This is a genomic window from Alcanivorax nanhaiticus (genome assembly GCF_000756665.1).
Taxonomy (GTDB): Bacteria; Pseudomonadota; Gammaproteobacteria; order Pseudomonadales; family Alcanivoracaceae; genus Alcanivorax; species Alcanivorax nanhaiticus.
This window is the reverse complement of record NZ_ARXV01000020.1, coordinates 1-56,436: the sequence shown is the minus strand read 5'-3', so window position 1 is coordinate 56,436 and position 56,436 is coordinate 1. Positions and strand designations below refer to the sequence as shown.

The 56,436-nt window shown below is 56.2% G+C and carries 54 protein-coding genes (1 of these 54 only partly in view); 34 read left to right on the top strand and 20 right to left on the bottom strand.

Annotated elements, in window-relative coordinates:
- The 4 genes from Y5S_RS17775 to Y5S_RS17760 all read left to right on the top strand — a co-directional run.
- Window positions 1–299: the 3' portion of a MaoC family dehydratase gene (locus Y5S_RS17775; RefSeq protein ID WP_035234969.1), read on the top strand. The gene continues 163 nt to the left of window position 1, outside the view; only the last 299 of its 462 coding nucleotides appear in the window; the start codon falls outside the window, past its left edge; it ends in the stop codon at window positions 297–299.
- 603 nt (window positions 300–902) lie between these two features.
- Window positions 903–1,856: an alpha/beta hydrolase gene (locus Y5S_RS17770; protein ID WP_035234968.1), complete on the top strand. Its 954-nt coding sequence runs from the start codon at window positions 903–905 to the stop codon at window positions 1,854–1,856.
- A complete protein-coding gene (locus tag Y5S_RS17765) occupies window positions 1,849–2,934 on the top strand; it encodes a GGDEF domain-containing response regulator (protein WP_035234967.1) in 1,086 nt (361 codons plus the stop codon). Before Y5S_RS17770 ends, Y5S_RS17765 begins: the two co-directional genes overlap by 8 nt.
- On the top strand, window positions 2,931–3,440 hold the full coding sequence (locus Y5S_RS17760; RefSeq protein WP_035234966.1) for a DUF2505 domain-containing protein: 510 nt from the start codon (window positions 2,931–2,933) through the stop codon (window positions 3,438–3,440). The genes Y5S_RS17765 and Y5S_RS17760 overlap by 4 nt, the downstream gene beginning before the upstream one ends.
- Window positions 3,441–3,446: 6 nt before the next feature.
- Here Y5S_RS17760 and Y5S_RS17755 read toward each other — a convergent pair whose 3' ends face one another.
- Window positions 3,447–4,247 carry an SDR family NAD(P)-dependent oxidoreductase gene (locus tag Y5S_RS17755; protein ID WP_035234965.1) on the bottom strand — a complete coding sequence of 267 codons (801 nt, stop codon included), beginning with the start codon at window positions 4,245–4,247 and terminating at the stop codon, window positions 3,447–3,449.
- Window positions 4,248–4,359: 112 nt separating this feature from the next.
- Here Y5S_RS17755 and Y5S_RS17750 point away from each other — a divergent pair, with 112 nt between their 5' ends.
- Window positions 4,360–4,557 (top strand): hypothetical protein, encoded by a 198-nt coding sequence (locus Y5S_RS17750; protein WP_035234964.1) that lies wholly within the window; start codon window positions 4,360–4,362, stop codon window positions 4,555–4,557.
- On the opposite strand, the gene Y5S_RS17745 is transcribed toward Y5S_RS17750, so the two are convergent.
- The 5 genes from Y5S_RS17745 to Y5S_RS17725 all read right to left on the bottom strand — a co-directional run bounded on the left by Y5S_RS17745 (window position 4,542) and on the right by Y5S_RS17725 (window position 8,965).
- Window positions 4,542–5,864, bottom strand: a complete 1,323-nt coding sequence (locus tag Y5S_RS17745; RefSeq protein ID WP_052041697.1) for a dicarboxylate/amino acid:cation symporter — start codon at window positions 5,862–5,864, stop codon at window positions 4,542–4,544. The genes Y5S_RS17750 and Y5S_RS17745 overlap by 16 nt on opposite strands.
- 175 nt (window positions 5,865–6,039) lie before the next feature.
- Entirely contained in the window at window positions 6,040–6,657 is a 618-nt protein-coding gene (locus Y5S_RS17740) for a hypothetical protein (protein WP_035234963.1), read from the bottom strand.
- Window positions 6,654–7,949 carry an ammonium transporter gene (locus Y5S_RS17735; RefSeq protein ID WP_035234962.1) on the bottom strand — a complete coding sequence of 432 codons (1,296 nt, stop codon included), beginning with the start codon at window positions 7,947–7,949 and terminating at the stop codon, window positions 6,654–6,656. Before Y5S_RS17735 ends, Y5S_RS17740 begins: the two co-directional genes overlap by 4 nt.
- A gap of 153 nt (window positions 7,950–8,102) precedes the next feature.
- A complete protein-coding gene (locus Y5S_RS17730; RefSeq protein ID WP_035234961.1) occupies window positions 8,103–8,585 on the bottom strand; it encodes an EVE domain-containing protein in 483 nt (160 codons plus the stop codon).
- Window positions 8,582–8,965, bottom strand: a complete 384-nt coding sequence (locus Y5S_RS17725) for a DUF7793 family protein (RefSeq protein ID WP_035234960.1) — start codon at window positions 8,963–8,965, stop codon at window positions 8,582–8,584. Before Y5S_RS17725 ends, Y5S_RS17730 begins: the two co-directional genes overlap by 4 nt.
- Window positions 8,966–9,055: 90 nt before the next feature.
- Between Y5S_RS17725 and prmB the strand changes: the two genes are divergently transcribed.
- Genes prmB through Y5S_RS17710 form a run of 3 tightly spaced genes read left to right on the top strand, consistent with a single transcriptional unit; the run spans window position 9,056 to window position 12,305 of the window.
- Entirely contained in the window at window positions 9,056–9,982 is a 927-nt protein-coding gene (gene prmB, locus Y5S_RS17720; RefSeq protein WP_035234959.1) for a 50S ribosomal protein L3 N(5)-glutamine methyltransferase, read from the top strand.
- A 50-nt stretch (window positions 9,983–10,032) separates the two neighbouring features.
- A complete protein-coding gene (gene aroC / locus Y5S_RS17715; RefSeq protein ID WP_035234958.1) occupies window positions 10,033–11,130 on the top strand; it encodes a chorismate synthase in 1,098 nt (365 codons plus the stop codon).
- Window positions 11,127–12,305 carry an MFS transporter gene (locus Y5S_RS17710; RefSeq protein ID WP_035234957.1) on the top strand — a complete coding sequence of 393 codons (1,179 nt, stop codon included), beginning with the start codon at window positions 11,127–11,129 and terminating at the stop codon, window positions 12,303–12,305. The genes aroC and Y5S_RS17710 overlap by 4 nt, the downstream gene beginning before the upstream one ends.
- A 72-nt stretch (window positions 12,306–12,377) precedes the next feature.
- Here the strand turns inward: Y5S_RS17710 and Y5S_RS17705 are convergent, their stop codons facing one another.
- Window positions 12,378–13,247: a LysR family transcriptional regulator gene (locus tag Y5S_RS17705; RefSeq protein WP_081939824.1), complete on the bottom strand. Its 870-nt coding sequence runs from the start codon at window positions 13,245–13,247 to the stop codon at window positions 12,378–12,380.
- A gap of 171 nt (window positions 13,248–13,418) precedes the next feature.
- On the opposite strand from Y5S_RS17705, the gene leuC reads away from it, so the two are divergent.
- The 21 genes from leuC to Y5S_RS17600 all read left to right on the top strand — a co-directional run bounded on the left by leuC (window position 13,419) and on the right by Y5S_RS17600 (window position 37,593).
- Window positions 13,419–14,837, top strand: a complete 1,419-nt coding sequence (gene leuC / locus Y5S_RS17700; protein WP_035234956.1) for a 3-isopropylmalate dehydratase large subunit — start codon at window positions 13,419–13,421, stop codon at window positions 14,835–14,837.
- A 20-nt stretch (window positions 14,838–14,857) separates the two neighbouring features.
- Window positions 14,858–15,496: a 3-isopropylmalate dehydratase small subunit gene (gene leuD, locus Y5S_RS17695; RefSeq protein WP_035234955.1), complete on the top strand. Its 639-nt coding sequence runs from the start codon at window positions 14,858–14,860 to the stop codon at window positions 15,494–15,496.
- A 45-nt stretch (window positions 15,497–15,541) separates the two neighbouring features.
- On the top strand, window positions 15,542–15,982 hold the full coding sequence (locus Y5S_RS17690) for a hypothetical protein (protein WP_035234954.1): 441 nt from the start codon (window positions 15,542–15,544) through the stop codon (window positions 15,980–15,982).
- 37 nt (window positions 15,983–16,019) lie between these two features.
- Window positions 16,020–17,096: a 3-isopropylmalate dehydrogenase gene (leuB, locus tag Y5S_RS17685; RefSeq protein ID WP_035234953.1), complete on the top strand. Its 1,077-nt coding sequence runs from the start codon at window positions 16,020–16,022 to the stop codon at window positions 17,094–17,096.
- A gap of 62 nt (window positions 17,097–17,158) precedes the next feature.
- Entirely contained in the window at window positions 17,159–18,271 is a 1,113-nt protein-coding gene (gene asd, locus Y5S_RS17680) for an aspartate-semialdehyde dehydrogenase (RefSeq protein WP_035234952.1), read from the top strand.
- A 171-nt stretch (window positions 18,272–18,442) separates the two neighbouring features.
- Window positions 18,443–19,456 (top strand): aspartate-semialdehyde dehydrogenase, encoded by a 1,014-nt coding sequence (locus Y5S_RS17675; RefSeq protein WP_035234951.1) that lies wholly within the window; start codon window positions 18,443–18,445, stop codon window positions 19,454–19,456.
- A gap of 164 nt (window positions 19,457–19,620) precedes the next feature.
- Entirely contained in the window at window positions 19,621–22,773 is a 3,153-nt protein-coding gene (locus Y5S_RS17670) for a FimV/HubP family polar landmark protein (RefSeq protein ID WP_197055178.1), read from the top strand.
- A 319-nt stretch (window positions 22,774–23,092) separates the two neighbouring features.
- A complete protein-coding gene (gene truA, locus Y5S_RS17665; protein WP_035234950.1) occupies window positions 23,093–23,896 on the top strand; it encodes a tRNA pseudouridine(38-40) synthase TruA in 804 nt (267 codons plus the stop codon).
- Window positions 23,897–23,985: 89 nt separating this feature from the next.
- The gene (locus tag Y5S_RS17660; RefSeq protein ID WP_269319453.1) at window positions 23,986–24,660 is read left to right on the top strand and encodes a phosphoribosylanthranilate isomerase; all 675 of its coding nucleotides are present in this window, start codon (window positions 23,986–23,988) and stop codon (window positions 24,658–24,660) included.
- The gene (gene trpB, locus Y5S_RS17655) at window positions 24,653–25,864 is read left to right on the top strand and encodes a tryptophan synthase subunit beta (protein WP_035234949.1); all 1,212 of its coding nucleotides are present in this window, start codon (window positions 24,653–24,655) and stop codon (window positions 25,862–25,864) included. The genes Y5S_RS17660 and trpB overlap by 8 nt, the downstream gene beginning before the upstream one ends.
- Before the next feature lie 13 nt (window positions 25,865–25,877).
- Entirely contained in the window at window positions 25,878–26,681 is an 804-nt protein-coding gene (gene trpA / locus Y5S_RS17650) for a tryptophan synthase subunit alpha (protein ID WP_035234948.1), read from the top strand.
- A gap of 10 nt (window positions 26,682–26,691) precedes the next feature.
- Window positions 26,692–27,576 carry an acetyl-CoA carboxylase, carboxyltransferase subunit beta gene (accD, locus tag Y5S_RS17645; RefSeq protein WP_035234947.1) on the top strand — a complete coding sequence of 295 codons (885 nt, stop codon included), beginning with the start codon at window positions 26,692–26,694 and terminating at the stop codon, window positions 27,574–27,576.
- Entirely contained in the window at window positions 27,563–28,816 is a 1,254-nt protein-coding gene (locus Y5S_RS17640) for a bifunctional folylpolyglutamate synthase/dihydrofolate synthase (RefSeq protein WP_035234946.1), read from the top strand. The genes accD and Y5S_RS17640 overlap by 14 nt, the downstream gene beginning before the upstream one ends.
- A complete protein-coding gene (locus Y5S_RS17635; RefSeq protein ID WP_231552740.1) occupies window positions 28,809–29,402 on the top strand; it encodes an SPOR domain-containing protein in 594 nt (197 codons plus the stop codon). The genes Y5S_RS17640 and Y5S_RS17635 overlap by 8 nt, the downstream gene beginning before the upstream one ends.
- A 138-nt stretch (window positions 29,403–29,540) precedes the next feature.
- Window positions 29,541–30,035 carry a CvpA family protein gene (locus Y5S_RS17630; RefSeq protein ID WP_035234945.1) on the top strand — a complete coding sequence of 165 codons (495 nt, stop codon included), beginning with the start codon at window positions 29,541–29,543 and terminating at the stop codon, window positions 30,033–30,035.
- 11 nt (window positions 30,036–30,046) lie between these two features.
- Complete coding sequence (gene purF, locus Y5S_RS17625) at window positions 30,047–31,570, top strand: amidophosphoribosyltransferase (RefSeq protein WP_035234944.1); 1,524 nt, start codon at window positions 30,047–30,049, stop codon at window positions 31,568–31,570.
- 63 nt (window positions 31,571–31,633) lie between these two features.
- Window positions 31,634–32,845: an O-succinylhomoserine sulfhydrylase gene (locus Y5S_RS17620; RefSeq protein WP_035234943.1), complete on the top strand. Its 1,212-nt coding sequence runs from the start codon at window positions 31,634–31,636 to the stop codon at window positions 32,843–32,845.
- A 49-nt stretch (window positions 32,846–32,894) separates the two neighbouring features.
- A complete protein-coding gene (locus Y5S_RS17615; protein ID WP_035234942.1) occupies window positions 32,895–33,806 on the top strand; it encodes an AAA family ATPase in 912 nt (303 codons plus the stop codon).
- Window positions 33,807–33,809: 3 nt separating this feature from the next.
- Complete coding sequence (locus tag Y5S_RS17610; protein ID WP_035234941.1) at window positions 33,810–34,769, top strand: DUF58 domain-containing protein; 960 nt, start codon at window positions 33,810–33,812, stop codon at window positions 34,767–34,769.
- A complete protein-coding gene (locus Y5S_RS17605) occupies window positions 34,769–36,799 on the top strand; it encodes a transglutaminase family protein (protein WP_231552739.1) in 2,031 nt (676 codons plus the stop codon). Before Y5S_RS17610 ends, Y5S_RS17605 begins: the two co-directional genes overlap by 1 nt.
- A gap of 56 nt (window positions 36,800–36,855) precedes the next feature.
- Window positions 36,856–37,593 (top strand): TenA family transcriptional regulator, encoded by a 738-nt coding sequence (locus tag Y5S_RS17600; RefSeq protein WP_035234940.1) that lies wholly within the window; start codon window positions 36,856–36,858, stop codon window positions 37,591–37,593.
- A gap of 59 nt (window positions 37,594–37,652) precedes the next feature.
- Here Y5S_RS17600 and Y5S_RS17595 read toward each other — a convergent pair whose 3' ends face one another.
- Window positions 37,653–38,219 (bottom strand): hypothetical protein, encoded by a 567-nt coding sequence (locus Y5S_RS17595; RefSeq protein ID WP_035234939.1) that lies wholly within the window; start codon window positions 38,217–38,219, stop codon window positions 37,653–37,655.
- 136 nt (window positions 38,220–38,355) lie between these two features.
- On the opposite strand from Y5S_RS17595, the gene hrpB reads away from it, so the two are divergent.
- On the top strand, window positions 38,356–40,794 hold the full coding sequence (gene hrpB / locus Y5S_RS17590; RefSeq protein ID WP_035234978.1) for an ATP-dependent helicase HrpB: 2,439 nt from the start codon (window positions 38,356–38,358) through the stop codon (window positions 40,792–40,794).
- 139 nt (window positions 40,795–40,933) lie between these two features.
- On the opposite strand, the gene Y5S_RS17585 is transcribed toward hrpB, so the two are convergent.
- From Y5S_RS17585 to Y5S_RS17545, 9 genes are all read right to left on the bottom strand, one after another.
- On the bottom strand, window positions 40,934–41,914 hold the full coding sequence (locus Y5S_RS17585) for an AgmX/PglI C-terminal domain-containing protein (RefSeq protein ID WP_035234938.1): 981 nt from the start codon (window positions 41,912–41,914) through the stop codon (window positions 40,934–40,936).
- Window positions 41,901–42,410, bottom strand: a complete 510-nt coding sequence (locus tag Y5S_RS17580; protein ID WP_035234937.1) for an ExbD/TolR family protein — start codon at window positions 42,408–42,410, stop codon at window positions 41,901–41,903. The genes Y5S_RS17585 and Y5S_RS17580 overlap by 14 nt, the downstream gene beginning before the upstream one ends.
- Window positions 42,407–42,937 carry an ExbD/TolR family protein gene (locus tag Y5S_RS17575; RefSeq protein ID WP_035234936.1) on the bottom strand — a complete coding sequence of 177 codons (531 nt, stop codon included), beginning with the start codon at window positions 42,935–42,937 and terminating at the stop codon, window positions 42,407–42,409. Before Y5S_RS17575 ends, Y5S_RS17580 begins: the two co-directional genes overlap by 4 nt.
- Window positions 42,938–42,978: 41 nt before the next feature.
- A complete protein-coding gene (locus Y5S_RS17570; protein WP_052041696.1) occupies window positions 42,979–43,674 on the bottom strand; it encodes a MotA/TolQ/ExbB proton channel family protein in 696 nt (231 codons plus the stop codon).
- A gap of 165 nt (window positions 43,675–43,839) precedes the next feature.
- On the bottom strand, window positions 43,840–44,136 hold the full coding sequence (locus tag Y5S_RS17565) for a hypothetical protein (protein ID WP_035234935.1): 297 nt from the start codon (window positions 44,134–44,136) through the stop codon (window positions 43,840–43,842).
- Window positions 44,136–44,903, bottom strand: coding sequence for a tetratricopeptide repeat protein (locus Y5S_RS17560; RefSeq protein WP_081939823.1), 768 nt, complete (start codon window positions 44,901–44,903; stop codon window positions 44,136–44,138). The genes Y5S_RS17565 and Y5S_RS17560 overlap by 1 nt, the downstream gene beginning before the upstream one ends.
- Window positions 44,884–47,832, bottom strand: coding sequence for a tetratricopeptide repeat protein (locus Y5S_RS17555; RefSeq protein WP_035234934.1), 2,949 nt, complete (start codon window positions 47,830–47,832; stop codon window positions 44,884–44,886). The genes Y5S_RS17560 and Y5S_RS17555 overlap by 20 nt, the downstream gene beginning before the upstream one ends.
- Window positions 47,829–49,745: a tetratricopeptide repeat protein gene (locus Y5S_RS17550; protein WP_035234933.1), complete on the bottom strand. Its 1,917-nt coding sequence runs from the start codon at window positions 49,743–49,745 to the stop codon at window positions 47,829–47,831. Before Y5S_RS17550 ends, Y5S_RS17555 begins: the two co-directional genes overlap by 4 nt.
- On the bottom strand, window positions 49,742–50,260 hold the full coding sequence (locus Y5S_RS17545) for a hypothetical protein (protein ID WP_052041698.1): 519 nt from the start codon (window positions 50,258–50,260) through the stop codon (window positions 49,742–49,744). The genes Y5S_RS17550 and Y5S_RS17545 overlap by 4 nt, the downstream gene beginning before the upstream one ends.
- 172 nt (window positions 50,261–50,432) lie before the next feature.
- Between Y5S_RS17545 and Y5S_RS17540 the strand changes: the two genes are divergently transcribed.
- Window positions 50,433–51,281 carry a fructosamine kinase family protein gene (locus tag Y5S_RS17540; protein ID WP_231552738.1) on the top strand — a complete coding sequence of 283 codons (849 nt, stop codon included), beginning with the start codon at window positions 50,433–50,435 and terminating at the stop codon, window positions 51,279–51,281.
- Window positions 51,282–51,298: 17 nt separating this feature from the next.
- Window positions 51,299–52,414 carry a 4-phosphoerythronate dehydrogenase gene (locus Y5S_RS17535; protein WP_035234932.1) on the top strand — a complete coding sequence of 372 codons (1,116 nt, stop codon included), beginning with the start codon at window positions 51,299–51,301 and terminating at the stop codon, window positions 52,412–52,414.
- On the opposite strand, the gene Y5S_RS17530 is transcribed toward Y5S_RS17535, so the two are convergent.
- Window positions 52,377–52,571, bottom strand: coding sequence for a PA1571 family protein (locus Y5S_RS17530; RefSeq protein WP_035234931.1), 195 nt, complete (start codon window positions 52,569–52,571; stop codon window positions 52,377–52,379). The two genes, Y5S_RS17535 and Y5S_RS17530, sit on opposite strands and share 38 nt — an antisense overlap.
- 92 nt (window positions 52,572–52,663) lie before the next feature.
- Between Y5S_RS17530 and Y5S_RS17525 the strand changes: the two genes are divergently transcribed.
- A complete protein-coding gene (locus Y5S_RS17525; protein WP_035234930.1) occupies window positions 52,664–53,806 on the top strand; it encodes an ATP-NAD kinase family protein in 1,143 nt (380 codons plus the stop codon).
- Window positions 53,807–53,928: 122 nt separating this feature from the next.
- Here Y5S_RS17525 and htpX read toward each other — a convergent pair whose 3' ends face one another.
- Complete coding sequence (htpX, locus tag Y5S_RS17520) at window positions 53,929–54,819, bottom strand: protease HtpX (RefSeq protein ID WP_035234929.1); 891 nt, start codon at window positions 54,817–54,819, stop codon at window positions 53,929–53,931.
- 112 nt (window positions 54,820–54,931) lie between these two features.
- Between htpX and Y5S_RS17515 the strand changes: the two genes are divergently transcribed.
- Window positions 54,932–55,864: a class I SAM-dependent methyltransferase gene (locus tag Y5S_RS17515; RefSeq protein WP_035234928.1), complete on the top strand. Its 933-nt coding sequence runs from the start codon at window positions 54,932–54,934 to the stop codon at window positions 55,862–55,864.
- A gap of 38 nt (window positions 55,865–55,902) precedes the next feature.
- On the opposite strand, the gene Y5S_RS17510 is transcribed toward Y5S_RS17515, so the two are convergent.
- The gene (locus Y5S_RS17510; RefSeq protein ID WP_052041695.1) at window positions 55,903–56,412 is read right to left on the bottom strand and encodes a hypothetical protein; all 510 of its coding nucleotides are present in this window, start codon (window positions 56,410–56,412) and stop codon (window positions 55,903–55,905) included.
- Window positions 56,413–56,436: the final 24 nt, after the last annotated feature.

The window sequence follows — 56,436 nt, the reverse complement described above, 5'->3', positions numbered from 1 at the left end:
TCGGTTCCACCATCGCCCACGGTTACCTGACACTTTCCCTGCTGCCTTACCTGCAGAGCACCATTGACGGTTTCCTGATGCCCAAAGGCATGAAAATGGCCATGAATTACGGTTTCGACAAGCTGCGCTTTATGGCTCCGGTCAAAGTGGGCAAGCGTGTGCGGGCCGTGGCTACCCTGATGGAAGCCACCGAGAAGCGTGAAGGGCAGTGGCTGCTCAAGTTTGCATTTAATGTGGAAATTGAAGGTGAAGAAAAGCCAGCCTTGGCAGCAGAATGGCTGCTGATGTACTTCATCTGATACCCCTGCAACATCCTCCTGGTCAGGTCTGTCGTTCCCGAATGGCAGACCTGTTTTTTTGGGGGTGCGCCGCGGGTTAGCGGGAAGGTAGATTTGCCGGGCGTCTGAAGTCGGTCTTCGGGTGCCAACGCCAAAACCCATCCTCAGTCTGCGGAAGCGGTGGTTCGAGCGAGAAGCAGCGTTTCAATCATGGCTCGGCGCATCGCGGCGGAACCGCCGCTCCTACCGGTAAGATGGTGTAGGTAGGGTTTGCTGATACTGATATTCAATTGCTATTCCCCGATCGCCTTTTTTTGCCGCCAAGTAGCGGTTACCCCTCTTTTTTCGCGCATCAGTGCAAACGGGCATATCCAGGGTAAACCTCACATATGCCCCTCGCTCCGGCAATGCTCACTGGCACCATACATCCGCTGATTTGGGCAGTTGGCCGATCAAAGTTTAATCACTTTCTTAGGTTGACTTCACAACCGGCTGATTTAAAAGCGGTTATAGGCACATAAAGCCAGCCGGGTGGACTAGCAAAATAGTCAGGATGGACGTAATGTAAGCCGTATGTCGTAGTCGGCCAATTACACCGGTCGGCCATCAACCCAGGAATAGAGCATGCTGCATCGTACCCGACAATGGCTGCGTCGAGTGGTGGATAACCGCTCTTCGATTCGTCGCGATCTGCGGTTAGTGCTTTCCCATGCTTCTGATCTGCCGCGTATGTTTGTTCCTTTCGGAAAGGAACCCGGTGCGCGTTCTGAAATGTCCTTGTCTTCCTATTCGAGTACCAGTGATGCGTTGGTATCACTGTTGCAGCTGGTGGTGCCCGCGACCCGTGAGTCCATCAGTCAGGGGTCGCTGGTTTGCCATCCCCCGAGAATGGCCAGAGAAGCAGAAAATTCCCGTTGGTTTTTTATTAATGGAATGGGAACGGCTCCTCCTGTGGCGTTATTAAACGCCAGTGAATTGGCCCGTCATTTTCAGCGGCCCATTACCCTGATTCATACCCCAACCTGGGGAATTGTGCGCGATGTGGCGGAATCCATTACCGCACGTACTTTGCGCAAGGACGGCAAACTGTCACGGCCGGCACTCAATGTGCTCATTGATGCCCTGGAAAAACAGGATCAGGTGGTCTTGGTCTGCCATTCTCAAGGCACCATCGTGGCCAGTTATATCGTTCGTAAACTGCTGCGCAATGCCACCACCCGGCATCTGGTCCGCAAGCTGGAAATCTATTGCATTGGCGGCGTGGCAGACAGCCTGGAAATTGATCCACAGCTGACTCTTGCAGCGGGGCATCCAGTGCCTTATGTGGAGCATTTCGCCAATGGCAGAGACTACCTGGCTGAGGTAGGCATTCTTGCCCATCTGGACAGTACGGCGGGCACGGTTTACTGCCTCTCCGGTCGTACCGGGCATTTACTCAACCAGCATTACCTTCCTGCAATTGTTCGTGGTGATTTCTGTCAGCGTAGTTCGCGATTGTATGGCTATGCGCGAGGGCGTAATCCAGGTCCCAAGGGAGCTGAATCTGTAGCGATGAAACAGTTGGAGCAGCATGGATAACAAAGAAAAGGCATTGCTGCTTTTCGTAGACGACTCAAAGGTCATGCGATTGGCTGCGGACAAGATGCTGGGCAGGGAGTTTCGTGTCGATGTGGCCGAAAATGGCGCTGAGGCCTGGGCCATGATTGGCAATAACCCGGACTATAGTGTGGTGTTCTCCGATCTGGCCATGCCGGAGATGGATGGCTATGCCTTGCTGGAAAAAATTCGTAATAGCCAGGATGAAGGCATCGCCAAGCTTCCTGTGATCATTGTCACCGGTGCGGAAAACGATGATCAGGCACGCACTCGGGCCCTGAGTATGGGCGGTACGGATTTTATCAGCAAGCCGTTTAACTCTACTGACTTGCTGGCTCGTGCCCGAGCCCATGCCAATTACCAGCAGGAGCGCAAGGAATTAGCACGCCAGGCCATGGTGGACCCTCTGACGCGAGTGGGGAATCACCGTTATTTCGTGCATCGCCTGGGGCAGGAGCTGGCATTGTCCACCCGGCAAAAAACGGCTCTGTCTGTAGTGCAACTGGAAATTTACCAATTCAATCAACTTTTCATACAGCTTGGAAAGCGCCGAGCGGATATGGTTCTGATGAAGCTGGCGCAGTTGCTTCAGGGTGTGGTTCGCAAGGAAGATTCGCTGGCTCGTACCAAGGTGTCGCAATTTACGGTGTTACTGCCCTCTGCCGATATCGAGGGAGCACGCCGCTTTGTGGAGAGGGCGCTCAAGGTATGCGAAAAGCTGGCATTCCAGCATCGCGGCAAGCCGCAGCGGTTGCCGATTAATGTGGTGCTGCACAGTCCTGGTGTAGACAGCAAAACGACACCTGGAGCCTTGCAGGCGGTGCTCGAAGGCTACATGAAGCGTGCCCAGCAAGCCGGAGCGGGCGCTGTGGTGGGGGATGAAGATGAGATGTCGCCGGTCGACAAGAACGTACCTGTTATGGGAATTGAGCAGGCTCTGGGGTTGATCAAGGCAGGCAAGCAGCGTGTTGTTGTTAATGCGCTGCCCGATTTGAAACGACAGTTGATGCCGTTGTTGAAACTGATGCAGCAGGCTTCATCTGGGCGGGAGAGAGCATGAAAGTGAAAGTCGACCGGGAATATCCGGTCAGTGTAGAGAAGTTATACGAGATTATTACCAGCAAGGATTTTTTTGAGCAGCGATTTCAGTGGGGCAAGGTAAACGATTACCGGTTCGAAGGTTTCGAACAAACTGCTGAAGGGCTACTGCTGAAAATTTTTCAGCCGGTAAAGTTCCGCTCTGACAAGATCCCCGGTTTTGCCAGGCGCTTTCTCCCTGAACAGGCAGACTTGCTGACAGAGTTCCTGTGGACGCCTCTCGGTGATGGTTCTGGTTATCAGGCTCGCTATCGCTTTCAGCTGGGGAATGTACCAGTAACCGTGGCGGGGAAAATGGTGTTGAGTCGTGATGGTGAGGATCACGCGATACAGTGTACGGAGGTCGAGGTCTCGTCTTCGGTGCCCATCGTGGGCAAGAAGCTGGTCGCGTTACTGGCGGACAAGGTTGATGATGCCCTTGCCGGGGACTATCGGCAGACGTTGCGTTATGTTCAGGAGCGTTGCTGAGGCGTTTTAACGTGGGCGGTAACGCTTTCCCAGTTGTTTAATGGCTTCTTCCCAGCGGTGTCGAAACCAGCGCATGCGGCGCCACTGGCTTTGTATCTCCGGTGTGCTGATCTGCAGGCTGCGGTCACAGCCGATGGCATTGAAGATCGCTCCCGCCACTTCATCAATACTGGCTTTGGCCTGGCTGGCGTGGCGCTGGAAACGGGCTGCGCTAAGTGGGTCGCTGGCTTCAATCTGCTCGCTATTTTCAGCAATTAGCGGGATAGCCACCGTGGAAACGGTGATCCCGCTGTCATGCAGTTCTGCATACAGGCTGCTTCCCAATGCCTTGATGGCCGCACCCATGGCGCTTTGACAGCTGGTCATGGGGGAGGGCAGCAGGCCGTATTCCACGATGACGTTAAGTATCCTGCCGGCTTGCTGATGCCGTAGGGCGGCAATGCTGCTCTGGCAAAGATTTACGGTATCCATGAGCTGCGTTTGTATGTGGCGTTGCCACTGGTTGGAGGAAATCGCTTCGAAGGGGCCCACACTGACATGGCGGGGCAGGTTGATGACCACATCAAGCTGCTGCCAGCGCCGCAAGATTCTGTCCATATTCCGGCGGTGATCCTGGCCTTCACCTGTCCGGGTCTCAAGGAACATGGCTTCCTTGCCGCTCGCATGCAGCTGCGCACAGAGCTGATTGGCACGGTGCGAATCATCGCCGCTGATAGCCACACGATAGTGTTCACAGGCGAGGTGCGCCAGTGCCTCCCCAAGCGGGGTGTCACCGTGATGAATCAACAGGACTGGCGCGTGTTTCAAAAAGGCTCCGAAACCCCGATCCGGGGTAGCAAAATATTTATGTGAACAAGTGTTGACATGTGACCGTGTTAAGTTAACATGTGTTCACAACCTAACGAAAGGAGTCATTCCAATGGCGTCTTACATGCAGATTTTCAAAGATGTTGTTGCCCTGGTCGCGGCGGTATTCTGTGCCATTGTCCTGGTATCGGGCCTTTCCCAGAGCAGCGAAACCCTGTTTTCCGCACTGTTGGCTTTTGCCATGATGGTACCGGTCATTTGCAGTAGCGCGGTAGGCCTGAAAAAGGATCTGGATCAGTTTACCGCTTGATGGTGTTCACGGGCAGCCTCTGCTGCCCGTGCTTCCATTTCATTTACGGGCAGGGATAGTACCTGTTCCTCACCTTCACTGCGCGCCAGCAGTACCGTCACCACGCTATCCCCCCAGATGTTTACCGCGGTTCTGCACATATCCAGAATACGGTCGGTGACCAGAATCAGCCCGATAGCCTCCGCAGGCAAACCAATGGCCGCCAGAATCACGGTGATCGCTACCAGCGATGCTGCAGGAATGCTGGCAACGCCGATCGACGTCAGCAGGGCGGTCACCACAATCATGAATTGCATCCCGAATGACAGATCCATGCCATAGGCTTGGGCAATAAAAATTGCCGCGACACACTCATACAGCGCGGTACCGTCCATATTTACGGTGGCGCCCAGGGGCAGGACAAAACTGCTGGTCTTGCGCGACACGCCGGCACGATCCTGAACACATTCCATGGTAAGAGGGAGGGTGGCGGCCGAGCTGGCGGAGGAAAACGCGGTCAGCAATGCCGGCATCATGGCTTGAATGTGTCGTATCGGCGAACGTTTGCCCAGTAACAGGATCAGTGCAGGCATGAACACGAATGCATGAGCAAACAGTGCCAGTAGCACGGTAAGGAAAAACCAGGCCAGCGGTTCGATGGCATCCATGCCTGTACGGGTGACTGTCGCTGCAATCAACGCGAAGACCCCAATGGGGGTGAAACGGATGATCAGCATGGTGATGCGGATCATCACCTGATAGATCCCGTCGATCATCTGCCGCAGGGTTTCCCCTGCTGAGCCTTTCTCTGTGCGTAGATAAAAACCAAAAAGCAGTGCGAACACGATCAGGCCCAGCATCTGGCCGTTGGCCGCTGCCGCAATCAGGTTGGGGGGGAGCATCTGGCGTAGAATTTCGGTGAAATCACCGGCTCCGCGTCCTTCAATTTTTGCCAGAACATTATCGGTTTCAGCCGATAGTCCAAGAAGGTTTCTGGCGGGTTCTCCATCAATAATGCCGGGGGTCAGCAGATTGACCAGCATCAAGCCGATAAGAATGGCCACCAGCGATGTGCTCATATAGAAAAAGACGGTTTTCACTCCCATGCGGCCCAGATTATCCCCGCCGCCAACACCGACCATGCCGGAAATAATAGCGGTGACGATCAGGGGAACCACCAGCATCTTCAACGCATTGATGAACAGGCTTCCGACGAGATCAAAGCCGGCGAGCACGGACACGCCAAACAGCGTGCTGTGTTCGCCAGTGATGGCGCCGATGCCGGCACCCGCCAGCATGGCGAGGAAAATCTGATGATGAAGCTTCATGGCGACCCCTGTCCCTGTCTTTATTCTTGATGAGGGAAATTCTGCCCCGATCATGCTGTCCTGGCTGTGGTGCTTACCGCATGACGACCGTGATGGAGAACATGTCCGGATGATTCGGTTATCCGTGACAGCCTACCTTATCTGAGCTGCCGGGGCAGTGGGCCAAGAGACAATTTCACATCAGCTTTTTGAGTGCAGACTCCATGCCTGGTTGACGGCGAGCCATGTTATAAGCGTTTTTCAAATGTGTATCTGCGTCAACCGGGCCCAGCCGCTCACATAACAGTACATAGGCATTATTCAATTGCTGACGTAATACCTCCAGAGGCAGTCCTCCCAGCGTTCTGCCAGGGGACTGCAGCCAGTGTTCCATGGTCAGTCTTGTTTCTGGAGTGATGGCGCGGCCGCGCAACATGGCGATCATATCCAGCCTCAGCTGGGAGGCAACAGCGGGAGCCAGGTTTTCCCACAGACATTCAAGGAGCCTTTGCAGGGAGGCAGTGTAAGGATGACTCTGCTCTGCGTGGCTGTGGTTTGCCGAGAGGGGATCGCTGGCCAGTTCCTGCTCGGACATGGACATGGCCTGTACCAGACTCATATGAATGTGGTGGCGCCTTTCGCCCAGGTCAAACAGCTTGCACAGGTCACTGACGTAACCCTGCAGTGAGTAGCGGGGACGTTCAGAGTAATGCTGCTGCCAGTGACTGATGGCCTCCATCAGCACGGCCTCGTTCATATACGGTGTGAGGCCGGTAACGATAGCTCTGCGGCGACGCTGGAGTTCCTGGCTCATTGACGCGCCTCCGCCTGACTGGTCATTTCAGCGTTATAGAGGCTGTTCTGGGGGAACTCGGGGTAGCCGGTTTCATCATGCTCACTCAGGTCCAGGCCGCGCTGTTCATGAATGGCCGGTGCACGGAGTCCGGCGAAAATGGCCACGCCCAGATACATGATCAATGCAGTGAAGAATGCCCAGCAAAACGCAACAACGATACCTAGCAGTTGCACGGTGATGCGTTCCGGGTTGAACAGATCGCCTTCAAAGAAGAGTCCCGCGGCCAGCGTGCCCCAAGCACCAGCAAAGGCGTGTACGGGGACTGCACCGACAACGTCATCCAGACGCAAGGCCAATAACAAGCGCGCTCCCCCGGCGGCCAGGGCCCCGGCGATCAGCCCGGTCAGGACAGCAAAGGCCGGGGACATGACTGCGCAGCCTGCGGTGACAGCAACCAGACCGGCCAGGCTGCCATTAACCGTTTCGGTGAGCAGCACGGCACGGCGTCTCATCAGCCGAAGCAGGGTGCTGCCGACGGCGCCAGCTGCTGCAGCCAGCTGGGTATTGAGGTTCACCTTGGCGATATCGACACTGGCTGAAAGGGTGGAGCCGCCGTTAAAGCCGAACCAGCCGAACCAGAGGATAAATCCGCCCAGTGCCACGTAGGACAGATTGTGGCCTGGGATGGCCCGCGGTTTCCCTTGCTTGTCGAATCGCCCCAGGCGTGGGCCAACCACCATGATGCCAGCCAGTGCGCACCAGCCACCGATGCTGTGGACCACCGTAGAGCCAGCGAAATCGATAAAGCCAAGTTGGGCGAGCCAACCATTGCTGTTCCATGCCCAGCTGCCGTAAAGCGGGTAGATAACGCCGGTAATAAGGATGGCACCGCACAGGTAACCCGCATAACGCGTGCGTTCTGCCATTGCGCCGGACGCGATGGTAGCGGCGGTGGCGGCAAACATGATCTGGAACATCAGCATGGCCCAGGTGCTGTGATCAGCCTGGTCAAGCAGGAATTGGTCTTCGCCAAACCAGCCGGAAGGGTTGCTGCCAAACATCAGGCCGAAGCCCACGGCCCAGAAAACCAGTGTGCCGACACAGAGATCCATGTAATTTTTCATGACCACATTCAGGGCATTCTTCGCGCGACTCAGGCCGCTTTCCAGCAGGGCGAAGCCGGCCTGCATGAAGAACACCAGTGCCGCAGCAATCGCGATCCATACGGTATCGGTCGCAGTCAACGTATCGGCTTGGGCAAAGCCCGGAATGGCGAGCAAGGCAAGGGTAGATCTGCAGCGCAGTTTCATGTGTGAACCCAATTCGTTTCTGGAAGGACGAGAGGGCTACTGCAACGGTTATGCCAAGGCTCAGAATGCTGGGTTTTGTTGAAGATCTTAGTTCTTTATTACTAGCCAGTGCTCGCAGTTGGTGCACCAAATATTTTTGGTGCACACAATGCACTATGCAGAAACATCCATAGGCTGGCACAGGGAAAGGACTAGCGTGTACTGCCTTTCGGAGACTTTCTGGACAGAGAGTCGGGGTCGAACAACCAGTTCCATGTCGGCAAATTCGGCATCCTGTTTTAGCTGTGAAAGGGTGACAGGGTTGCTGTAATGCCTCACAAAGCGGACGTCAATCTGGTACCAGCGTGGAGCCTCGCGGCTGCTGCGGGCATCATAAGCCGGGTGTTCCGGCAGGAATTGGGTTGGGTCAGGGTAGGCCGCGCGAGTAACAATGGCTTCGCCAACAATGGCAGGTTTGGCACAGCTGGAATGGTAAATGAGTACCCGGTCACCTTCCTGAATCTCGTCACGAAGTCGGTTGCGGGCCTGGTAATTGCGCACACCATCCCAGCCAGCGGTCTGATTTGCTGCGCCTTCAAGATCATGAATGCTGAATACGTCGGGCTCTGTTTTTAGCAGCCAGGTTGCTTTGCTCATACCGAGGCCCTTGGGTGCTTTTCACGGAGCAGGGCGCGTGCCAGTTTGATGCTGGTACAGGTGTAGACCGGGAAGGCCGGCTTGTTCATTTGCAGCATCATGTTTGCATAGGTGCGATTCAGCGCGCTCTCTAGCACCAGCACCTTGGCTTCCGTAATAGAGGCAAAATCAGCTCCGCAGGCATAGCGGGAGGCGCCGAAATCCAGCCCTTCAATACGGCCAAAATAGATTGCCAGTTGTTTTTCCTGATGGTGTTGGCCAAACAGCGTATGGCGCTGGCGATAGATAGACAGCTCCAGAGCCATATCCACCATAGTGCCATTCTTGATATCGACCATGGTGAAGCCGTCTTCCTGGTATACCTTGACTGCAGCGCTCATGAAGCACCCCGTTAAGCGTTGGGACAGACTCTTATACAGGATTTTGTGCTAATCTTCAGCGCCGCTGACCGGTGTTTTTTTAAATGGAGAATGGCCTTGATCACTGCGGCCTTGAAGAATGAAGCTGTAACGTCGCTGAAAACCCTGCGTGATTGCCTGCGTTTTGGCGAGTCTCGCCTGCGTGCCGGGCAGGTTTTCTTTGGCCATGGCAGTGATGATCCCTGGGATGAGGCGCTGGCGCTGCTGATGCACGTGCTGGCCCTGCCAATGAACAGTGACCCCCGTATCCTTGATGCGCGCCTGTTGCCCAGCGAGACAGAGGCGTTTGTGGATCTATTGATGCGACGTATCAATGATCGTGTCCCGGTGCCTTATCTCACCGGTGAAGCCTGGTTTTGCGGGTTGCCGTTCAAGGTCGATGAGCGGGTGTTGATTCCCCGCTCTCCTCTGGCCGAGTTGATCGAACAGTCCTTTACGCCCTGGGTGGATCCTGAACAGGTCAATGCGGTGCTGGATCTTTGTACCGGGAGTGGTTGTATCGCTATCGCTTGTGCCTACGCGTTTGAACATGCTCGCGTTGATGGCAGTGATATCAGTGAGGATGCGCTGGCGGTATTCTCGGAAAATATTGCCCGGCATGGCGCAGAAGGGCAGGTGCAGGCATTGCTGTCTGATGGTCTGGCGTCGGTGAATGGCCCTTATGACCTGATCGTGTCCAATCCTCCCTATGTGGATGCGATGGATATGGCTGGCCTTCCTGACGAATACCGGCACGAGCCGGAATTGGCGCTGGCCTCAGGTGATGATGGTCTGGACTTTACCCGTCGCCTGTTGCGGGACGCGCCGGACCACCTGAGTGAGCAGGGTGTATTAATCGTGGAAGTGGGTAACAGCATGGAAGCGATGATGGCGGAATGGCCTGAAGTGCCGTTCTTCTGGTTTGAATTTGAGCGGGGAGGGCATGGTGTGTTCATGCTTACCCGCCAACAGCTGCTAGAATACCGCAGCGCGTTTTAAGTTTGAGAATCGTCGAGTAGACACGGTCGCCTGACCGGTTGAGGAGTCGCATGTCCGGCAACAGTTTTGGTGAGCGCTTTCGCATCACTACCTTTGGTGAAAGTCACGGTCTGGCCCTGGGGGCTATCGTGGATGGGTGTCCTCCGGGCCTTGAAATCAGTGAGGAAGACCTGCAGGTGGAGCTGGATCGCCGCAAGCCTGGCACCAGCAAATACACCACCCAGCGCCGGGAACCGGATCAGGTGAAGATTCTGTCCGGGGTGTTCGAGGGGAAGACCACGGGCACCTCTATCGGCTTGCTGATCGAGAATACCGATCAGAAGTCCAAGGACTATTCCAATATCGCCGGTACTTTCCGCCCTGGTCATGCCGATTATACCTATACCCAGAAGTATGGTTTCCGTGATTACCGTGGCGGTGGCCGCTCCTCTGCGCGGGAAACGGCCATGCGTGTGGCGGCCGGTGCCATCGCCCGTAAATTCCTGGAAAGCAGGCTCGGAATCAGGATTTACGGCGGTTGCACCCAGATTGGTCCGGTGAAGGCCGAGCAATTTGATTGGTCCGTGGTGAACAGTAACCCGTTCTTTTTCCCGGACGCAGGCAAGGTTGAAGCGCTGGAAAGTCTGATCAATGCTCTGCGCAAGGATGGTTCCTCCATTGGCGCACGCGTGGAAGTGTTTGCCGAAGGAGTACCGCCGGGATGGGGTGAGCCCGTGTTTGACCGTATTGATGCGGATCTGGCCAAGGCCATGATGTCCATCAATGCGGTTAAAGGGGTGGAAGTGGGAGACGGTTTCGAGGTGGTGAATCAGCGCGGTGAGCAGCATCGTGATGAAATGACGCCGGACGGTTTCCTCAGCAATCACTCTGGCGGTGTGCTGGGGGGTATCAGTTCCGGCCAACCGATTCGGGTGGCCATGGCGCTCAAGCCTACCTCCAGCATCCTGATTCCTGGCAAGAGCATCAATCTGCAAGGTGAGCTTTCCGAGGTGGTGACCAAGGGCCGTCATGATCCTTGTGTTGGTGTGCGTGCAACACCGATTGCCGAAGCCATGCTGGCACTGGTGTTGATGGATCATTATCTGCGCCATCGTGGCCAGAATGCCGATGTTGAGGTTCCCTTCCCGCCGATTCCGGGGCAGGCGTGACCGAGCGCCCTCTCACTGAGAGGGCGTCGCCTTTACCCTACTACTGGCGACTCTCCGGGTTTTACTTCTTCTATTTCGGGCTGCTGGGCACCTTGGTGCCTTACTGGTCCCTGTATCTGAAAGATCTTGGCTTTAGCGCAGCGGCCATTGGCGCGCTGATGGCCATTCCTCAGTTGACGAAAGTGGGTGCCCCTAACTTATGGGGGTGGCTGGCAGACCGGAGTGGTCAACGCCTGCGCATTATCCGTGCTGGCAACCTGATGGCAGCATTGGCTTTCCTGCCGGTGTTCTGGATCGATACCTTCTGGAACATGGCGTTCCTGCTGATTGCGTTCAGCTTTTTCTGGAATGCGGTGCTGGCACAGTTTGAGGTGCTTACCCTGCAGTCGCTGGGGAAGCAGGCCCATCGTTACAGTCATGTGCGGCTGTGGGGATCAGTGGGCTTTATCATCTCGGTGCTGTTGTTGGGCGAGGTTCTGGACCGGATGGGAACAGGGTTGCTGCCCTGGGTACTGAGCGGGTTGTTGTGGCTGTTGTGGATAGGAACCCTGACTTTGCCAGCGGGTAAGTCGGTGGAAAATCATGAGGAGTCGGCCCCTCCTTCTTTGCTGGCTACGCTGGTTCGGCGCGAAGTGTGTCTGTTTCTGTTGGCATCGTTCCTGATGCAGATGTCCCATGGGCCCTATTACACCTTTTACAGCATTCATCTTGAGGAGATGGGCTTCAGCAAGCTGGTGACCGGCGGCCTGTGGGCATTGGGGGTGCTTGCTGAAGTAGGGTTGTTTCTGGTTATGCACCAGTTGATGCGGCGTTTTTCCTTGCCCTGGATTCTGACCGGCAGTCTTCTGCTGGCCTCCCTTCGCTGGCTGATCATCGGTTTGTGTGGGGATTCGCTGCATTGGCTGCTGTTGGCCCAGTGTCTTCATGCCGCCACCTTTGGCAGCTTTCATGCGGCCAGTATTGCCTGGGTTCATCGTCAGTTTGGGGAGCGGCTGGCAGGCCAGGGGCAAGCTCTGTATTCCAGTCTCGGCTTCGGGGCTGGGTGGGCGGCGGGTGCTGCCTTGTCGGGTGTGCTGTGGCCATACTGGGGGGAGCGTCTGTTTTTGGCGGCTGCAGCAGTGGCATTATTGTCCGCGACGATCATGGTGATGGGCAGGGTAACCCGGTCACGTTGAGTGGTCAGGGGGTGAGCCGGCTTTGTCAGATATGCAGCCCGCGAAAGCGGGCTGTTTTCTGTCCGGAGAAAATCAGGATTGAAGTAATGCGCGCAAGAACGCCTGGGCGGCATTTGACTGGCTGCGCGCTGGGTGGGTGACAACGCCGAGTTGCCTTTCCGGCAGCGGCGCATCCACCGGAAGTTGAACAACGCCGCTGTCCACCATGGTGGCCGGCAGTACACTCCAGCCAAGCCCGATAGACACCATCATGTGGATGGTTTCCAGGTAGTTGGTCGACATGGCGATGTCGAGCTTCAGGTTATGCTCGTCAAACAGCCTTTCAACGATGCCACGAGTAAAGGTGACCGGTGAAGGGAGAATGGCACTGTGGCCGGTAAGTGCCTCCAGGGTCAGATTCTCCTGTTTGGCCAGAGGATGTTCTGGCGCGCACATAAAGACCAGCGGATCCTGCCAGATAACCTCGCTGTGCAGACGATCATCCGGTTGCGGGGGCAGGGTGACCACGCCCATTTCCAGTTCCCCGTGCAGCACGCCTTCCCAGGCTTCTTCTGAATCAATGAAATGGATATCGAGCGTGACCTTGGGGTAGTCCCGCGAGAACTGCCGTAGCACTGGGGGTAGCCGGTGCAAACCGATATGGTGGCTGGTGCCAATGCGTAGCTTGCCGGATACCTCGCCGGACAGATCATGGATTGCACGCGCCATGTCTTCCACATCCATCAGTACTTGCCGGGCGCGAGGTAGCAGGGCGCTGCCCGCTTCGGTGAGCTTGATCTGTCGTCCAACCCGGTCAAACAGTCTGGCATCCAGTTGTTGCTCGAGTAGGGCGATGCGCTTGCTGATAGCCGGTTGAGTGATATACAGGCGTTCTGCAGCGGCAGAGAAAGAGCCGGTTTCGGCGACGGCCATAAAGGCGGTGAGGGTCGGCGTGTCTATCATTCCCAGGGATCCTGATTGGTCTCTGTCGGGGATAATAATTGGTTATCTTAAAAATGAAAAATATGAATTGGATTTATTGATCAGCGAACCCTACATTAATAACCAGTGATAGACCAGATGATTTTTCAGGTCTCAGCCAGTAGTGGCCCCTTTAGGCCCAGGGAGAATGAGATGGCCGGCAAAACGCTCTATGACAAGTTGTGGAATGCTCACCTCGTGACCGAGCGTGAGGATGGTTCCGCCCTGATTTATATCGATCGTCAGATCATTCACGAAGTGACTTCGCCGCAGGCGTTTGAAGGCTTGCGGCTGGCCGGGCGTCAGCCATGGCGTACCAGCGCCAGTGTGGCGACCATCGACCACAATGTGCCGACAACGCCGTTCAAGTCCGCTGCTGAGATCAAGGACGAGACGTCCCGCATCCAGGTGCAGACCCTGCAGGAGAATACCAAAGAGTTTGGTATTACCGAGTTTGGTATTGGCGATGTCCGCCAGGGGATCGTGCATGTGATGGCGCCAGAGCAGGGCGCAGTCGTTCCCGGCATGACAGTGGTGTGTGGTGATTCTCATACTTCCACCAACGGCGCTCTGGCGTGTCTGGCGCATGGTATTGGTACCAGTGAAGTGGAGCATGTGCTGGCCACTCAGACACTGGTTGCCAAGAAAATGAAGAATATGCGGGTCAGCGTGGAAGGTGACCTGGGGCCGGGCGTCACGGCCAAAGACGTGGTGCTGCACATTATTGGCGTAATTGGCACCGCAGGCGGCACGGGCTATGCCCTGGAATTTGCAGGCTCAGCCATTCGCAGCCTGTCTATGGAAGGCCGCATGACGGTCTGCAACATGTCCATTGAAGCGGGTGCCCGTGCGGGCATGGTGGCTGTGGATGATGTGACCATCGACTATGTCAAAGGTCGTCCGTTTGCGCCGAAGGGTGCGGACTGGGACAAGGCGGTGGAATACTGGCGTGGTCTGGTTTCCGACAATGATGCCGTCTTTGATGAAGATATCACCATCGATGCCGCGGATATCCGTCCCCAGGTGTCCTGGGGTACCAGTCCGGAGATGGTCATTTCCGTGGATGCCAATCTGCCTGATCCTGACGCAGAAACCGATGATGTAAAGCGTTCCGGTATGCAGCGTGCCTATGAATACATGGGGCTGACTCCGGGCATGCCCGTCACCGACATCAAGGTAGATCGCGTCTTCATCGGCTCTTGCACCAATTCCCGTATCGAAGACTTGCGTGCGGCGGCGGAAGTGGCGAAGGGTCGCCGCAAGGCAGACTCTGTGAAGCAGGTGTTGGTAGTGCCAGGTTCCGGCCTGGTCAAGCAGCAGGCGGAGAAGGAAGGCCTGGACAAGATCTTCGTCGAGGCGGGTTTCGAATGGCGTGAACCGGGGTGTTCCATGTGTCTGGCCATGAACCCTGATCGTCTGGAGCCCGGTGAACACTGTGCGTCCACTTCCAATCGCAACTTTGAAGGTCGTCAGGGTAATGGTGGTCGCACCCATCTGGTGAGTCCTGCCATGGCTGCCGCGGCTGCAGTAGCCGGGCATTTTGTGGACATTCGCGAACTGGAACAGGCCTGAGGCCGCACGGAGTAAACATCATGGAAAAGTTTGTTCGTCTTGATGGTCTGGTTGCGCCCCTGGATCGTGCCAACGTGGATACCGACCAGATCATTCCAAAGCAGTTCTTGAAGTCCATTAAACGGACCGGGTTCGGCCCGAACCTGTTTGATGAATGGCGTTACCTGGATGAAGGCTTTCCGGGGCAGGACAACAGCCAGCGTCCCCTGAATGACGATTTTGTGCTGAATCTGCCCCGCTACCAGGGCGCCAGCATTTTGCTGACACGACGTAACTTTGGTTGTGGCTCCAGTCGTGAGCATGCGCCGTGGGCGCTGATGGATTTTGGTTTCCGTGCCATTATCGCACCAAGCTTTGCGGATATTTTCTACAACAACTGCTTCAAGAATGGCCTGTTGCCCATTGTGTTGTCGGAAGATAACGTGGAAGCCCTGTTCAAGGCGGTTGTTGGCAAGGAAGGGTTTCGGATCACCATTGATCTCGAAAATCAGCAGGTTATCCCGGAAGAGGGCGAGCCGCTGGCGTTTGAAATTGATGAATTCCGTAAACACTGTCTGTTGAATGGTCTGGATGAAATCGGCCTGACCATGAATGAGGCAGATACCATCCGGGCTTATGAGCAACGTCGCGCAGAGCAGGAGCCCTGGATCTTCCAGTAGGGGAAGACCGGGAATATTAAAAGAAGAAAACTCCAAGGAGGCGTTATGTTAAGGATTTTGTCGTTGTGTTCGGTGCTGGTGCTGGCTGGATGTGCATCAACTGGAATATACGATGCACCCAGTGGAGATGGTCTGGCGACGCTGGCCATAGACAACCAGTTGTCGGCACCCGCGGATGATTCAGCAAGCGGTGGTTGGCAGATGCCTTTAAGCAGTGAGGCAAAGGCCTCCCTGTTCAAGGTGGATGGTGAGCGCATTTCCGAGCAGGCAGGGGCGGATTCTGTGCAGCTGGAAGCCGGCAAGCACGCCATTGAAGTGTTCGCGGATCAGGGCGGTATCCTCCGTTTTGGCAAGTTCCGTTACGACTTCGAAGCAAGTGGTACCTATCAGCTGCGGATCAAGGCGGCGGATGGCAAAGAGGATTACACCCTCGAGCTGATCGAAGCCGGTGCGCCGGATGCGGTACTGAAAACCAAGAACTTTTAAGGCCCTCAGGGGCGAGCAGTAGAACAGGAAGCAGTTAATGAGCAAGGTACTGGTGTTGCCCGGCGATGGTATCGGCCCGGAAATCGTTAATGAAGCGGTGAAAGTGCTGAACGTTGCCAAAGAGAAGTTTGGTCTCGAGGTGGAGCTGGATGAGGCCTTGGTGGGTGGCGCGGCGGTGGACGCGGAAGGTGACCCGCTACCGGAAAGTACTCTTGCAAAGGCACGCGCGGCGGACGCCATTCTGTTTGGTTCCATTGGTGGCCCGAAATGGGATGCCATTGAGCGTGACAAGCGCCCGGAGCGCGGCCTTCTGCGGCTGCGCTCTTCGCTTGGCCTGTTCGCCAACCTGCGTCCTGCCATCCTGTTCCCGCAACTGGCTGAGGCCTCCAGTCTCAAGCCGGAAGTGGTATCCGGGCTGGATATCCTGATCGTGCGTGAGTTGACTGGCGGTATCTATTTCGGCCAGCCGCGTGGCATCAAGGAAGAGAACGGCGAGCGTGTTGGATTCAATACCTACGTGTATTCCGAGTCCGAGATGCGCCGCATTGCCAAAGTTGCTTTCGAGCTTGCCATGAAGCGTGACAAGCGTGTGCTGTCCGTGGACAAGGCGAACGTGCTTGAAGTGACTGAGCTGTGGAAAGAAGTGGTCACCGAGGAAGCCAAGAATTACCCGGAAATCGAGTTGTCGCACATGTATGTGGACAACGCGGCCATGCAGCTGGTGCGTGCGCCGAAGCAGTTTGATGTGATTGTCACCGGCAACCTGTTTGGTGACATTCTCTCCGATGAAGCCGCCATGCTCACCGGCTCCATTGGAATGTTGCCCTCTGCGTCTCTGGATGAGAACCGCAAGGGTCTGTACGAGCCTTGTCATGGCTCTGCTCCGGATATTGCCGGGCAGGGCATTGCCAATCCGCTCGCCACTATCATGTCTCTGGCCATGCTGATGCGCTATAGCCTGGAGCGTGGTGATGTGGCAGACGCCATTGAGGCGGCGGTGGAGTCCGTACTGGACAAGGGGCTGCGTACCGCGGATATCCATACCGAGGGCACTCGCAAAGTGGGCACAGAAGAAATGGGTAGCGCCGTTGCCGAGGCTCTGGCAAACGCGTAACCAGGCTATCCCGTTTATTCACTGATAAAGAAAGGGCAATCCTTTCAGGAGACAAGTTTCCAATGAAGAAAGTCGGTTTTGTCGGCTGGCGTGGCATGGTGGGTTCCGTACTGATGGAGCGCATGACTGCCGAAAATGATTTTGCAGATATCGAACCGGTCTTTTTCTCGACCTCCCAGGTCGGTCAGGCTGGCCCGGACGTAGGCAAGGACATTCCTGCGCTGGGTGATGCCACCAGTATTGATGAACTGAAAGGTCTCGATGTGATCGTGACCTGTCAGGGTGGTGATTACACCAACGAGGTATACCCCAAGCTGCGCGAGGCGGGTTGGGATGGTTATTGGATTGATGCGGCATCCACACTGCGTATGGCGGACAATAGCGTCATCGTATTGGATCCGGTCAACCGTCAAGTGATCGACCAGGCGCTGGATAATGGCGTCAAAGATTATGTTGGTGGTAACTGTACCGTCAGCCTGATGTTGATGGCGCTGGGTGGCCTGTTCAATGAGGGATTGGTTGAGTGGGCCAGTTCCCAGACCTATCAGGCTGCTTCCGGTGCTGGTGCCCAGAACATGCGCGAGCTGATCGCGCAAATGGGCAAGATCCACGGCGATGTGGCGGACAAGCTGGCAGATCCTGCCAGTGCCATTCTGGATATCGATCGTCAGGTGGCTGCCACCATGCGTAGCGGCGATCTGCCTACTGCTAATTTCGGTCATTCCCTGGCGGGCTCTCTGTTGCCATGGATCGACAAGGAAATGGAAAATGGGCAGAGCAAGGAAGAGTGGAAAGCCCAGGCCGAAACCAACAAGATTCTGGGTCGCTCCGCTAACCCGATTGCTCTGGATGGTACCTGTGTGCGTATCGGAGCCATGCGCTGTCATGCCCAGGCATTGACGGTGAAGCTGACCAAGGATGTTCCCATGGATGAGATCCATGACATCATCGCCCGTTCCAATGACTGGGTGAAGGTGGTGCCGAACAACAAGGAAGACACCCTGCGTGATCTTACCCCTACCGCTGTGACGGGTACCCTTGGAATTCCTGTTGGACGTCTGCGCAAGTTGAACATGGGCAATGATTTCCTTAATGCCTTTACCGTCGGTGATCAGCTGTTGTGGGGGGCGGCCGAGCCGTTGCGCCGCATGCTGCGTATCCTGCTTGAGCGCTAAGTAGCGGAGACGGTTTAGCGAACCTGCGCAACGCGGGCTTGGCCATGTCAAAGACTGGCCAAGCCCGCGTTTCTGTTTCTGGATCTGGGTAACCAGCTTCCGAAGCAGATTTTCATTAAATGCTCGAAGGCATGGTGGAGGCTTGGCCCCGCCAACAGCTAGAGGAAAGTCATGCGTACAATCAATCTGGCCATTGTGGGTGCTACGGGGCTGGTCGGAGAGGCCATCGTCAAGCTTCTGGAAGAGCGGAAGTTTCCAGTGGGCGAGCTTCACGTTCTGGCATCGGGTAACAGTGCCGGTGGACGAATTGCCTTTGGCGGCCGTTCGCTAACGGTTGCTGAGGCTGAATCCTTTGATTTCTCCACAGTGGAAGTGGCTATTTTCGCCGCTGGAGCACCCGCGAGTCAGGCTCTGGCACCAGTGGCTGCCGAAGCCGGCGTGTTGGTTGTAGATCTGTCGCCTGCCTACCGTTACGACGAAGCGGTGCCCTTGATTGTGGCGGACGTGAATGATGAGCTGCTGGCTCAGGCCCGCGAGAGCAATATTGTCGCTTGTGCGGACGCCAGTACGGTGCAGTTACTGCGGCTCCTCAAGCCCCTCAATGATCTGGCGCCTGTCCAGGAGGTGGTGGTGACTCAGCTGCAGGCTGCATCAGCGACCGGGCGTAGTGGTATTGACCAGCTTGCCCAGCAGAGTGTGCGGCTGCTCAATGGAATGACCCCCAGCGAAGATGCACGGGCACAGATCGCCTTCAATGCCTTGCCGGTAAGCGGGCAAGTTCAGGAAAACGGCTATTCCAGCGAAGAGCTGAAGCTGATGCTGGAAGCGCGTCGTGTGCTGGCCGGTCAGCCACTGTCGATCCTGGCAACCACGGTGCGGGTGCCGGTGTTTTACGGCCACGGACAAAGCGTGACGGTGCGGGCCCTTCAACCCCTGACCGCGGGGCAGGCAATGACAGTCTGGGAGGGGCTGCAAGACCTTGTTATGCAGGAAAATGATGACCCTCAAGCGATGTCGCCAGTTGCCATGGTAGAAGGGGAGCCGGCAGTTTGTGTATCTCGCATCCGTGAAGATATGGAAGGCACCGGCGCGATAAGCTATTTTAGCGTCGCCGACAATGTCCGCTGGGGGGCAGCCCTGAATGCGGTGAAAATTGTTGAGAAGTTGCTAAAAGACTATCTGTAATGGATACTTACTGACATTATGTGACGCGGTTTCTAGGTTTTGCTTCCAACCGGGGGCAGAATGAGGAAATAGTGTCATGGAACTGCTTGCCGCCTGGGGCTAGTCCGGAAGCGCCCGGAGGAAGGGGCAGAGCGCGGGAAACATAATAAATAAAGGGTTCGACCATGCTGCGAAAACTTGGGTTAGGCTTTACCGCACTGGCGATGATGACGCCGGCAATGGCGGTGGCTCTTGGGGTTGGGGAATATGAACTTAACTCCTACCTGAACCAACCTCTGGACATGGAGGTTTCCCTCCACGAAGTGGGTGATCTGTCCGCAGAGGAAATTCTGGTTAACCTGGCTCCGCAGTCGGAATTTGATGCCGCTGGTGTTGAGCGCAGTTACTTTCTGAACCGACTTGCGTTTTCGGTGGAAATGACCGGCAAGGATGATGCAATCTTGCGCGTCACCACCGATCAACCGGTACGTGAACCCTATCTGAATTTCCTTGTTGAGTTTCTCTGGCCCACCGGCCGTTTGATGCGTGAATATACGGTATTGCTGGACCCGCCCAGCTTTTCCGATAGCGTAACGACGTCTGTGCCGAGCATTACCCGCGCCCCGGCACCGGTAGTCAGCAGTCAGCCCGCCCCGACTTATGAGCCTGAGCCTACGCCTGCCCCGGCACCGGCGGCACCCGCCGAGACCTACACTGCGCCTGAGCCGAGTGCGGCCAGCAGCGGTTCTCGCGACACCTATACCGTGAAAGCGTCCGACACCATGTGGCGTGTTGCCCTGAATACCCGCCCTGCGAACAGCGTGTCTGTGCAGCAGATGTTGGTGGCGATTCAGGAAATGAACCCGGATGCTTTCATCAATAACAACGTGAATCTGGTCCGTGAAGGTACGGTACTGCGTATCCCCAATGAGCAGGAGGTGCGTGCGGTATCCACACGCAATGCTCTGGTTGAGGTCGCAGACCAGAACCGTAAATGGCGTGACATGCTGGAAGAGCGTGGCATGCAAGTGCCTACCCAGCAGCGCGCACAGCTGGATGGCTCTCGCCAGGTAGCTGACTCAGACACTGAAGATCAGGGGCCAGGCAGCGGTCAGGTCAAGCTGGTTGCGCCGGAATCGACTGACAGCGTAGCGGACGGAGACAGCACCGGCTCTGCTGAGCAGGGTTCCGCCAACACGGCTGTGTTGGAAAATGAGCTGGCTATCCGTGATGAAAATCTGGATCGGCTGGATCGTGAAAATGCCGAACTGAAATCCCGTCTGGCCGATCTGGAATCCCAGAGCGAGACCAGTGAGCAGCTTCTGCAGCTGCGCAATGACCAGATCACCCAGCTACAGGAAGAGCTGCGCAAGCTCCGTGAAGCACAGGGCGTGGAAGCGCCAGCGGACGATCCGTTGACTGCTCCGGTCGAAGATATTTCTGAGGCACCTGCCAGTGAACCCGAGCTGTCCGCTGACGATGAGGCGGCAGTGGCGGATGCCAACAGCGATGATGCGTCTACAGCTGAAGCTGGCGATGACGCAATGGGTGAAGAAACCAGTCTTGAAGCTGAGCTTGCCGCAGAAGATGCAGAAGGCGAAGCGCAGGTAGTGGAAGACGAGGCGGCTGAGCAGGCTGACGCGACTGATGCCCAGGATGCTGCGGTTGCAGTGACTGAAGCGCCTGAAGTTGTCAAACCCGAGCCCGCACAGCCGCAGCCGGCTCCCCAGCAGCAAGCAGGTATTGTCGAGCTGTTGATGGAAAACCTGCTGTATATCGCGTTGGGTGCACTGGCGATTCTGCTGTTGGTGTTCTTGGTGCTGCGCCGCAAGAAGCAGGATGACGAGCCGGTAGAAGAGGGCGCCCTGTTTGATGAGTTTGATGATGAAAGCCAGGACGACTTCGGTCTTCATCTGGAAGATGATGTGGCTGACTCTTCGGACGGTGCCGACTCTGAGGGCGACAGCGGTCACGCACCCCAGGACAGCAATCTGGACCCCATGGAAGACGTGGAAGTCTATGTTGCCTATGGTCGTTATCCTCAGGCCGTCGATTTCCTGCGCAATGAAATTAACAAGCACCCTGAGCGTGACGACCTGAAAGTGCGTTTGCTTGAGTTGCTGAAAGAAACCAACGATGACGCAGGTTTCGGACAGCAAGTGACTGCGTTTGCGGGTGTTTCTCCCACGGTGGATGAGGCGATTGCCCGTCTTGGCGGTGACGTATCTGCCGCCCCGGCATCTGCTGTTGATGATGAGCTGTCTCTGGATGATCTGGAGATGGGCCTGTCTTCCGATCTGGATGAAACCAGCATCCCAACCATGGAAACCGACACCAGCGAAGAGCCTGAGCAGGAGTCCGCTGGCCGTGCAAGCGTGGCAGATGAGCTCGGCGACTTTGATTTCGAACTGGATGGCTCCGATGAGCTTAGCGGTGACGAAACGCTGATTCTGGATGAAGACGAGGCGGATAGCGCTGATTTCTCTCTGGACGTGAATGATGGCGCCGACAGCGCGGATGAAATGTCTGATGCGGACCGTCAATCACTGGGCGCCTCTCCGGTTCTGAATCTGGATGACGTAAGCAGTGCGACTCTGGATGACAGTGACACCAATTATGGTGATCTGGATCTGAATGACATGAGCGCCGAATTCACCGATATGGGTGATGATTCGGCTACCGCTTCCGCCCCAGATGAGCTTGATCTGTCCCTGGATGATCTGGATCTGGACGGTGACGGCGGCGATGCGGCAGCGGATGCTTCCAGCGATGATACCCTGGCAGATCTGGATATCGAGCTTGATGAAGCAGAGAAGTCGCTGGGAGCCTCAGCAGGCGCTGACTCTCTGGATGATATTACCGCTTTTGATCTGGACGAAGCGGGCTCTGAGGAAGCCTCCCTTGAGGATCTGGTATCCGAAGATGGTCTGGATATTGATGGCGGTCTCGACGAAGAGCTATCCATTGCCTCCACTGCCGACAGTGAAGACGAGACTCTGGATCTGGACAGCTTTATGGAAGAGGATGCGGCTGCCGAGGCTGATCCTACCCTGGATCTGAACGGCCTGGTGGAAGATTCCGAACCGGAAACTCAGCCTGAGCCTGCAGTGGCGGAGGTCGCCACACCAGCTCCCGCCAGCGATGACCTGCTGGGAGATGAAGATGACTTCGATTTCCTCGGCGAGACCGATGAGAATGCCACCAAGCTTGATCTGGCCAAAGCCTATATCGACATGGGAGATTCTGAGGGTGCCAAGGATATCCTCAACGAAGTGATCTCTGAAGGTAATGACCAGCAACAGGCGGAAGCCCGTGAGCTGATGGGACAGGTTGGCTAAAGCCAGAGCCCCGTTGAAACAAAAAAGGGCGTTACTTCGGTAACGCCCTTTTTTGTGGTTCAGGGAATCAGGTTGGGGTGGGCGGAGCCATTATTCACAGGCCAGCAGCCAAGCCCTGTTGTGGCCTGCTGTTAACCCCATGGCCGCCGAGATGATCGTTGCTGCAGGACGGCGCTTCTTGCTCAGGTGCGGCTACCCTCGGGAGTGGTTAAATTTCCGCTGCGCTTTCGTTTTTGTGCCTGCAAGGCTACATTGCGCGCCGGAACAACAAAGATGTGAATGATGGACAGGCTCGGCCCTTCCCGCTGATGAGGTTTTAATGGCAAGAATCGCTTTGGGTATTGAGTACGATGGCACTGATTTCCGAGGCTGGCAGACCCAGCAGGCGGGGGTGCGTACCGTGCAGGAATGCCTGGAGGAGGCGCTTTCCAAGGTGGCGAATCATCCCGTTAGCGTCATTTGCGCAGGACGAACCGATGCCGGTGTGCACGGCACTGGACAGGTGGTGCATTTTGATTCTGATGCACCTCGGGAAATGAAAAGCTGGATCATGGGCGGGAATACCAATCTCCCTTATGACATTACCATCCGCTGGGCTGTGCCTGTGGACGATGAGTTTCATGCCCGTTTTTCTGCCGTCAGCCGACGCTATCGCTACGTCATCTATAATCATTCCCGGCCCCCGGCCCTGTACCGCAATCAGGTCACCTGGAATCACCGGCCTTTGAATGTGGAGGCCATGCGCCAGGCGGCGGCCCTGCTGGAAGGAAGCCACGACTTTACTTCCTATCGGAGTGTGCACTGCCAAGCCAAGTCGCCTAACAAGACATTGCACAGTCTGCGTCTGTATGAGCATGGCAAGGTGATTGTCATCGAGGCCCATGCTAACGCCTTCTTGATGCATATGGTGCGTAATATGGCGGGTGTGTTGATGACAATCGGGGCAGGCAAGCGCCCACCCGCCTGGGCGGCGGAGGTTTTGGCTGCGAGAGATCGCAAGGTGGGGGCAGCGACAGCACACCCCTATGGCCTGTACCTGGTTGAAATTGAGTACCCGGAGCACTTTGGCTTGCCACGCGAACCCCTGGGGCCGTTGTGGTTGCCGGATCGCCTGGCGCCATAATACGCCCTTTAGGCGCGTCAATTTGATACACTATGGCGCTGTCTGCGAGTCCATCGCAGAAAGATCGCACACTGTCTTCAGAGGCAATGATGAATCGTCAACAGACCCAGCTGACCATTCCCCGGGTCAAGATATGTGGCATTACCCGCATTGAGGATGCCATCGCGGCCGCCAGAGCGGGAGCCGATGCGATTGGGTTGGTGTTTTATGCTCCCAGCCCTCGCTATGTCAGCCCTCGGGTAGCCGCTGAGATTTGTGCCAGTTTGCCACCCTTTGTGAGCACTGTAGGGCTATTTGTGAATGCCTCTCGGTCCGAGGTGGAAGAGGTGCTGGCCGCTGTGCCGCTGGATGTGCTGCAGTTTCATGGCGATGAAAGCCCAGCCCTGTGTGAGGGTTACGGCCGTCCCTGGATCAAGGCTGTGCGCATGAAGGATGATGTGGATTTGCATGAATATGCCGGTGCCTATCAGGCCGCGTCCGGTTTGCTGGTGGACAGTTATGTCCCCGGGATTCCCGGTGGAACCGGCGAAACGTTTAATTGGGACAGGTTGCCTGACGATCTGTCTCTGCCGTTGGTGCTGGCCGGTGGCCTGCACCCGGGTAATGTGGCCGATGCGGTGACACAGGTTCGGCCATGGGCAGTGGATGTGAGTGGTGGTGTTGAGCTGGATACGGTTCAGGGCCGCCAGGGTGGTATCAAGGATGCCGCCAAAATTCGCGCCTTTATCAATAGTGTCAAAAAACGAGGAGTAGCTGGTGTCTGAACGCCCTGATTTTTCTGCTTTTCCTGACGCAAGAGGCCATTTTGGCCCTTATGGTGGCTGCTTTGTATCCGAGACCCTGATGGGGGCCCTGGATGATCTGAAAGCCATGTACGAGCGTCTCAAGGATGATCCGCAGTTCCGTGCGGATTTTGACTATGATCTGGCTCATTACGTGGGACGTCCGTCTCCACTGTATCTGGCAGAGCGATGGTCGAAGCAGCTCGGCGGTGCCAAGATCTGGCTCAAGCGGGAAGATCTCAACCATACCGGTGCCCACAAGGTGAACAACACCATTGGTCAGGCATTGCTGGCCAAGCACATGGGCAAGCCCCGTGTGATTGCGGAAACCGGGGCAGGGCAGCACGGGGTGGCGACAGCTACCGTGGCCGCCCGTCTTGGCCTTAAATGTCAGGTTTACATGGGGGCTGAGGATGTTGAGCGTCAGAAGCTCAACGTGTACCGGATGAAGCTGCTGGGAGCCGAAGTGATTCCGGTGACGTCCGGGTCAAAGACACTCAAGGATGCCATGAATGAAGCCATGCGCGACTGGGTGACCAATGTTGACGATACCTTCTACATTATTGGCACCGTGGCTGGCCCGCATCCGTATCCGCAACTGGTGCGTGACTTCCAGTGCATCATCGGCCGTGAAGCCCGTGAGCAGAGCCTCAAGCAGGCCGGTCAGTTGCCAGACGCGCTGGTGGCCTGTGTCGGTGGTGGTTCCAATGCCATTGGCCTGTTCCACCCGTTCCTGAATGACGAGTCTGTGGCCATGTATGGCGTGGAAGCAGCGGGTGACGGCATTGAGACGGGGCGCCATGCCGCACCGCTGTCTGCCGGTCGCCCCGGTGTGCTGCACGGCAACCGCACCTACCTGATGGAAGACGATAATGGCCAGATCATCGAGACCCATTCTGTCTCTGCCGGTCTGGACTACCCGGGTGTTGGTCCCGAGCATGCCTGGTTGAAGGACCTCGGTCGGGTGCAGTACGTGGCTGCAGATGACACCGAAGCCTTGGCGGCCTTCCGTGAGCTGACTCAGGTGGAAGGCATTATGCCGGCCCTGGAGTCTTCCCATGCACTGGCCTACGCCAGCAAACTGGCGCAGACCATGAGCCCGGAACAGAACATTGTGGTGAACCTGTCCGGTCGTGGTGACAAGGACATTCTGACTGTTGCCGCCATTGACGGTATCGAGTTTTAAGGAGTTATCGTTAATGAGCCGTATTGAAAGCTGTTTTGCCCGCCTGTCAGAAAACAACCGCAAGGCGCTGATTCCCTATGTGACCGCTGGTGATTCCAGCAAGGACGTTACGGTGCCGCTGATGCATGCCATGGTGGAAGCCGGTGCCGATATCATTGAGCTGGGGGTGCCGTTTTCCGATCCCATGGCCGATGGCCCGGTGATCCAGTTGGCCTGTGAGCGGGCTTTGGCCCATGGCACCTCTACCCGTGATGTGCTGGCCATGGTCAAGCAGTTCCGTGAAACCAATAACGACACGCCTGTGGTGCTGATGGGCTACCTCAACCCGGTTGAGGTGATGGGTTACGAGACCTTTGCCAAAGCGGCTGCCGAAGCCGGTGTGGATGGTGTCCTGCTGGTGGATCTGCCCCCGGAAGAGGCGCTGGAGGTGAAGCCGGTGATGGCGGCTGCCGGTCTTGATCTGATCTTTCTGGTGGCGCCTACGACCTCCGATGAGCGCATCAAGCTGATTGGTGAGGCCGGTTCCGGCTATCTGTATTACGTTTCCCTGAAAGGGGTGACGGGCTCGGCGACCCTGAATGTAGAAGAAGTGGCAGGGCGTGTTGAAACAATTCGCAATCTTGCCAAATTGCCCATTGGCGTTGGCTTTGGTATCAAAGATGCTGAATCTGCACAGGCGGTCAGTCGAGTGGCAGATGGCGTCGTTGTCGGTAGTGCTCTGGTGAACCAGGTGAAGGAGCATCAGAACGATCCTGCCGCCATCAATCAGGCCATCAGCGACATTCTGTCCGCCATGCGCACCGCCATGGACACGTAAGGACCTTTGCATGAGCAGCAGCAACTGGCTGGAGAAAATCCTGCCCGCCGTGAGGCGCCCCCAGGAAACCCGAAAGACCAATATTCCTGAAGGGCTGTGGCGTAAGTGTCCGCGTTGTGACGGGGTCATGTACAAGCCGGAGCTGGACCGTAATCTGGATGTGTGCCCCAAGTGTGATCATCACATGCGTATTGGTGCTCGAAAGCGTCTCAAGATGTTCCTGGATGATGGCTCCCTGACCGAGATCGGTGCCAACCTGGCACCTGTGGATCGTCTCAAGTTCAAGGACTCCAAAAAGTACAAGGATCGTCTCGCTGCGGCACAAAAAGATACCGAAGAGAACGATGCGCTGATCGCCATGAAGGGGCGGCTCAAGGGTGAAGATGTGGTCGCCGTGGCGTTTGAGTTCAACTTCATGGGCGGCTCCATGGGCTCGGTGGTGGGCGAGCGCTTTGTGCGTGCAGTGAATGTGTGTCTGGAACACAACCTGCCGCTGATCTGCTTTGCTGCCAGTGGTGGCGCGCGGATGCAGGAAGCCTTGTTCTCGCTGATGCAGATGGCGAAAACCTCTGCCGCGCTGGAGAAGATGCGCCAGGCCGGCCTGCCGTTTATCTCGGTACTGACTGACCCGGTCTACGGCGGAGTGTCCGCTTCGCTTGCCATGCTCGGTGATGTGAACGTGGCTGAGCCGAACGCCTTGATCGGCTTTGCCGGCCCGCGGGTGATCGAGCAGACCGTGCGTCAGAAGTTACCTGAAGGCTTCCAGCGAAGTGAATTCCTGCTGGAGCACGGCGCCATCGATATGATCGTCAGTCGGCATGACATGCGCGATACCCTGCACCGGGTGCTCGCCAACATGCTGGCCTGGCCGCTGGACATGAATGAGTCAGACTGACCACGCGGCAGCCCTGGCCGCCTGGCTACACCGCATTGAAGCCATGCACCCGGCCGAGATCGAATTGGGTCTCGACCGGCTGCGTTGCGTGGCGGATACCCTTGGCATTACCGCTTTGCCGGTGCCGGTCATCACTGTGGCGGGAACCAATGGCAAAGGCTCTACGCTGCGCTTGATGACTGCTCTGGCTCGCCATGCCGGTCGCCGAGTGTGCCTTTATACCTCTCCTCATCTGTTACGTTTCAACGAGCGGATCATGCTCCCGGATGGCCTCGCCAGCGATGCGCAGCTATGTGAGGCTTTCGAGCAGGTGGAACAGGCTCGCGGCGATACCCCGCTGACCTATTTTGAATTCACCACCCTTGCCGGGCTCTGGCTGTTTGCCGCCAGTGACGCGGATCTGATTTTGCTGGAAGTGGGATTGGGCGGTCGGTTGGACGCGGTCAATGTAGTCGACCCGGATGTGGCGGTAGTGACCTCGGTGGGGCTGGATCACCAGGATTGGTTAGGTGATACCCGGGAAGCCATTTGCGCTGAAAAATGTGGCATTGGCCGGCAGGGCCGCCCGCTGGTTTTCGGCGAGCAGGATTGGCCTGCCAATCTTGAGTCTCTTGTGCAGGACCTGGGGGCACAACCTGTGCTGGCAGGAAGGGGATTTGAACTGACTGCCGTTGAGCGGGCGTTCCGTTTTGTTGATGGCAGTGCATTGCAGTGCCCGGAAACGGTGGTGCTCGGGAAGGATAATCTGGCCACGGCCTGTCAGGCATTGAAACTTGCTGATGTGGTGGTGTCGCAGCCAGCAGTAGATCAGGTGGCGACGCTATCGTTGATGGGGCGCTGTGAGTATCGTCAGCTTAAAGGTGTCGATTGCTGGTTCGATGTGGGCCATAACCTGGCAGCGGTTGCGCGCTTTCATGCTTTGCTGCCGACTTGTTCAGGTCAGCGTCATCTGGTGTTTGGCATGATGGCCGACAAGCCGTTACGCGAGGTAGCCGCTGAGTTTGCTGCAACTGATGTCAATTGGTATCTGTGTGCACCGGCGATGGCGCGAGCGGCGAGTGTTGAGCAATTGGCAGGGGCCCTGCCGACCGGTTCCCGGCAGCAACAGTTTGACTCGGTGGCTCAGGCCCTGTGCTGTGCGCTGTCTGCTGCCAATCCGGGTGATCAGGTGATAGTCTTCGGTTCGTTCTATACGGTTGCTGAAGCATGGCTGGCTGCGGAGGAAGGGCAGAGTGAATAAACAGATGCGACAACGCATTATCGGCGTGGTGTTGCTGCTAATCCTGGCGGCAGTGCTGTCTCCGCTGGTGTTTCGCTCCCCGGCACAAATTCGTACTGCCCTGAACATGGAGATTCCTGCCGCACCGGATTATCAGGCCGTGGTGGTGGAGCCCGTGGTGGCTACGGAGGTAGAGGAGGCGGCAGCGCAACGTATTGAACGCGATCGCCAGGCAGTGGTTGCCGCAGCGGGAAAGGGAGACGAGCCAGCGGAAGAGGATGTTCTCCTGGATGAGGAACCCGTGCTGGAGACGCTGACTACACCGCCGACCCCTCCGTTGGCAGCTGATGCCGATCCCGTGCTGGCAGGCTTTGTGGTACAGGTCGGAAGCTTCACCAAAGCCGACAGTGCTGCAGACCTTGTAACACGTCTCAAGGAGGCCGGATTCCGGGCTTACACCGAAACCGATTCCCAGAACAGCAAACTCCTGCATCGGGTAATGGTAGGCCCTGAAATTCGCAAGGAAGACGCAGAACAAACCCGCCAGCGGCTTGCGAACGATTCCCGTTTCAAACTGGACGGACTGGTGCGGATTTACGCTCCCTGAACACGGTGTTTCAGGCATGCATCGACTGGCTGCCTCTGGTAAACTTCGCCGTCTGAATTCACACGGGCCCTGTGTGCCATCGCACAAGGGCTGTCGCAATCCACTCAAGCGCACATTGCCCGCAAGAGCACGTTTTTGATGAATCTGGCTGACGGCATCATCCTGATCGTTATTGCAATTTCTGCACTGCTGAGTGTGCGCCGGGGCTTCACCCGGGAAGCCTTTTCATTGCTCACCTGGGTGGCGGCCTTTATCATCGCGCGCCTCTTCAGCCCGGCCTTTGAGTTGGTCCTTGAAGACCAGATCAGTACACCCAGCCTGCGTTTTATTGTCGCCTTCGGCTCCCTGTTTGCCTTGACGCTGGTAGTGGGAGCGCTGATTAGCCATTTGCTGGGTGAATTGATCCGGGTCACCGGGCTCAGCAGTACCGACCGTCTGCTAGGCATGGTATTTGGCGCCCTGCGGGGTATTTTGCTTATGGTGGTGCTGGTGGCATTAGGTCGCCAGTTATTCGCTGCCGATCAGTGGTGGCAGGAATCCAGTCTAGTTCCGCATCTGGTGATGATGGAAACCTGGACTCGGGAAATGGGCGAGAATTTGCTCGCCTTTGTTATGAATGTAAGCGGCAGCTAGAGGAAAGAACCATGTGCGGCATTGTGGGCATTGTCGGCCATAGCTATGTAAATCAGGGCATCTATGATGCGCTGACCGTTCTGCAGCATCGCGGGCAGGACGCTGCGGGTATCGTGACCTGCGATGGAGACCGACTGTATCTGCGCAAGGATAACGGCATGGTGCGCGACGTGTTCCGTACTCGCCACATGCGCCGCCTAGTGGGCAACATGGGAATTGGCCATGTGCGTTATCCCACCGCCGGCAGCTCCAGCTCAGCAGAAGCCCAGCCGTTCTATGTGAATTCTCCCTACGGGATTACCCTGGCCCACAACGGTAATCTCACCAATGCCGAGGAGTTGGCAGAGCATATCTTCCGGGCGGATCTGCGACACATCAATACCACTTCGGATTCGGAAGTGTTGTTGAACGTTTTTGCTCATGAGCTGCAAAGCCGCGGCAAGCTTCAGCCCGAAGCTGACGATATCTTTGATGCTGTAGCGGCGGTGCATCAACGCGTTGAAGGTGCCTACGCGGTGGTGGCGATGATTACCGGTTACGGCATTCTGGCTTTCCGTGATCCTCATGGTATTCGGCCGGTCTGCTTTGGCCGCAAAGATACCCCTCAGGGGCCGGAATACATGGTGGCCTCGGAATCGGTTGCTCTGTCCTCTCTGGGGTTCCACCTGGTTCGTGATCTGGCTCCGGGTGAGGCGATCTACATTACTGCCGAAGGGGAGATGTGTACTCGCCAGTGTGCGGAATCACCGAGTCTGCATCCGTGTATCTTCGAGCAGGTTTATCTGGCTCGTCCGGATTCCATTATCGATGGTATTTCCGTGTACAAGGCTCGCCTGCGCATGGGCGAAAAGCTTGCCGAAAAAGTCGAGCGGGAATGGCCTGATCACGATATTGATGTGGTGATTCCGATTCCTGATACCAGCCGCACCTCCGCATTGCAGATGGCCAACCATCTGGGTGTGAAGTTCCGGGAAGGATTTATCAAGAACCGCTATATCGGCCGGACCTTTATCATGCCCGGCCAGCAGCAGCGCAAGAAATCCGTGCGTCAGAAGCTCAATCCCATCGAGCTGGAATTCCAGGGCAAGAATGTGCTGCTGGTGGATGACTCCATTGTGCGCGGTACGACCTGTAATGAAATCATTCAGATGGCCCGTGAAGCCGGCGCGCGGAATGTGTATTTCGCCTCCGCTGCGCCCGCAGTGAAGTTTCCCAATGTGTATGGCATCGACATGCCTGCAGCAAAGGAATTGATTGCCCATGACAGGACCACGGACGAGATCTGTGAACTGATTGGTGCCGACAAGCTGATTTACCAGGACCTCGAGGACCTGGTGGAAACCTGTCGTGAAGGCAATCCCGATGTGGAGTCTTTCGACTGTTCCGTGTTCAATGGTGAGTATCTGGCCGGCAACATCACCCTGGATTATCTGAGTGAACTGGAAGCCCGCCGTAACGATGATGCCAAGGGCTCTTCCGAGAAGAAGCAGGCCTTGGCCGATAATGAAATTATTGACCTGCATAATACAAACTGACGCCATACGCTTCACGCGGCATATAACACGCGAAAAGCGGGCGCTTTGAGGTGAGACGAAAGAATGAAGGATCTGGATCCGAACGAGTTTGATGTGGAAACCCTGGCCATCCGTACTGCGCAGTTGCGCACGGATGAGATGGCACACTCGGATCCCATTTTTCTGACCTCAAGTTTTGTTTACGAAAGTGCGGCCCAGGCGGCTGCCCGGTTTGGCGGTGAAGAGCCAGGGAATATCTATTCCCGCTTTACCAACCCGACCGTGCGTGCGTTTGAACAGCGCCTTGCTGCTCTTGAGGGCGGTGAGGCCTGTGTGGCTTTCGCATCCGGCATGGCGGCGATTGCGGGCACTTTCTTTTCGCTGCTGGCACCCGGTGATCATGTGGTCAGCTCGCGTAGTGTTTTCGGTACTACCAATGTGGTTTTTGACCGTTACCTGAAGAAGTTCGGTATCGAGACGACCATGGTGGATCTTAAGGATCTGTCCTCCTGGGAAGCGGCGATTCGTCCGGAGACGAAGCTCCTTTTCCTGGAAACCCCATCCAACCCTTTGTCAGAAATTGGTGATATCGCTGCACTGGCCAAACTGGCCCATGACAATGGTGCCTTGCTGGTGGTGGATAACTGTTTCTGCACCCCGGCGCTGCAAAAGCCACTGGAGCTGGGTGCGGATATCATTATTCATAGCGCTACCAAATACCTGGATGGCCAGGGACGTTGTCTGGGCGGCGCTGTAGTGGGGGCCAAGCCTCAGATGGATGAGGTGTTGGGCTTCGTACGCTCTGCGGGCGCCTGCATGAGCCCTTTTAATGCCTGGGTTTTCCTCAAGGGGCTGGAAACGCTGAGCCTGCGTATGGAGGCTCAGAGTGCTCGCACGCTGGAGCTGGCTCAATGGCTGGAGACACAACCGGGTATCGCCAGAGTGCATTATGCGGGTCTGTCTTCTCATCCCCAGCATGAACTGGCGGGACAGCAGCAGTCTGCCTATGGTGCGGTCATGTCCATCGAAGTCGAGGATGCCGCTGGTAACCGTGACAGGCAGGCAGCGTGGCGTTTTATTGATGCGACAAAAATGATTTCCATCACCGCCAATCTTGGCGATGTGAAGACCACGGTCACACATCCTGCTTCAACCACGCACGGGCGTGTGGCGGAAGAGGAGAAGCGACGAGCAGGGGTCACCGAAAACCTGATTCGTCTGGCCATTGGACTGGAGTCGGTCAAGGATTTGAAGGCAGACCTTGAGCGTGGCCTGAAGGCGTTGGCCAGCGCTTGATCCTGCTGCCAGACCTTCAATCAATAACAACAACGGTTAAAGGGAACGCATGCAGGCTCTGACGAAAGCGTTGGGAGAAGTCGCCAAGGTTGTCCTTGGAAAGGAAGACCAGCTCAAGCTGGCACTGACCTGTCTGATGGCCAATGGCCACCTGCTGATTGAAGATTTGCCGGGCATGGGCAAGACGACCCTGGCCCATGCATTGGCGCGGGTCTTTCAGCTGGAATATCGCCGGGTGCAATTCACCAGTGACATGCTGCCGGCGGATATTCTTGGTGTGTCCGTGTTTGATCCCTCCACTCAGGACTTCACGCTTCGTGAAGGGCCAGTCTTTACCCAATTGTTGTTGGCTGATGAAATCAATCGTGCCACCCCCAAAACACAGGGCGCTCTGCTTGAGGCCATGGAAGAGAGGCAGGTGACGCTGGATGGCGTAACGCGTCCGTTGCCGAAGCCATTCTTTGTGGTCGCCACGCAAAACCCCTCTGATCAGGCGGGTACCTTTGTGCTCCCGGAATCCCAGTTGGACCGTTTCCTGATGCGGATTTCTCTTGGCTATCCTGCACCAGAAGTGGAACTTTCACTTCTGGCAGGTGGGGACTTGCGGGAACAGGCCAGAAACCTCAAGCCGGTCATCAGCGGTGATGGCCTGGTCAAGCTGGTGGGAATGGTAGACAAGATCCGCGCCAGCCATGAACTGCTGGATTACGTTCAGCGTTTGCTTGAAGCCACCCGCACCGACGATCGCTTTGTCGCAGGTTTGTCGCCGCGGGCGGGCCTGGGTCTGCTCAAAGCCGCACGGGCCTGGGCATTGATCAGTGGTCGGGACTATGTGGTGCCTGAAGATATTCAGGCAGTATGGGCGGCGGTGGCAGAGCACCGTCTCAGTGCCAGGCAGGGTGGAAGTGTCTCGGCAATGACCCAGTCATTGTTGCAATCTGTGCCGGTGGTACGGCGCTAGCTGATGCGCTGGCCGGCTCCTTTCCGGAAATATTACGAGCGCTGGTTGGCTCGACGATTGCCCCGTGCGCCCCTGGTGATTCTTAACCAGCGGCGCATTTTCATCTTTCCCACCGGGTATGGTTTTTTTTATCTGGGCGTAGCAGCGCTGCTGTTCATCGGTGGTATCAACTACGAGAACAATCTGATCCTTGCGCTTAGCTTTCTGCTGGCCAGTTTATTCCTGGTAGCGATTCTGCATACCTATCGAAACCTGTCAGGCCTGGGACTGAGGAATGGTGGTAGTGAGTCCGGCTATGCCGGGGAAAGTGGTTCGTTGGGTGTCACCCTGTTTAGTGATAACCGCGCTCATCACTGCATCTGGTTGAAGTGGGAAGGCCAGCCGGCCCAGCAAATCAGCGTACCTGCGGATACTGAAAGTCGGCTATGGCTCAATCTTGCCCTGCCGCGCAGAGGTCGTGTACTTGCCCCCAGAATGAAGGTAGAGAGTTTCTTCCCGCTGGGGCTGCTGAGAACCTGGTCTTACGTCAGTCTGGACCACTACTGTCTTGCCTGGCCTTCCCCTCAACCGAGTGCGGAGTGCCCGGCCGAGGGAGGGCAGGAGCATGCCAAGGTAGTGACCAACGGCAAGGCCGGCAACGATGAGTTTCGTGGTCTGCGTGGATATGTGCCCGGGGATTCCTTGCGTCGAATCGACTGGAAAGGTTATGCCAGAGGAATGGGGCTTAATACCAAGTTGTTCGAGGAGCCAGCCGGCGGTCGGCTCTGGCTGGATTGGGATGTTCTGGAAGGGATTGGCAGAGAGCAGCGGCTGTCGATCCTGTGCTATTGGACTTTGCAGCTGGATCAGCAGCACCAGCCTTATGGTTTACGACTGCCTGGTATGACCCTGGCTCCGGATACTGGCGATACGCATCGATTGAGAGTGCTGGATGCTCTGGCGGCCTTCCCGGAGGCAGGCTGATGCGCGTCTATCAGGTACCAACCCACACCCGGCTGTGGCTGGTCATGACCATTGTGATCTGTTCGTTGCCTCAGCTACTGCGTGGCCCTGGTTGGCAGGCGGGGTTGCTGGCTCTTATTGTCATACTCAGGGCCCTGGCAGATCGTCAGCGCATCGCCATGCCTGGCAGGGTGGTAAGAGGTGCGCTGATGGTTGGCATTGTGGTGCTGACGTTCTATTCCTTTGGGCGAATTTATGGCGCTGAGGCAGGAGTGGCTCTGCTGGTGAGCCTGTTTGCCTTGAAGTATCTGGAGGTAGTGCGCCAACGTGATGCCTATGTGGTCATCGTGTTGGGCTATTTCGTTTGTGCTACCGCGCTGCTGTTTGAGCGTGGCCCTGGCATGTTTGCCTTTGTGCTGTTTTGCATGCTGCTGCTGACCTCCTGCCTGGTCGGTATTAATCATAGCGATACCGGTGCAAGGCCGATGGGGCATATTAAACGAGCCGCAGCGATGTTGGCCCAGGCCGTGCCGGTCATGTTGCTGCTGTTTGTGCTGGTGCCCAGGGTGGCACCGCTCTGGAATATGCAAGTGGACTCTGGCAAGGCTCGTACCGGGATGAGCGATAGCATGTCGCCTGGACAGATCAGCGAGCTATCCCAATCCTCGGAGCTGGCATTTCGTGTAGCGTTTGATGGCCCGGTGCCGGCGAATAATCAGCGCTATTGGCGGGGTTTGACGCTCAGTCACTTTGATGGCCGTACCTGGCAGCAGGCTTTGCCCCGTGGGCAGGATATTCAGGATTATCTGTTTGAGAAAGGCCAAACGCCTCCGCCCTGGTATCAACTATTGATGAAGGCGGGCAGGGGCGAGGGCTACCGCTATCGAGTGATTTTGGAGCCAACGGAACGACGCTGGTTGTTTGCTCTCAAAGTGCCGGTACTGGAGCAAGGTCAGGCTGGGCTCGCCAAAGACATGCGCCTGGTGGCCAGCAACCCGGTTTCAGAGGCCATGGCTTACACGGTCACCAGCTACCCCAATCTGGCGGCTTCGCTGGCCCTGGATGAGGCAGAGAGAGATTTGATGCTGTCTCTGCCTCAACAGGGCGTGGGGCGTCGTGCCCAGGGATTGGCCCAGCAATGGCAGCTTGAAAGCAGCACCCCTCAACAGGTGGTGAACAGAGCCCTGCGTTATTTCCGTGAACAGCCTTTCTACTACACGCTGAAACCACCTGTTTTGCCTGTGGACCCCATTGACGAGTTTCTGTTTGTCAGTCGGCGGGGTTTCTGCGAACACTATGCTTCCAGTTTTACCTTCATGATGCGGGCCGCAGGCATTCCCGCGCGAGTCGTGGTGGGCTATCAGGGGGGGGAACTCAATCAAGTAGGCTCCCACCTTTTGGTACGCCAGTATGACGCCCATGCCTGGAGCGAGGTGTGGCTCGACGGACGGGGCTGGGTTCGCGTAGATCCTACTGCCGCGGTGGCTCCAGACCGAATTGAGGAGGGGGTACGCGCGGCGCTGGAGGAGAGCAATGCCGATAGTGATGCGTTGGCCAGTCTGAAGAGTTTTGCCTCCTCCGGGATGCTCGGCAAGCTTCAGCAATGGGTAGATTATGTGGATTTCCAGTGGCAAACCCGGGTGCTGGGTTATAACAGCCAGTCACAGATGCAGCTGCTTCGGGAACTACTGGGTGCGGCCAGTCCTCTGCGCATCGCACTCGCGCTGCTTGCAGGCATCGCTGTGCTGCTCGCTTTGTATATGGTGTTATTACTGAGGCGGGATCGCGGTTATCAGCAAACTGTAATGGAAAGGGAATTCTGGCGGTTGCACCAGCGGGTTGGCAGTATGGGGGAGCCTCTGGATGCAGGAATGACACCGCAGCAGCTCGCTGCCCATATTGCCAAGCGCTGGCCGGCAGCGGCTGAAATTGCCCGGCAATGGGCGTTGCAGTACCAACAGGCACTCTATAATCCGGCAATTTCCGTGGATAAACGCCGTATTCGTCATTTACGTCAGCTCAGAAATCGCTTATACAAATTATTGGACTAATGTACAAACTGGCCGTCTGGCCTGGTTTAAATCGATTGTTGTTATGGAGAACAACTATGCGCGCCGCGAATTATAAAAAAGCGCTTGAGATCACCGAGCATTCTCCCTGGGCTCAGCAGTTCTGGGATGAGTTGGTACCCCTGAAGGACAAGGTTGTTCATCATCCCCTGTTTGTTGAGATGGCCAGTGGTGGTCTGAGTCTTCCCCGCTTCCGTAGTGCCTTGCTGAACTTCTACCCCTTGGTCGAAAATTTCCCAAAATACATGGGGTTAAACCTGGCCAAGACCCGTCCTGGGCGTCATCCGGGTCATGAGGAAGCCAAAAACTGGTTGATCAGTAACATCAAGATTGAGCAGCGTCATGCTTATTGGTACCAGGACTGGGCCATGGGGTTCGGACTGACTATGCATGATCTGGAGTTTGTTGACCCTCCTGCTGCTATGGATGCGGTGAACCACTTCCTGTGGAGTATTGGCCGCCAGTCCAGCCTGGAGGAGGGGATTGCGGCTACTAACCTCGCCATTGAGTGGGCGACCGGTGAGTGGAGTCAGAGTGTTGTCAAAGGCATGAAGGCCTATGAAGACCAGGGCGTTGCTACCATTAATCGTCATTCCATGGCGTGGTTAAGAGCGCATGCGTCCTACGACGATGACCACCCCCATGAGGCCATGGAGTTGATCAAGCTGATTTGTGTGGACGAAGAAAGCCGTGAGCGGGCCTATAAAGCGGCATTCAAGGGGCTCGAATATTATGTGCACGCGCTGGATTTTTGTTACGCAAACGCTGACGAATAAGCTGGCCTGAATCCAGACGTGACACGTGCGCTGCTCACAGCTGCGCACGTGTATTCCAGTCACATATAGACTTTGAGCTTGTCGCGGATCACCTTCTGGATCGCCTTGATCTCCATGGGAGAACGATCAACCAACTTGGAAGGCTGGATGCGGTGCAAGTGGAGGCAAGGGAAATCCTTGCGGAAAGCGCGCAGGTCTCCTTTGGTAATCACGGGCAGAAAAGGTACGGTCTCGGTTTCCTTTTTCATCAATGCCCAGAGCCCTACTTTCAGGGGGACCGGCTTGACGACTTTCTTGCCGGACTTGAGCAACCGCAAGGTCAGGAACAAACCTTCTTTCCCAAACAGATCGCCGGGGACAATGTACATGCCGCTGGCGTGGACACTATCCTCCACAATACCGTTGAAAGTATCGTGATAGGCGTAAGGGTTTGGCAGAATGATCAGTGAGCGGTCGTCACTTTCCGGAAGAGAAATCTCATAGTTGGTATAGAGTTGTTCTACCGGGGCACTGTAAACGCACAATGTATCCTGAAACTGTTTGATGAAGTTGACCGCCCGCTGGTGGTTGTCAAATTCATTGAGCTTCCAGATGAGATGTTCAGGTATCCCCAAATCGTTCAGCATAGTGAATGGATCACCTAGTTATATATTATTAGTAATAGCCAGAATATAGCATAGGTCACTGGCTTCAACAGTCCCCACTGGTACTCATTTTTCTCCTTTGCGGGCATCAACACTTTTATTTAAGACATAAATGATCATGCCCCCGACATTTCCGGTCGATACAGTCCTCAACCCCTTGCTTGATGCTCTTTGCGAGCACGGTGGTGCCATTCTTGAGGCTCCTACCGGTGCGGGAAAGTCCACACGGGTTCCGCTTCGGTTACTGGAATCGCAATGGGCCAGACAAGGCAGGATTCTGATGCTGGAGCCCAGGCGTGTGGCCGCTCGGTCTGTGGCCACGTATATGGCTGCACAATTGGGTGAGTCAGCAGGTAAAACGGTTGGCTATCGTACACGCACCGAAAAGAAAGTCAGCCCGGCTACCGTGATCGAGGTGGTAACGGAAGGGGTGCTGACCAGGATGCTGTTGTCGGACCCGGAGCTGACAGGCATCAGCCTGGTGATTTTTGACGAATTTCACGAGCGATCATTGCAAGGTGATCTGGGGTTGGCATTGATCAGTGAATGCCGCGATGTGTTTCGCCCGGACCTGGGTTTGCTGGTGATGTCTGCGACGCTGGATTGTGGGCCGCTGACTGACCATCTGAAGCTGCCACTGGTAAAAAGCGAAGGTCGAAGTTTTCCCGTGGCTGTCAGTTATGCTCCAGTCAGGGCACGAGCATCCTGGGAGGATCACATTGTTTCGCAGATTCGAGGGGTTGATGCGAAGGCCGTGGTCACCCTGGCGTTTCTGCCTGGTCAGGCCTCGATTCGTCGCGTGTCTCGCTTGCTTGGTGACAACCATTATGCAGACGAAGTGCTGGCGCTTCATGGTGGTTTGTCTCTGGACAAACAGCAACAGGTGCTCGCCCGTGCAGCAGAAGGGAGCGCGTTGATTATTCTTGCCACTAATGTGGCGGAAACCAGCCTGACCATTGAGCACGTTACCCACGTGATCGACAGTGGCTGGGTACGCGAGCCGGTCTATGATGCTGGTCGACATCGTAGCCGACTGGAAACCCGCAGGATCAGCGAAGCCAGTGCCAAGCAGCGCGCGGGCCGGGCCGGAAGGCTCGGGCCTGGTTCCTGCATCCGTTGTTGGTCCTGTGACGAAGTGATGGCGAAACAGGGGACTCCTGAAATCCGCCGTGTGGGCCTGGACCAGCTGGTCCTGGACCTGGCCAGATGGGGGTGTCTGGATCCATCACAAATGAGGTGGCTGGATCTGCCGCCGGATTCGGCCTGGAAATCGGCCGTTGCCCGATTGATGTCAATGAATGCGCTGGATCGAACCGGCGCCATCACTCCGAAAGGAGAAGTCATTGCGAGTTTGGGACTGGAGCCCTCCTTGGCGATGTTGGTCCTGGATGGAAAGGCGATGGAGCTGGCTGGCACCGCCGCGAGAATTGCCGCGTTGCTTTCTGATCGGGACATTCTGTCGGGGCAAGGCGTTGATCTACGCTATCGTTTACAAGCACTGGAGCAACGGCCCAGTGCCTACAGACAGGTGCTGGATGAGGCATCGCGGATTGTACAGGGAGCAGGTAGTCACATAGAGGACTGGCAGGACAGGGTGGATGTACTGGCCGCCAATGCCATGCCAATGCAGTTGGCACGGCTAAGGGAGGGGCAGACACTCCGGTATCAGATGGCAGATGGACCGGGTGTGATCCTCCCGGAGCATGATCCTCTGGCGGGAGAACCCTGGTTGCTGATTCTGGATACCGATGGTCAGCCTCGTGATGCGCGAGTACGCTTGGCGCTTCCCGTCAGGGAAGAAACGATAACCGGAGTGCTGCAGAACCTGTCGGTTGTTCATGAACAGGTGTTCTGGGATGCGGAACTGAACCGCGTAGTTGGCAGACTGCAGACCTGTCTTGGCGAGATCGTTCTGCATTCCCGCCCGATGTCTCAACTGGGCTCTCAGCAGATTGAGACTGCCTTGCTGGAAGGAATTCGACAGCAAGGGCTTGAACTGCTGCCTTGGACGCCTGCGCTGCGCCAGTGGCAGGCCCGTGTAAGAAAGCTATCCATGCTGGATAGTGGCTGGCCCAGCGTCACGGATGAAGCCTTGCTGGATGCGCTTGATCATTGGTTGCTTCCTTATTTGGCAGGCATGCGCACTCTGGACGATCTCAAGAGCCTGCCGCTGGGGGACGCACTGGCATCGATGTTGGATCATGAGCAACAACAAAGATTGGCAGCTCTCATGCCTGAGTCTGTAGCGATTCCGACCGGACGCCGTGTCACGCTGGATTATGGTGGTGAGCATGTTGTTCTTGCGGTCAAGTTACAGGAACTGTTTGGCATGCAGGCCTTGCCGGAGCTGGCTGACGGGCGGTTGCGTATTACCGCACACTTGTTGACGCCGGCAGGAAGGCCGGCTGCAATCACCGATAATCTTTCCCGGTTCTGGAGGGAAAACTACGAGGCGGTACGTAAAGAACTGCGAGGCCGCTATCCGAAACATCCCTGGCCCGACGATCCACTCAACGCTCAGGCCACGGCCTGGACCAAGAAGCGGGCAGGGCAGTGAGCAGCGAATAACGAATTTCGAGTTGCGAAAACCTGACACTCCACATTCTGCTTTTGTCTTTCGCCTGTTGCGTGTTGCAGCAGCATAACGGCAAACAAAAAACGCCCCGAAGGGCGTTATTGTCTTTCCGAAGAATTGATCAGTTCGGGAAGAAGTTTAGCTTGTAGTCACCCTTCCAGGTTTCCACATTCATGGCACCAAAATTCATGCCCTTGGTGATCAGCAGGATTCGACGTTCGAGTGTCGGATCATTTAGCTGACTGGACTTGATCTTGGCATCGGTCACTTCACCGCTTGGCGCAATCACGAGAGACAGCACAACCGTTCCCTGCAGGGCAGGGTTGCTGCGCAATGCCCGCTGATACTGGCTGTTGAACTTGCCTGCATAGCGATCAAATACCCGGCGTAGTTGCTCCTGGGTTCGTCGACTCTTGCCATCGCTGCCTTTACGAGTGGTACTGGCAACCTGACCGGATTCCGCGATCTTGCTGTCGACCTTGCCGGTGCCCACCGTACCGGAGGAGAGGGTACCTCCACCGCCGCCACCACTGGATGCCTTGGCTACTGCCACGCCACCAGAACCTCCGCTGGCACGTTTGCCAATCAGGTCGCGCTCGGCTTTGGCTTCGCTGCTACCGCCCGTGCGCAACCCGTCACCGGCACTGACCAGTGGCCCGATATCATCCAGCCCGGCGAGAGAATCCCCCAGGTCTTCCTCAAGCTTGGCCTTGGCGGTTGCTCTGGCTTCTTCGCGCAGCTCCGGAGTCGGGTCCGGGCGAGGCTCGGGCTTGGGCTCAGGCTTCGGCTCTTCGGGTTTGGGCTCTTCCTTTTCGGGTTCTTCTTTTTTCTCTTCTGGCTCGGGCTCAGGTTCCGGCTCGGGCGGTGGTGGTTCCTTTTTCTTCTCCAGAACCATTTGCGCCAGACGCTCAGGAATCTTCTGCTGTTCGCGGCGATCCGGTTTGTCGATAGTGACCGATTCCACCACAAACATGAGCAGCAAACAGATAAGCAGAACGACGATGACAAAGCCGTAGAGGCGGCGATTTTCCCCCTCCTGCTTGTCCCACGGCAGGGTGCCATCAATCAGGATGCGCAGTTTATTATTGTTATTCTGCGTCATTACTATCCTCCTCTGCGACTTTCAGCACAGCGAAGGCGACCTTGGTGTATGGGGTTTCCATACAACTGCGCATCAATTTCTTGATGACCGCATAAGGTACATCCCGATCCGCGAGAATCATGATTTCCCGCTCATCTTCCGGGTTGATTGCCAGAGACTGGGAGGCACGGAACTGCAGTTCGTCAATGAGTGCCTTGACGGTGCGTTCTTCCTGTTCCCGTACGGCTTCAGTGCCCGCAATGCGTTGCCCTTCAACAATGATGTCGCTAGGGCTCACCTGGATAGTCAGGACTTCGCTGGGCAGTTCCTGGGCAATGGACTCGGGAAGCTGGATATCCTTGTTGTCCGGAAGTTTGGCTGCATTGTTGTTATTCACCAGCAGGAAAATCAGCAGGATGGTGAAAATGTCCATCAATGAAGTCAAATTGAGTGCAGCTACCGTCTTGTGCTTGCCGTGATGGCGTGCCATGCGGCGGGCGCGGGTTGATTTTTTCACGCGTCACCTCCGGCTTTGGCTGCTTGATCGGAAGGGGCCGAACCAATGTTGATATTCGGGAACAATTCCTTCTTGATGCTTTGGCCGTTTACTTTGGTGTCATAGAGGCGCACCACATCCATGGTCTTGATCATGACCCGGTACGGGGTGTCGTCTTCACACAGCAGTGTGACGGCAGTTTCATTCGGGAATTTCTGCTTTAAATCCACCAGAAAATTGTGCAGAGCGGCGCTATCGTGTTCCTCGCCCTTGTTTTCCACAATTTTCAATACAGCACTGGTGGTACGATCAACCACTTCATAGCGGTTTTCATAGATCAGTACTTCCAGTACCAGCTTTTCTTTTTCGTCGTCTTCCGAGGGCGCGCTGCTGTCACTAATAGCCGGCAGGTTCAGCTGCAGGATAGAGACCTGAGCAAACACGGCATTGATCAGCAGAAAAGGAATCAACACTACCATCAGGTTAAGAAAGGCAGTGATGTTCAGTTCCACCTCGGTGTCACGCGAACTTCGTCTGCGAAATCGCATACCAGATCCTTACACCAGGTTGGCGAAAACAAGAATTCGGCTTATTGGCCGTCGTTCTTGCGCTCTTGCTGGGCAGATACCTGGCGGAACACGTTGACGAATTTCACCGAGGCCATTTCCATGCTGTCGACCATCTTGCCGGTCATGGAGTTGATGAAGGCGAAAGCCAGCAGCATCGGGATCGCAGCGATCAGACCGAAGGCGGTAGTGTTCATCGCAACGGAAATGGAGGCTGAGAGCAGATCAGCTTTTTGTGCCGGATCGGCACTGGCGACGGCGGTAAAGGCGCTGATCAGACCAAGAATGGTACCGAGCAGGCCGAGCAGGGTGGCAATGTTGGCGAAAGTGGCGATGTAGGGAGTACGAGTTTCCAGACGCGGAATGACTTCCATCAGGCCTTCTTCCATGGCCAGTTCGATATCATCGTGACGCTTGGCGGTTTTGGCGCGCTCCAGACCATAACCGATAATTTTGGCCATGCCGGTGTTGCTGGTGCTGACTACGTCCAGTGCCTGGCGGAATTGCCCTTTGGCGATCAGCGGGTAAACGTCCTTCCAGGTTTTCTGGTTGCGGGCCTTGGTAGCTTGCAGGTAAATGATGCGTTCCAGAGAGAGTGCCAGACCCAGGGCCAGAACAATCAGAATGGGATACATGAAAAAGCCGCCATCCTGAATAAAAGAGATGGAGGTTTGTACGATGCCAGAATCCTGTGCGGCAACGGTGGCGGTGGTGGGCATGGACTTCTCCTGCGGTGTTGCTGGTTTGTGTTGTTTTATATGGCAGACAGCAGTCTATTTGGATTGTTATTGCTGTTGCCTTCCCCAAAAGGTCATTTTTTATCAGAAAAAAGAAGTGTACGCATCTAATGAAATCAGCGGAGCAGTAAACTCTGGTTCAGTGCTCTAGTCCAGGAACAGGCCATCATTATCCGGTTCGCTGGTCAGGAGTTGGTGGTATTCGATTTCACGCATCAACACTTCCTGGTCCAGAGGTTCGAGGACCCTGTTCAGCAGTGAAGATGTGGGATCTTTCTTTTCCAGTTTTACTTCACGGTCTTTCCAGGGCACCACGTTGAGAACGGTGGGGGCTTCCTGTGTGCCAATAACATTGGTTGCCGCTTCCGGTTGCGGATTGTTCTCTGCCTGGGCCGCGGCAGCCATGGTCAGTGCGAGACTGCCGATGAGCGTTCTGATACGCATCAGTTAACACCTCCTGCGTTTTCTCCGGCACCATTGCCGGCTACGGGCTGGCTGGGTGCATCAGGGACACGGTTTTCCAGATCTGCGATCCAGTTGGTGACATTGCTGTCCGCCTGTTTTTGCAGGTTCTGATAGGCACGGAAGTGGTTGAGTGCCAATGGCAGATCCTGCAGGTAAAGTTCACCCAGCACCGCAAGGTTGAAATGGGCGCGGGCATATTTGGGGTCAAGCGCGAGGGCTTGTTCGTAGTGACTGCGCGATTCAGAAAATTGCCCCTGTTCCCGCAGTGCCAACCCCAAACCATTGTGGGCGTAGGGGTTGGCGTTGTTGACGGCCAGGCATTCCCGGAATGCCTTTTCTGCATTTTCGTAGTCTTCCTGTTCCATATAAATCAGCCCCACGTTCAGCTTGGGGCCGGAGAGCTGCGGGTAGCGCGCAGCCAGTGACTGGAACATGACAAGCGCCTGCTTGTTGTTACCCGCCATGCGAGTCTGCAGGGCACGAGCGTATTCTGCCATGGCCTGTTGGGCTATTTTTTCCGCTTCCGGAGCGTGGGGAACCGGAGGAATGTGAATGGCGTCACTGTCTGCTGCCGCGCCGCCTTCTTTTTGTCCCTGATACTTGCTGGTGTGTCCCTCTGCGCTGCCTTCCAGTCCGCTGCTACCGGTATTGGTTGCACAGCCGGACATGACCAGGGCGAAGGTCAGGGACAGGGCGGCCAGCGGCAGGCGCTGGTAACGTGATGAATCAGTAAATAATGTCCACATGGCTCTCAACCTGTTCAAACTTCGCATAACGGCCAGGAATCAGTTCTGCCAGAGCCCCGAAACTCTTTTTTACCCACTGATCGTAGATGTCATCTGTGACCAGGTTGGCATTGGCGATAAGAATGTCGATGGCCTGATCCTCGTAGGGCAGGGCTTTGTCTTCCAGCAGCATGGTGTACTCTTCAAGTTCAAGCTCATCCAGACCAGCTGGTCGTTCGGAGCCAATCAGATCCTTGGCCAGGACCCGGTACATCTCACCAATCTTGTAGTTGGCAGCAGTGGCAAACTCTGCCACTCCTATGCTGGCAACGGCTTGATAATCGGCCAGGGCCGATTTCATCACGGTTGTTTTCTCAGCAAGGGAAGTCTTCAGTGGCTGCCCCAGTTTGATGGTGTTGAACTTCTGGAAGTTAGGTTCCGCCAGTGTAAAGCTGGCATAGGCCGCCAACCAGGCAACGCGATCCGAAGCGTTACTGCCGGCTTCCCGGTAACTGTTGACCAGCTGCTTCAGCCAGTAGGTTTCTTGTCCAGCGTTGCCTGTCTTGCGGTTCAGCTCAACCAATCTGAACTGGGCTTCGGACCGGAAATCATAGGGCTGGGGCCATTCCTGCAGATATTGTTGGTAGAGCGCAATGGAGGCATCAGGTTGATTGGCCCGGTCTTGCATTTCAGCCGCTTTCCATAGCGCCTGGCGTGACAGTTCGTCATCTTCGCCCTTGTAGTTGGCAGCGATGAGAGCAAGTTCGCCAGCCGCTGCGGTGTAGTTACCCTGCTTCTCGTAGGCCACCGCCAGCTTGTCAGGAATGGTCTCGGTAAGCGGGTCATTGGGGTAGCGGGTTCTGAACGCTTCCAGTACCGGGATGGCATCTGCACCGCGCCCCTGATTGATGTAGAGGGTGGCAGCATCGAATTCTGCGTTTTTGCGAACCGCCGCTTCCGGGACGGTTTGGCCTACACGCAGGAAGGTGGTGGCAGCCAGGTCGAATTGGCCAGCGGTTTGCTGGGCCTCAGCCTGTCGGTAGATGCTGACTGCCAGCTTTTCCCGATATTCTGCCCGTTCGGTTGCCGGCATTTCCAGTAGCAGCAGTTTGCCGTAGGCAAATTCTGCGACCGGGTAGTTGGCCAGATCAAATTCACCATTACCAATGGTGGACCAGCCGTAGCGAAGCAAATCGTTGGCGGGCGGCGGCTGGCGATTGACCAGAATGCCTGCGGTTTTCACTGCCCCCGGGATATCGTTCTGTGCCAGTTGGTCTTCTGCAGTATTGCGGAGCACATTGGGTACTTCCGGGTGCGCCGGGAAGGTCTGTCCGAATTTTTGCGAGCTGGCAATTTTCTGATCGCGCCACACAGATGCTTGCTCATCAGAAAGAGACGGATTTGCGAGTGTCTTCTGGTAGGCAACCAGGGCGGAATACGCGGCTGTGGAGGCTTCCGGGTACTCCTGATAGGTGTAAGCCGTTCGCTCAAATTCGGCGATGGCGGCCGGGTAGTCCTGGGCGGCGAACAGAACATCCGCATAACGATGGTTCACCTCACCCTGGCTGCTGCTTGGTGGTGGAGTGTCCAGATACTGCTTGTACCAGCTGGCGGGGGCACGGTAGTCAGCAGGCTTGCCAGACTTCTGGGCAAGGACGTGATGGTATTCTGCGAGATCCAGAATATGGCCCTTGAGCAGGTCTACGTACTGTTCCCGAATATCGGGATGGCGATTCCAGTAATCGCTTGAGATCCCGTAATGCTGGACGAATTTTTCCTTGGCCGGCAGCACCAGGGTGGGGAAGCCGCCTTTTTGATAGGAATCGATCTGCAGGCTGGAAAATTCGGGCGCCAGTTCGGAATCCGGATACACGGTGACGAACATGTCGAACGTTTCTGCTGCATCGCGGAAGCGTTCCTGGCCGAGATAAACCTGACCAAGAGTGCGATAGACGTCCGGTTCGTAATCCCGCTGACCGTTACGCGCAAACCATTTGCGAGCGGATTCTGCGCCGTCAAGATTGGTAAAGGTCAAGCCCACCACTCGCTGGGTATCGTTGAACAGTTTGTTTTCCATGCTGGTGTCGTTGTCCAGCTCGGAGTGCCCGTTCAATGTATCCAGCAAGGTAAAGAAACTGCCAAGAGCGGGGGTGTAATCACCCAGCTTGTAGTGGCTCCAGCCCTGCTTGTAGAGCGCCTGATTATAGAATTCGTTGCCTTTCCCGCGGCGGATCACATCCGCATAGGCCCGCTCGGCATACTCGAAATCGCCATCGGAGAACAGCATCTCGCCACGACGGAATTGTGCTTCCAGTGCCCATTCACTGTCGGGATACTGTTCCACCAGACTGTCCAGACTTTCACGGGCACGATCCAGGTCGCCATCCATGGCGTAGGCCTTGGATAGCAGGTAATAGGCTTCCGCGCGCTCGTCAGGGTTCTGTGTGTTGTTAAGAAGTTCCTGATACAGGGAGATGGCAGTGGTGTAATCCACATTTTCATCGGCCACGGTGGGGGCCATGTTCTCAGCCTGATCCAGCAGCGCCAGTTTGCGCTGGGTATCCGAGGTGGTGCTTACCTGTTCCATGGTGTTTTGATACACCATCTGGTCGACTTCCCGCTCCAGGCGCTCGTTATCTTCCTGGATCGCGGCCATGTCCTTTTCGGTAGCGGAGGACAGGGCGAGGTCAGCCATTCGCCGCAGGGTTTTGGCGCGGCGTTCAGGGTCATCAAACAGTTCTGCTGCCTGGCGGTAGCTGGCAAGGGCATCCTGGGTGGTGGCGCTGTCCAGCTGCTGTTCCTCAATGACGATATCTGTGCTTTCCAGATCTGCCAGTGTGGTGCCACCGAATCGGGCCTGTTGATCCAGCGTGCCGCCGGTGGGGCCACTGGCGCAGCCGCTAAGTGCAATGACTGCCGCAGCCAGGCTGTGCAGGCGAAAACGGTTCACGATCCTGTCCTCTGTTTAGTATCCCCGGAAGCGGAAGTGTCTTGCAGTCGCGCCACCGCCAGATGAGCCTCTGCTAACTGGTCAGCCAGTTTTTTCTGGTTGGCGCGGAGCAGGGCGAGGGCGTCGTCTTGCATGCTTTGTTCCAGTGCTTCAAGGGTGGCTTCTGACATACGCTTGATTTCATTGATCCGGCTTTGTTGCTGCGCCAGACGCTGGCCCAGGTCATCTCTGGTGCGCAAGGTCGCATCGCGAATCTGCAGACTCACCGCTGCCACACGCTCTGCCAGAATGCGACTTTCCTCTTCAAGTTCTTTGGAAGCCTGAATCTGTTTTTCTCTTTGTTCTACCGACTGGTGGGCAATATCCCAAAGTAACAAGCCTCGCATGCGGCGCAGGCGCAGGGCATTGCTATGGGTAGAGCCGGGCAAGCTGCCGAACTGCTTGGCCATTGAGTCCACCTTTTGCCACATAATCGCCTGCTCAGCGTTTGCCACGTCTTCCGGGCTACTCATATCCACAAAGTTGGGAATCTCCATGCCCAGCTTGTCACTGGCCATCATCAGTTGTTCCTGCTCTTTCTGATGCTGGTTGATGGCTTGCCGAACATTGGGCAGGTTGCGGGCGAGGGTCTGTTGCTGAATCTGATAGGACTCGACCAAAGCGGGCAGCGAACGCTCCCAGTGCTCAACCATTAGTTTGATCTGGTGAATTTGCCGGTAATGTTCGAAACGCTGGGCAAAAGCATTGCTGGAAAACAGCTTGTACAGGTAGGAAAGTTCGCCGCCCTGCGCCATATCGTCGCTGTTGGCGGGCAGAAAGCCAGCATCATTGATATCTTCGGGGAGCAGGTTGTCGGCCCAGCCTGAGCGCTGAATGTTCTCAATGGCCCGTTGAAGATCCTTGAGTGCCTCACGATATTGAGTGGCGGCATATTTGTAGCCCGCAAGTGCCTGGGGCATTCCCCCCAGTTCTTCATAGGCTCGGGGTGCCAGCATCAAGGCTTCCTGTACGGAGGGGTGGCTACTGTTACGGCTCACGGCCTCCAGCCAGAGTGGCAGGGCACGTTTGATGGCACCAGCACGGTAATTGGTGAGGCCCAGAGCCAGCAAGGCATCTTCTGAGAAGGGGCCATCGCTACGCACCTGCCTAAGTGCTGCCTGTGCCCCCTCCAGGGCGCCGCTGCGAAGCTGGGTGAGACCGGCTGCCAGTGCGGCGCGATCGCGCAGCGCCAGCGCCTGGTCACTGTCTGCGGACTGATTCAGGAGCGAGTTAAGGAGGGCGAGGCCTTGTTTCTCGTGACCGCCGCGGACCAGCGCGACGCCCATATTGTAAGTGGCATAACGGCCTTCGTCGGTTTCAATTGGCACACCATTGAGGTAATCCAACGCACCGCTGAAGTCTCCTTCTGCCATCAGAATGTTGGCCAGCATCAGTTTGCGGCGAGCCTCATCGGCAGCTTCGAGCCCGTCGACTTTTTTGCCGTCAAGGATCATGGCGGCTTCGGTCAGATTGCCTTCCCGGTAATGCAGGGCTGCCTTGTGCAGCCAGGTCTGGGCCCGGGTGTGGCTGAGAATGTCTTTCTTGAGCAGCCGGTTGAAAATGGTTTCTGCGCTGTCTGGCAGACCATAGGTCACATACAGATCACCCAGCAGCAGCTCGGCGTAATCGGTATCTTCGTCAAAAAGCTCAAGTTGCTGGTTGACCAGCAGCTGATTGATGGCGTCAAAAGTGGCGTGGCGATAGTAGTCATACATGACTTCGCCAAACGAAAGATAGCGGTGCTGCTCAAGTGTCAGCGGAGTAGGGCCGGTATCAATGTCGTCAAAGAACTCGACATTGGCTGCCTGTGTCGTTGCACATGTTCCGGCAATGCAAGCCGCAAGCAGCCACTTTTTCAGTGGGGGCTGCTTCATTGCTGATTCCATTCACGGAATTCAAATTTGTGCTGTTGGTTGTTGAGGTCGTCCACTACCTGCATTTCCACCATCTTTTTACCGGCCCCTTTGGTGAAGGCATAGCTGGTAGTTTTCTGGTAGTCCTTGCCCTGAGGGTCGTAGCCGGTGATGGTGGCTTCAAGCTCATGGCGACCGCTGGTGAGATTGCCTGTGTAGAGGCGCTGAATGCCGCCTTTGGTCAGGGCTTCAAACTCTTGATCGGTATAGAAATGGTATCCGACGTGCTCGCCATCGATGGTCAGGTTGATGTCGACCAGACGAATCGGGGTGCCTACATCTACCGAAACAAAAATACTGGTTTGCGGTGTGGCGTAGAGCAGTTCCCGTTCCAGCAGGGTGAGGTCCCTGTTCAGGTTCAGGGCCTGGTTTTTTAACTGACGGATTTGTTCGGAAAGTCCATCATCACTGGCAACACTAAACGGCGAGTACAGCGCCAAAACCAGAGCGCTGCACAGGGAAAAGAATGCTTTCATGGGCTTGCGATCGCTTATTTTGTTGTTATGAGCCAGATCATCCGGCAGTAGCACTAGTTGTAATTCAGAAGAACGGCTTAAATCAAGGCCAATGCGCCGGTAAAATTGACCCTAAAGGCAATTTTACAAGCCTGCACCGTCAATAATTCGCATAAGTCACGAGTCGCACTGCATGAAATACGAGCTTCTACTGCGGACTGCGCTGGACAAAATGGGCCACTCTGGAGCGTTTGAGCCGACCTTCAAGGGGGGTGGGGATACTGCTGTTTCCGGCGAAATGGTAGTTAACGGCGCCTTTTTATTCTTCAAAATTCACGAAAATGCTGAGATCTTGCAGAGTGAGGTGTCGGCGCTTGAGGCGCTCTCTGCCCATGTGCGCGTTCCTCGAGTCCTGTCTTCAGTTCAGGTCGAGCATGCCGGTGTGATCATTCTTGAGCACCTGACTCTGCGGGCACCCCAGAGCAGCGAGGACTGGCAAGCTGTCGCTCTCGCGCTGGCCCGGCTCCATCAGCCCGCAGGCGAGGGCTATGGCCGGTTTGCAGACAATTACATCGGTGGCAGCATTCAGCGCAACCATAGCGATGATTCATGGCAGCGGTTCTTTGCTGAGTGTCGCCTGCAGCCTCAACTGGATCGAGCTATAGCGCTGCCTGCGGCTGTTCGCAGGGATGTCGACAAAGTGATTGCCCGTCTGGCGGACTGGCTGCCGGACAGGCCGGCTTCCGCCTTGTTGCATGGCGATCTCTGGTCGGGCAACTTCGCGCTAACGGGCGATACCCCCGTTTTTTATGATCCAGCCTGCTACTATGGCGACCCACAGGTGGACCTTGCCATGATGGCCCTGTTCGGAAGCACCCCCGAGAGCTTTTATCTTACCTATATGGGGGCTACGCCTGATGCAGATTTACGCTGCAGATGGTGGGTTTACGATCTCTACCACCTGCTCAACCACTTCAATTTGTTTGGCAGCAGCTATGCGGCGTCCATTGCCCGTGTAGCAGCGAAATTGCTGCGCAGCTGACTCAGGGAACCTATGCAATGAAAATTGTCGCCGATGCCAATATGCCGGGCCTGGAGCTGTTTGCCGCGCATGGCCAGGTTGTCCCGGTGGATGGAAGGCAGATGAATCCGTCCACCGTGGCTGATGCGGATGTTTTGCTGGTCCGTTCGGTTACCCGGGTGAACGCAGAACTTCTGGCAGATAGCCCTGTCAGGTTTGTCGGCTCGGCCACCATCGGCACAGATCATGTAGACCAACAGTGGTTGCAGGAAACACAAAGGGCGTTCGCCCATGCTCCGGGCTGTAATGCGCGGGCGGTGGCAGAATATGTCTTGCAGGCATTGTTGCTGGTTTGCCAGAAACAGGGCCGGGCTGCTTCATCATTGTCCATCGGTGTGGTGGGCATGGGGAATGTTGGAAGGCGTGTTGCTCAATGGATGCAGGCGCTGGGGATGACGGTACGGGCTTGTGATCCGCCTCTGGCCGAGCAGGGCGTAGACGTTGGCTATCGATTGGAATCCATTGATGCACTGCTGGATTGCGATGTGCTCACGTTGCATGTGCCGCTCACCGATACCGGCCCTGCAGCTACCCGACATCTCTTGCATCACGAGCGCCTTGCGGCAATGGGCGCGAATCGCATTTTGATCAATACCTGCCGGGGGCCGGTTGTCGATAACCGGGCGCTGGAGTCCTTGCTACGGGAGGGCAAGGGGCCTGCTTCTGTGCTGGATGTCTGGGAAGAAGAGCCACACGTACCTGGCGATTTGCTGGATCGGGTGATGTGGGGGAGTCCACACATTGCCGGCTATAGCGTGCAAGGAAAGGAGAACGGTACGCGGATGGTGTATGACGCTTTCTGCAAATGGCGCGGGATAGTTGCACCTGAAGGACAGAAGGCTACCGCGCTAGGTGTGCTGGCTCAGGACGTGCAGGATGAGAGAGACTTATTGTCCCTGCTGCAAACGGCCTATCGGCTACCCGATGATTATTCGCGCTTGCAGGAGAGCTTGAACGAGGAAAATTCTGCTGCCGCATTTGATCAACTGAGAAAGCGCTACCCTCTGCGGCAGGAAATGCATCGTTGGCTCTGGCAGGGGAGTGCAGCGGTGCCTTTCAGGCCGATTCTTGACGCCCTGTTTGCGCCGGGTTGAGGCGACGTGCAGAGGGCAGGGGGAAATCCCAGCTTTGGGCCAGGTTTTCACACGCTTCCTGGATCATTGCCTCGGTAATCGGGATTTCCCGGCCTGTTTCGTCAATCACGGCGGCACCGTTGAACTGGGTCTTGGCTTGATGGCTGTTCACATTCATGGCTGTTGCCCTTTGCGTGGTTCACAATACTCATGGTTGCCTGACGAGTGATCGTCAGCAACGCCATTTTTGTTTCCGGATATGACCCTTTTATGAAAGAACGGCAACCCCTTGTTATTGGCGTACTGGTGAATCCCTATGCGGGCATCGGTGGCAGCGTGGCACTCAAGGGAAGTGATGGTGAGGCGACCCGCGATGAGGCCCTGCGCCGTGGTGCAACCCAGCAGGCGCCAGAGCGGATGTCCCGCGCTCTTTCTTCGCTGGCGGGTCTGTCCAATGTCACTTTGCTCACCTGGGGTGGTTTGATGGGTGAGCAGAGCTGCCGGGATGCAGGTCTGGCCTTTGACGTGGTTGGCGAATCCTCTATGCCCAGTGGTTCGTCCGATACCCGACAGGCGGCGAAAGACTTGAAAGCGGCCGGTGCAGAGCTGTTGTTGTTCGCGGGAGGAGATGGAACCGCCCGTGATCTGGTGGATGCGGTGGGCCAGTCATTGCCCGTACTTGGTGTGCCGGCAGGGTGCAAGATGCATTCGGCGGTGTATGCAGTGAACCCCGAAGCGGCTGCCAGCCTGTTGCGGGAACTGGCAGAGGGGAGTCTGGTTGCTCTCCAGCAAGCAGACGTCCGGGATATTGATGAAGAAGCGTTCCGACAGGGGGTAGTGAAAGCTCGACACTACGGTGAGCTCCAGGTGCCTGCAGAGGCCCGTTACCTGCAGCAGGTGAAATGCGGGGGGCGTGAAGTTGAGGATTTGGTGGTGACAGAGGTGGCCGCCTGGATAGCGGACAGCATGGAAGCGGACACCTGGTATCTGATGGGATCTGGCTCCACCGTGGCGGTGGTGATGGAGCAGCTGGGACTCGATAACACTTTGCTTGGCGTCGATGCGGTGTACAACGGGGAGTTGGTAGCGTCTGACCTTGGGGCCGAGGCGCTGCTGGCCTTGATCGGTGACCAGCCCGCCAAAGCCGTCATTACGGTGATTGGTGGCCAAGGACATTTATTTGGTCGTGGTAACCAGCAATTCAGTCCGTCGCTGATCCGCCGTCTGGGCAAGGAAAATATCCAGATCCTGGCAACCCGAACCAAGCTTAATACTCTGGATGGGCGACCATTACTGGTGGATAGCGGTGATGCGGAACTGGACCGGGAGCTGTGTGGGCTCTGGCCGGTGACCACGGGGTATGAGGATCAGATTCTTTATCGGGTAGCGACGGATGGAGCAGTGAACCGTTAACAGTGAATAGTGAACAGCGGCGCGGTCTTGGCTGGACTGGGTTTAAACGTTAGAGGCCGCGTCCAGACTATGGGCGCGGCCTCATTGTTTGGGTAAACAGCACGCCTGGGTCGCGTCGCTGTTCACTGCTTCTGCAGTGCGCGGATACGGTCATCCAGGGGCGGGTGGGAGGAGAACATGGCTTTCAGGCCTTGTTTGAAGCCGGAGTTGATACCGAAGGCTACCAGGGTGTCGGGCATCTGGTTGGGTACTTCGTACTCTGACTTCAGGCGCTGCAGGGCGGCAATCATGCTGTTGCGGTCGGCCAGTTCTGCGCCGGCTTCATCTGCGCGATATTCGCGAAAGCGCGAGAACCACATGACGATGGCGCTGGCTGCAATGCCAAACACGATTTCGGCAATGAACACCACGATGTAATAACCAAAGCCCAGCCCTCCAGAGCCGTCACTGCGGCGCATGAAACTGTCCACGAGGTAGCCCACCACACGCGCAGCAAAGATCACAAAGGTGTTCACCACACCTTGAATCAGGCTAAGTGTGACCATATCGCCGTTGGCCACGTGGCCAATTTCGTGGGCCAGCACGGCGCGAATTTCCTCAGGGCGAAAACGGGTCAGCAATCCCTGGGAAACGGCTACCAGTGCATCATTGCGGTTCCAGCCTGTGGCAAAAGCGTTGGATTGCTGAGCGGGGAAGATACCTACCTCCGGCATCTTGATGCCAGCCTTGTCAGACAGCTCCTTCACGGTATCCAGCAACCAGCGCTCTCGCTGGTCGGTGGGCTGATCAATGATCTTCACCCGCGCAGACCACTTGGCCATGGGCTTGGAAATGAACAGAGAGATCAGTGATCCGGCAAAGCCGAATACTGCACTGAAGATCAGCAGGCTGGTGAGATCCAGGCCGCTACCGGATGCCGCAAAGTAGCTGTTCACCCCCAGCAGGCTGAGGGTAATACTGGCGACCACAACCACCGCCAGGTTGGTCAGAAGATAAAGCGCGATGCGCATCATCGTGGTGTTTCTCCATGTTTCATATTGGAAGTGAATAAATGGGGGCGGCGCGTTGGGAGTCAAGGTATGCGATACTCTGCACCCCTCGACGATCCTGATCCCGATATACCCTATGTCCGCTTCCCAATTATCTGACCTGTTGGCGCCGTATCTGGTTCCTTCTGAAAGCACCAAAATTCGCTATTTTCATGGCCGTGGCAAGACCGTGCCGGAGCTGGAATGGCTCACCATTGACCGCTTCCAGCCCATATTGGTAGCGACGATTTTTCGCGAGCAGGATACGCAGACCCTGGTGGCGCTCAAGGAATGCCTTGAGAGCGTCCTTGCGTCCCTCGAGTGCGACACCCTGGTGGTACAGCACCGTTATGACGGCAAGGCAGATAACGAATTGGTTTGTGGTGAGTTGCCCGCTGAGCCAGTCGCGAAGGAGGAGGGGCTGCGGTACAAACTGGACTTTCAGCGTGGGCAGAACCTGGGTTTTTTTGCCGATATGGCAGAGGGGCGTCGCTGGATTCAAGAGCGGGCAGCGGGCAAGAAGGTGCTTAACCTGTTCAGTTTCACTTGCAGCTTTTCGGTAGCCGCGCTGGCTGGAGGGGCTGAGTCGGTGGTCAATATTGATCTGTCTGATGCGGCGCTCACACTTGGCAAGCAGAACCATGCCCTGAATGGCTTCCAGGGCGCCAAAGTGCACTACCTGCCCCACAATATTTTCCGCAGCTGGAAGAAACTCCACAGTCTTGGCCGGTACGACATCATTGTGATTGATCCGCCAAGCGCCCAGAAGGGCAGTTTCATGGTGGAGAAGGATTATCCCAAGGTGCTGCGCAAGCTGCACAAATTGCTGGCACCTGAGGCCGAAATCCTCGCGTGTGTGAACGCGCCTTGGCTGGATTACGCGTGGCTGGAGCAATGTGTTGCAGACAACCTGCCCGGAGCGGAATGGGGGGCGCGTCTGCCTGGGACCGAGGGTTTTGACGAAGCAGGGGAGCCGGCACTGAAGACGGTGCATTATCGCTACACTCGTCCTGAGGAACTGGATAACTGAGAGAATAGGGTTTGGTAATGCGTTACTCGCTGCTCAATTTACAACCATTCCTCATCGCTCTCAGGCGTATCGGGTTTGATCAGTTCAGCAAACTCCTCGGCACAGACCGGTTCCGGTTGCCGGGATAACAGATAACGCACCACAGCGGTGGTGCGGACCGAGTCCTGGGCGCGGATGGCCTGCATGAACTGTTCCGCCAGGGTCGCTTTTTCATGTTGTACCGTGGCGGGCAATTGCGGATCGGGATTGTCTAAACGCAGGTCGCTCAGGGAGGTCAGCAGGACAAATGCCTTGTTGGTCAGTACCGCCTGCTCCAGCCCTTCATGAAAAATGGTGGCTTGGTAACGCAGCCAGCCTTCATCTGCCAGCCATAACATGGCACCAAGACAGGCCATATGACGGCTGCTGTGCAGGCCTACATCATCCACTTCAGTGGGGCCGATAATGTCTTCTACATAGAGCGCGCCGGGACGGGGAAAGCTCATGTAGGCCTGCATCAGGATGCGGGCTACGTCATGGCTGAAATCATCAATGTGGAGATGGGACATAAAATCAGTTAACAGTTAACAGTG

Excerpts from the sequence above, each read along its gene's own strand:
- Y5S_RS17770 (WP_035234968.1), top strand. The coding sequence starts at position 903 with ATGCTGCATCGTACCCGACAATGGCTGCGTCGAGTGGTGGATAACCGC.
- Y5S_RS17765 (WP_035234967.1), top strand. The coding sequence starts at position 1,849 with ATGGATAACAAAGAAAAGGCATTGCTGCTTTTCGTAGACGACTCAAAG.
- Y5S_RS17760 (WP_035234966.1), top strand. The coding sequence starts at position 2,931 with ATGAAAGTGAAAGTCGACCGGGAATATCCGGTCAGTGTAGAGAAGTTA.
- Y5S_RS17750 (WP_035234964.1), top strand. The coding sequence starts at position 4,360 with ATGGCGTCTTACATGCAGATTTTCAAAGATGTTGTTGCCCTGGTCGCG.
- Y5S_RS17745 (WP_052041697.1), bottom strand. The coding sequence starts at position 5,864 with ATGAAGCTTCATCATCAGATTTTCCTCGCCATGCTGGCGGGTGCCGGC.
- Y5S_RS17740 (WP_035234963.1), bottom strand. The coding sequence starts at position 6,657 with ATGAGCCAGGAACTCCAGCGTCGCCGCAGAGCTATCGTTACCGGCCTC.
- Y5S_RS17735 (WP_035234962.1), bottom strand. The coding sequence starts at position 7,949 with ATGAAACTGCGCTGCAGATCTACCCTTGCCTTGCTCGCCATTCCGGGC.
- Y5S_RS17730 (WP_035234961.1), bottom strand. The coding sequence starts at position 8,585 with ATGAGCAAAGCAACCTGGCTGCTAAAAACAGAGCCCGACGTATTCAGC.
- Y5S_RS17725 (WP_035234960.1), bottom strand. The coding sequence starts at position 8,965 with ATGAGCGCTGCAGTCAAGGTATACCAGGAAGACGGCTTCACCATGGTC.
- prmB (WP_035234959.1), top strand. The coding sequence starts at position 9,056 with ATGGCCTTGATCACTGCGGCCTTGAAGAATGAAGCTGTAACGTCGCTG.
- aroC (WP_035234958.1), top strand. The coding sequence starts at position 10,033 with ATGTCCGGCAACAGTTTTGGTGAGCGCTTTCGCATCACTACCTTTGGT.
- Y5S_RS17705 (WP_081939824.1), bottom strand. The coding sequence starts at position 13,247 with ATGATAGACACGCCGACCCTCACCGCCTTTATGGCCGTCGCCGAAACC.
- leuC (WP_035234956.1), top strand. The coding sequence starts at position 13,419 with ATGGCCGGCAAAACGCTCTATGACAAGTTGTGGAATGCTCACCTCGTG.
- leuD (WP_035234955.1), top strand. The coding sequence starts at position 14,858 with ATGGAAAAGTTTGTTCGTCTTGATGGTCTGGTTGCGCCCCTGGATCGT.
- Y5S_RS17690 (WP_035234954.1), top strand. The coding sequence starts at position 15,542 with ATGTTAAGGATTTTGTCGTTGTGTTCGGTGCTGGTGCTGGCTGGATGT.
- leuB (WP_035234953.1), top strand. The coding sequence starts at position 16,020 with ATGAGCAAGGTACTGGTGTTGCCCGGCGATGGTATCGGCCCGGAAATC.
- asd (WP_035234952.1), top strand. The coding sequence starts at position 17,159 with ATGAAGAAAGTCGGTTTTGTCGGCTGGCGTGGCATGGTGGGTTCCGTA.
- Y5S_RS17675 (WP_035234951.1), top strand. The coding sequence starts at position 18,443 with ATGCGTACAATCAATCTGGCCATTGTGGGTGCTACGGGGCTGGTCGGA.
- Y5S_RS17670 (WP_197055178.1), top strand. The coding sequence starts at position 19,621 with ATGCTGCGAAAACTTGGGTTAGGCTTTACCGCACTGGCGATGATGACG.
- truA (WP_035234950.1), top strand. The coding sequence starts at position 23,093 with ATGGCAAGAATCGCTTTGGGTATTGAGTACGATGGCACTGATTTCCGA.
- Y5S_RS17660 (WP_269319453.1), top strand. The coding sequence starts at position 23,986 with ATGAATCGTCAACAGACCCAGCTGACCATTCCCCGGGTCAAGATATGT.
- trpA (WP_035234948.1), top strand. The coding sequence starts at position 25,878 with ATGAGCCGTATTGAAAGCTGTTTTGCCCGCCTGTCAGAAAACAACCGC.
- accD (WP_035234947.1), top strand. The coding sequence starts at position 26,692 with ATGAGCAGCAGCAACTGGCTGGAGAAAATCCTGCCCGCCGTGAGGCGC.
- Y5S_RS17640 (WP_035234946.1), top strand. The coding sequence starts at position 27,563 with ATGAGTCAGACTGACCACGCGGCAGCCCTGGCCGCCTGGCTACACCGC.
- Y5S_RS17630 (WP_035234945.1), top strand. The coding sequence starts at position 29,541 with ATGAATCTGGCTGACGGCATCATCCTGATCGTTATTGCAATTTCTGCA.
- purF (WP_035234944.1), top strand. The coding sequence starts at position 30,047 with ATGTGCGGCATTGTGGGCATTGTCGGCCATAGCTATGTAAATCAGGGC.
- Y5S_RS17620 (WP_035234943.1), top strand. The coding sequence starts at position 31,634 with ATGAAGGATCTGGATCCGAACGAGTTTGATGTGGAAACCCTGGCCATC.
- Y5S_RS17615 (WP_035234942.1), top strand. The coding sequence starts at position 32,895 with ATGCAGGCTCTGACGAAAGCGTTGGGAGAAGTCGCCAAGGTTGTCCTT.
- Y5S_RS17610 (WP_035234941.1), top strand. The coding sequence starts at position 33,810 with ATGCGCTGGCCGGCTCCTTTCCGGAAATATTACGAGCGCTGGTTGGCT.
- Y5S_RS17605 (WP_231552739.1), top strand. The coding sequence starts at position 34,769 with ATGCGCGTCTATCAGGTACCAACCCACACCCGGCTGTGGCTGGTCATG.
- Y5S_RS17600 (WP_035234940.1), top strand. The coding sequence starts at position 36,856 with ATGCGCGCCGCGAATTATAAAAAAGCGCTTGAGATCACCGAGCATTCT.
- Y5S_RS17595 (WP_035234939.1), bottom strand. The coding sequence starts at position 38,219 with ATGCTGAACGATTTGGGGATACCTGAACATCTCATCTGGAAGCTCAAT.
- hrpB (WP_035234978.1), top strand. The coding sequence starts at position 38,356 with ATGCCCCCGACATTTCCGGTCGATACAGTCCTCAACCCCTTGCTTGAT.
- Y5S_RS17585 (WP_035234938.1), bottom strand. The coding sequence starts at position 41,914 with ATGACGCAGAATAACAATAATAAACTGCGCATCCTGATTGATGGCACC.
- Y5S_RS17575 (WP_035234936.1), bottom strand. The coding sequence starts at position 42,937 with ATGCGATTTCGCAGACGAAGTTCGCGTGACACCGAGGTGGAACTGAAC.
- Y5S_RS17570 (WP_052041696.1), bottom strand. The coding sequence starts at position 43,674 with ATGCCCACCACCGCCACCGTTGCCGCACAGGATTCTGGCATCGTACAA.
- Y5S_RS17565 (WP_035234935.1), bottom strand. The coding sequence starts at position 44,136 with ATGCGTATCAGAACGCTCATCGGCAGTCTCGCACTGACCATGGCTGCC.
- Y5S_RS17560 (WP_081939823.1), bottom strand. The coding sequence starts at position 44,903 with ATGTGGACATTATTTACTGATTCATCACGTTACCAGCGCCTGCCGCTG.
- Y5S_RS17550 (WP_035234933.1), bottom strand. The coding sequence starts at position 49,745 with ATGAAGCAGCCCCCACTGAAAAAGTGGCTGCTTGCGGCTTGCATTGCC.
- Y5S_RS17545 (WP_052041698.1), bottom strand. The coding sequence starts at position 50,260 with ATGAAAGCATTCTTTTCCCTGTGCAGCGCTCTGGTTTTGGCGCTGTAC.
- Y5S_RS17540 (WP_231552738.1), top strand. The coding sequence starts at position 50,433 with ATGAAATACGAGCTTCTACTGCGGACTGCGCTGGACAAAATGGGCCAC.
- Y5S_RS17535 (WP_035234932.1), top strand. The coding sequence starts at position 51,299 with ATGAAAATTGTCGCCGATGCCAATATGCCGGGCCTGGAGCTGTTTGCC.
- Y5S_RS17530 (WP_035234931.1), bottom strand. The coding sequence starts at position 52,571 with ATGAATGTGAACAGCCATCAAGCCAAGACCCAGTTCAACGGTGCCGCC.
- Y5S_RS17525 (WP_035234930.1), top strand. The coding sequence starts at position 52,664 with ATGAAAGAACGGCAACCCCTTGTTATTGGCGTACTGGTGAATCCCTAT.
- htpX (WP_035234929.1), bottom strand. The coding sequence starts at position 54,819 with ATGATGCGCATCGCGCTTTATCTTCTGACCAACCTGGCGGTGGTTGTG.
- Y5S_RS17515 (WP_035234928.1), top strand. The coding sequence starts at position 54,932 with ATGTCCGCTTCCCAATTATCTGACCTGTTGGCGCCGTATCTGGTTCCT.
- Y5S_RS17510 (WP_052041695.1), bottom strand. The coding sequence starts at position 56,412 with ATGTCCCATCTCCACATTGATGATTTCAGCCATGACGTAGCCCGCATC.